58 protein-coding genes, 2 tRNA genes and 3 pseudogenes (2 of these 63 only partly in view) are annotated in these 56,594 nt (G+C 45.6%); 33 read left to right on the top strand and 30 right to left on the bottom strand.

Going from position 1 to position 56,594, the window contains the following annotated elements:
* The first annotated feature begins 244 nt into the window (after nt 1-244).
* The 5 genes from C6H04_RS00335 to C6H04_RS00355 are packed head-to-tail and all read left to right on the top strand — an operon-like array spanning nt 245 to nt 3,969.
* Entirely contained in the window at nt 245-1,261 is a 1,017-nt protein-coding gene (locus C6H04_RS00335) for a branched-chain amino acid aminotransferase (RefSeq protein ID WP_104696379.1), read from the top strand.
* 24 nt (nt 1,262-1,285) lie between these two features.
* Nucleotides 1,286-2,320: a PTS sugar transporter subunit IIC gene (locus C6H04_RS00340; protein WP_104732006.1), complete on the top strand. Its 1,035-nt coding sequence runs from the start codon at nt 1,286-1,288 to the stop codon at nt 2,318-2,320.
* Entirely contained in the window at nt 2,320-3,465 is a 1,146-nt protein-coding gene (locus C6H04_RS00345; RefSeq protein ID WP_199767060.1) for a glycosyltransferase family 10 domain-containing protein, read from the top strand. The genes C6H04_RS00340 and C6H04_RS00345 overlap by 1 nt, the downstream gene beginning before the upstream one ends.
* 52 nt (nt 3,466-3,517) lie before the next feature.
* Nucleotides 3,518-3,745 carry a DUF904 domain-containing protein gene (locus C6H04_RS00350; protein ID WP_104696381.1) on the top strand — a complete coding sequence of 76 codons (228 nt, stop codon included), beginning with the start codon at nt 3,518-3,520 and terminating at the stop codon, nt 3,743-3,745.
* A complete protein-coding gene (locus C6H04_RS00355) occupies nt 3,742-3,969 on the top strand; it encodes a hypothetical protein (protein WP_104696382.1) in 228 nt (75 codons plus the stop codon). The genes C6H04_RS00350 and C6H04_RS00355 overlap by 4 nt, the downstream gene beginning before the upstream one ends.
* Here C6H04_RS00355 and C6H04_RS00360 read toward each other — a convergent pair whose 3' ends face one another.
* From C6H04_RS00360 to C6H04_RS00370, 3 genes are read right to left on the bottom strand one after another with little or no spacing between them, the layout of a single operon-like run.
* Entirely contained in the window at nt 3,970-4,491 is a 522-nt protein-coding gene (locus C6H04_RS00360; protein ID WP_104696383.1) for a DUF3972 domain-containing protein, read from the bottom strand.
* A gap of 1 nt (nt 4,492) precedes the next feature.
* Nucleotides 4,493-5,881 (bottom strand): aminotransferase class V-fold PLP-dependent enzyme, encoded by a 1,389-nt coding sequence (locus C6H04_RS00365; protein WP_104732007.1) that lies wholly within the window; start codon nt 5,879-5,881, stop codon nt 4,493-4,495.
* The gene (locus C6H04_RS00370; RefSeq protein ID WP_104696385.1) at nt 5,863-6,204 is read right to left on the bottom strand and encodes a histidine triad nucleotide-binding protein; all 342 of its coding nucleotides are present in this window, start codon (nt 6,202-6,204) and stop codon (nt 5,863-5,865) included. The genes C6H04_RS00365 and C6H04_RS00370 overlap by 19 nt, the downstream gene beginning before the upstream one ends.
* A gap of 304 nt (nt 6,205-6,508) precedes the next feature.
* Here C6H04_RS00370 and C6H04_RS07960 point away from each other — a divergent pair, with 304 nt between their 5' ends.
* Nucleotides 6,509-6,754 carry a hypothetical protein gene (locus C6H04_RS07960; RefSeq protein ID WP_104732008.1) on the top strand — a complete coding sequence of 82 codons (246 nt, stop codon included), beginning with the start codon at nt 6,509-6,511 and terminating at the stop codon, nt 6,752-6,754.
* Nucleotides 6,706-6,867: a hypothetical protein gene (locus C6H04_RS07865; protein WP_158653795.1), complete on the top strand. Its 162-nt coding sequence runs from the start codon at nt 6,706-6,708 to the stop codon at nt 6,865-6,867. Before C6H04_RS07960 ends, C6H04_RS07865 begins: the two co-directional genes overlap by 49 nt.
* On the opposite strand, the pseudogene C6H04_RS00380 reads toward C6H04_RS07865, so the two are convergent.
* A pseudogene (locus tag C6H04_RS00380) lies at nt 6,864-8,130 on the bottom strand (RNA-guided endonuclease InsQ/TnpB family protein). The gene C6H04_RS07865 and the pseudogene C6H04_RS00380 overlap by 4 nt on opposite strands.
* Before the next feature lie 66 nt (nt 8,131-8,196).
* Here C6H04_RS00380 and tnpA point away from each other — a divergent pair.
* The 8 genes and pseudogenes from tnpA to priA all read left to right on the top strand — a co-directional run bounded on the left by tnpA (nt 8,197) and on the right by priA (nt 18,410).
* Nucleotides 8,197-8,626: pseudogene (gene tnpA / locus C6H04_RS00385) on the top strand (IS200/IS605 family transposase).
* Nucleotides 8,627-9,183: 557 nt separating this feature from the next.
* The gene (locus C6H04_RS08345) at nt 9,184-10,479 is read left to right on the top strand and encodes a methyl-accepting chemotaxis protein (protein WP_104732009.1); all 1,296 of its coding nucleotides are present in this window, start codon (nt 9,184-9,186) and stop codon (nt 10,477-10,479) included.
* A gap of 422 nt (nt 10,480-10,901) precedes the next feature.
* Nucleotides 10,902-13,460: a bifunctional aconitate hydratase 2/2-methylisocitrate dehydratase gene (gene acnB, locus C6H04_RS00395; RefSeq protein ID WP_104732010.1), complete on the top strand. Its 2,559-nt coding sequence runs from the start codon at nt 10,902-10,904 to the stop codon at nt 13,458-13,460.
* Between the two features lie 82 nt (nt 13,461-13,542).
* A complete protein-coding gene (locus C6H04_RS00400; protein ID WP_104695926.1) occupies nt 13,543-14,199 on the top strand; it encodes an amino acid ABC transporter permease in 657 nt (218 codons plus the stop codon).
* Nucleotides 14,193-14,873, top strand: coding sequence for an amino acid ABC transporter permease (locus tag C6H04_RS00405; protein ID WP_104695927.1), 681 nt, complete (start codon nt 14,193-14,195; stop codon nt 14,871-14,873). Before C6H04_RS00400 ends, C6H04_RS00405 begins: the two co-directional genes overlap by 7 nt.
* Entirely contained in the window at nt 14,874-15,617 is a 744-nt protein-coding gene (locus C6H04_RS00410) for an amino acid ABC transporter ATP-binding protein (RefSeq protein WP_104695928.1), read from the top strand.
* 42 nt (nt 15,618-15,659) lie between these two features.
* Nucleotides 15,660-16,499, top strand: coding sequence for a cysteine ABC transporter substrate-binding protein (locus C6H04_RS00415; protein ID WP_438940234.1), 840 nt, complete (start codon nt 15,660-15,662; stop codon nt 16,497-16,499).
* Nucleotides 16,500-16,550: 51 nt separating this feature from the next.
* Complete coding sequence (priA, locus tag C6H04_RS00420; protein ID WP_104732012.1) at nt 16,551-18,410, top strand: replication restart helicase PriA; 1,860 nt, start codon at nt 16,551-16,553, stop codon at nt 18,408-18,410.
* A 9-nt stretch (nt 18,411-18,419) separates the two neighbouring features.
* Here the strand turns inward: priA and rny are convergent, their stop codons facing one another.
* Nucleotides 18,420-19,985, bottom strand: a complete 1,566-nt coding sequence (gene rny, locus C6H04_RS00425; protein WP_104695931.1) for a ribonuclease Y — start codon at nt 19,983-19,985, stop codon at nt 18,420-18,422.
* Nucleotides 19,897-20,550 (bottom strand): 5-formyltetrahydrofolate cyclo-ligase, encoded by a 654-nt coding sequence (locus tag C6H04_RS00430; protein ID WP_104695932.1) that lies wholly within the window; start codon nt 20,548-20,550, stop codon nt 19,897-19,899. Before C6H04_RS00430 ends, rny begins: the two co-directional genes overlap by 89 nt.
* Before the next feature lie 66 nt (nt 20,551-20,616).
* On the opposite strand from C6H04_RS00430, the gene greA reads away from it, so the two are divergent.
* The 7 genes from greA to C6H04_RS00465 are packed head-to-tail and all read left to right on the top strand — an operon-like array spanning nt 20,617 to nt 25,185.
* Nucleotides 20,617-21,108 carry a transcription elongation factor GreA gene (gene greA / locus C6H04_RS00435; protein WP_104695933.1) on the top strand — a complete coding sequence of 164 codons (492 nt, stop codon included), beginning with the start codon at nt 20,617-20,619 and terminating at the stop codon, nt 21,106-21,108.
* Nucleotides 21,095-21,526, top strand: coding sequence for a dUTP diphosphatase (gene dut / locus C6H04_RS00440; protein ID WP_104732013.1), 432 nt, complete (start codon nt 21,095-21,097; stop codon nt 21,524-21,526). The genes greA and dut overlap by 14 nt, the downstream gene beginning before the upstream one ends.
* A complete protein-coding gene (locus C6H04_RS00445) occupies nt 21,527-22,138 on the top strand; it encodes a hypothetical protein (protein ID WP_104695935.1) in 612 nt (203 codons plus the stop codon).
* A complete protein-coding gene (locus C6H04_RS00450) occupies nt 22,135-23,331 on the top strand; it encodes a hypothetical protein (protein ID WP_104695936.1) in 1,197 nt (398 codons plus the stop codon). The genes C6H04_RS00445 and C6H04_RS00450 overlap by 4 nt, the downstream gene beginning before the upstream one ends.
* Nucleotides 23,328-23,936: a type III pantothenate kinase gene (locus C6H04_RS00455; RefSeq protein ID WP_104695937.1), complete on the top strand. Its 609-nt coding sequence runs from the start codon at nt 23,328-23,330 to the stop codon at nt 23,934-23,936. The genes C6H04_RS00450 and C6H04_RS00455 overlap by 4 nt, the downstream gene beginning before the upstream one ends.
* Nucleotides 23,936-24,652, top strand: a complete 717-nt coding sequence (locus C6H04_RS00460) for a sulfite exporter TauE/SafE family protein (RefSeq protein WP_199766012.1) — start codon at nt 23,936-23,938, stop codon at nt 24,650-24,652. Before C6H04_RS00455 ends, C6H04_RS00460 begins: the two co-directional genes overlap by 1 nt.
* Nucleotides 24,649-25,185 carry a D-glycero-alpha-D-manno-heptose-1,7-bisphosphate 7-phosphatase gene (locus C6H04_RS00465; protein ID WP_104732014.1) on the top strand — a complete coding sequence of 179 codons (537 nt, stop codon included), beginning with the start codon at nt 24,649-24,651 and terminating at the stop codon, nt 25,183-25,185. Before C6H04_RS00460 ends, C6H04_RS00465 begins: the two co-directional genes overlap by 4 nt.
* Nucleotides 25,186-25,531: 346 nt before the next feature.
* On the opposite strand, the gene C6H04_RS00470 is transcribed toward C6H04_RS00465, so the two are convergent.
* Nucleotides 25,532-27,196, bottom strand: a complete 1,665-nt coding sequence (locus C6H04_RS00470; protein WP_104732015.1) for a tetratricopeptide repeat protein — start codon at nt 27,194-27,196, stop codon at nt 25,532-25,534.
* A 232-nt stretch (nt 27,197-27,428) separates the two neighbouring features.
* Between C6H04_RS00470 and C6H04_RS00475 the strand changes: the two genes are divergently transcribed.
* Genes C6H04_RS00475 through C6H04_RS00485 form a run of 3 tightly spaced genes read left to right on the top strand, consistent with a single transcriptional unit; the run spans nt 27,429 to nt 30,566 of the window.
* Complete coding sequence (locus tag C6H04_RS00475) at nt 27,429-28,784, top strand: S41 family peptidase (RefSeq protein WP_104732016.1); 1,356 nt, start codon at nt 27,429-27,431, stop codon at nt 28,782-28,784.
* Nucleotides 28,785-28,810: 26 nt separating this feature from the next.
* Nucleotides 28,811-29,881 (top strand): SH3 domain-containing protein, encoded by a 1,071-nt coding sequence (locus tag C6H04_RS00480; protein ID WP_411710063.1) that lies wholly within the window; start codon nt 28,811-28,813, stop codon nt 29,879-29,881.
* Nucleotides 29,871-30,566: a 1-acylglycerol-3-phosphate O-acyltransferase gene (locus C6H04_RS00485; RefSeq protein ID WP_104732017.1), complete on the top strand. Its 696-nt coding sequence runs from the start codon at nt 29,871-29,873 to the stop codon at nt 30,564-30,566. Before C6H04_RS00480 ends, C6H04_RS00485 begins: the two co-directional genes overlap by 11 nt.
* Here the strand turns inward: C6H04_RS00485 and C6H04_RS00490 are convergent.
* The 4 genes from C6H04_RS00490 to C6H04_RS00505 are packed head-to-tail and all read right to left on the bottom strand — an operon-like array spanning nt 30,563 to nt 34,192.
* Nucleotides 30,563-31,495: a 5-oxoprolinase subunit C family protein gene (locus C6H04_RS00490; RefSeq protein WP_104732018.1), complete on the bottom strand. Its 933-nt coding sequence runs from the start codon at nt 31,493-31,495 to the stop codon at nt 30,563-30,565. The genes C6H04_RS00485 and C6H04_RS00490 overlap by 4 nt on opposite strands.
* Nucleotides 31,488-32,231: a 5-oxoprolinase subunit PxpB gene (gene pxpB / locus C6H04_RS00495; RefSeq protein ID WP_104732019.1), complete on the bottom strand. Its 744-nt coding sequence runs from the start codon at nt 32,229-32,231 to the stop codon at nt 31,488-31,490. The genes C6H04_RS00490 and pxpB overlap by 8 nt, the downstream gene beginning before the upstream one ends.
* Before the next feature lie 10 nt (nt 32,232-32,241).
* Nucleotides 32,242-33,390 (bottom strand): NRAMP family divalent metal transporter, encoded by a 1,149-nt coding sequence (locus C6H04_RS00500; protein ID WP_104695964.1) that lies wholly within the window; start codon nt 33,388-33,390, stop codon nt 32,242-32,244.
* Nucleotides 33,391-33,412: 22 nt separating this feature from the next.
* Nucleotides 33,413-34,192 (bottom strand): LamB/YcsF family protein, encoded by a 780-nt coding sequence (locus tag C6H04_RS00505; RefSeq protein ID WP_104732020.1) that lies wholly within the window; start codon nt 34,190-34,192, stop codon nt 33,413-33,415.
* A 70-nt stretch (nt 34,193-34,262) separates the two neighbouring features.
* Here C6H04_RS00505 and C6H04_RS00510 point away from each other — a divergent pair.
* Nucleotides 34,263-34,339: transfer RNA gene (locus C6H04_RS00510), tRNA-Ala, on the top strand.
* A 136-nt stretch (nt 34,340-34,475) separates the two neighbouring features.
* Here the strand turns inward: C6H04_RS00510 and C6H04_RS00515 are convergent.
* Genes C6H04_RS00515 through C6H04_RS00535 form a run of 5 tightly spaced genes read right to left on the bottom strand, consistent with a single transcriptional unit; the run spans nt 34,476 to nt 37,184 of the window.
* Nucleotides 34,476-34,859, bottom strand: coding sequence for an LPXTG cell wall anchor domain-containing protein (locus tag C6H04_RS00515; protein WP_104732021.1), 384 nt, complete (start codon nt 34,857-34,859; stop codon nt 34,476-34,478).
* 11 nt (nt 34,860-34,870) lie between these two features.
* On the bottom strand, nt 34,871-35,194 hold the full coding sequence (locus C6H04_RS00520; RefSeq protein ID WP_104695945.1) for a hypothetical protein: 324 nt from the start codon (nt 35,192-35,194) through the stop codon (nt 34,871-34,873).
* Between the two features lie 10 nt (nt 35,195-35,204).
* On the bottom strand, nt 35,205-35,612 hold the full coding sequence (locus tag C6H04_RS00525; protein ID WP_104695946.1) for a hypothetical protein: 408 nt from the start codon (nt 35,610-35,612) through the stop codon (nt 35,205-35,207).
* Nucleotides 35,602-36,903, bottom strand: a complete 1,302-nt coding sequence (locus C6H04_RS00530) for an ATP-binding protein (RefSeq protein WP_104732022.1) — start codon at nt 36,901-36,903, stop codon at nt 35,602-35,604. Before C6H04_RS00530 ends, C6H04_RS00525 begins: the two co-directional genes overlap by 11 nt.
* Nucleotides 36,900-37,184: a hypothetical protein gene (locus C6H04_RS00535; protein ID WP_104732023.1), complete on the bottom strand. Its 285-nt coding sequence runs from the start codon at nt 37,182-37,184 to the stop codon at nt 36,900-36,902. Before C6H04_RS00535 ends, C6H04_RS00530 begins: the two co-directional genes overlap by 4 nt.
* 201 nt (nt 37,185-37,385) lie before the next feature.
* On the opposite strand from C6H04_RS00535, the gene C6H04_RS00540 reads away from it, so the two are divergent.
* Both C6H04_RS00540 and C6H04_RS00545 read left to right on the top strand, forming a co-directional pair.
* Entirely contained in the window at nt 37,386-38,234 is an 849-nt protein-coding gene (locus tag C6H04_RS00540; RefSeq protein WP_104732024.1) for a menaquinone biosynthesis family protein, read from the top strand.
* The gene (locus C6H04_RS00545) at nt 38,158-39,150 is read left to right on the top strand and encodes an alpha/beta fold hydrolase (protein WP_233711796.1); all 993 of its coding nucleotides are present in this window, start codon (nt 38,158-38,160) and stop codon (nt 39,148-39,150) included. The genes C6H04_RS00540 and C6H04_RS00545 overlap by 77 nt, the downstream gene beginning before the upstream one ends.
* Here C6H04_RS00545 and flhB read toward each other — a convergent pair.
* The 10 genes from flhB to C6H04_RS00595 form a co-directional block, all read right to left on the bottom strand.
* The gene (gene flhB, locus C6H04_RS00550; protein ID WP_104682421.1) at nt 39,147-40,205 is read right to left on the bottom strand and encodes a flagellar biosynthesis protein FlhB; all 1,059 of its coding nucleotides are present in this window, start codon (nt 40,203-40,205) and stop codon (nt 39,147-39,149) included. The two genes, C6H04_RS00545 and flhB, sit on opposite strands and share 4 nt — an antisense overlap.
* Nucleotides 40,198-40,773, bottom strand: coding sequence for an NTP transferase domain-containing protein (locus C6H04_RS00555; RefSeq protein WP_104732026.1), 576 nt, complete (start codon nt 40,771-40,773; stop codon nt 40,198-40,200). Before C6H04_RS00555 ends, flhB begins: the two co-directional genes overlap by 8 nt.
* Nucleotides 40,773-41,594: a DNA-methyltransferase gene (locus tag C6H04_RS00560; RefSeq protein ID WP_104732027.1), complete on the bottom strand. Its 822-nt coding sequence runs from the start codon at nt 41,592-41,594 to the stop codon at nt 40,773-40,775. The genes C6H04_RS00555 and C6H04_RS00560 overlap by 1 nt, the downstream gene beginning before the upstream one ends.
* Nucleotides 41,587-42,420, bottom strand: a complete 834-nt coding sequence (locus C6H04_RS00565; protein WP_104695953.1) for a type II restriction endonuclease — start codon at nt 42,418-42,420, stop codon at nt 41,587-41,589. Before C6H04_RS00565 ends, C6H04_RS00560 begins: the two co-directional genes overlap by 8 nt.
* An 89-nt stretch (nt 42,421-42,509) precedes the next feature.
* Entirely contained in the window at nt 42,510-43,163 is a 654-nt protein-coding gene (locus C6H04_RS00570) for an ATP-binding cassette domain-containing protein (protein ID WP_104732028.1), read from the bottom strand.
* Nucleotides 43,160-43,774 carry an ATP-binding cassette domain-containing protein gene (locus C6H04_RS00575; RefSeq protein WP_104732029.1) on the bottom strand — a complete coding sequence of 205 codons (615 nt, stop codon included), beginning with the start codon at nt 43,772-43,774 and terminating at the stop codon, nt 43,160-43,162. Before C6H04_RS00575 ends, C6H04_RS00570 begins: the two co-directional genes overlap by 4 nt.
* Nucleotides 43,767-44,558: an ABC transporter permease gene (locus tag C6H04_RS00580; RefSeq protein ID WP_104732030.1), complete on the bottom strand. Its 792-nt coding sequence runs from the start codon at nt 44,556-44,558 to the stop codon at nt 43,767-43,769. Before C6H04_RS00580 ends, C6H04_RS00575 begins: the two co-directional genes overlap by 8 nt.
* Nucleotides 44,546-45,502, bottom strand: a complete 957-nt coding sequence (locus C6H04_RS00585; RefSeq protein ID WP_104732031.1) for an ABC transporter permease — start codon at nt 45,500-45,502, stop codon at nt 44,546-44,548. The genes C6H04_RS00580 and C6H04_RS00585 overlap by 13 nt, the downstream gene beginning before the upstream one ends.
* Nucleotides 45,502-47,055, bottom strand: a complete 1,554-nt coding sequence (locus C6H04_RS00590; RefSeq protein WP_104732032.1) for an ABC transporter substrate-binding protein — start codon at nt 47,053-47,055, stop codon at nt 45,502-45,504. The genes C6H04_RS00585 and C6H04_RS00590 overlap by 1 nt, the downstream gene beginning before the upstream one ends.
* Entirely contained in the window at nt 47,052-48,587 is a 1,536-nt protein-coding gene (locus tag C6H04_RS00595; protein WP_104732033.1) for an ABC transporter substrate-binding protein, read from the bottom strand. The genes C6H04_RS00590 and C6H04_RS00595 overlap by 4 nt, the downstream gene beginning before the upstream one ends.
* A gap of 304 nt (nt 48,588-48,891) precedes the next feature.
* Here C6H04_RS00595 and C6H04_RS00600 point away from each other — a divergent pair, with 304 nt between their 5' ends.
* On the top strand, nt 48,892-49,071 hold the full coding sequence (locus tag C6H04_RS00600) for an ATPase (RefSeq protein WP_104732034.1): 180 nt from the start codon (nt 48,892-48,894) through the stop codon (nt 49,069-49,071).
* Between the two features lie 337 nt (nt 49,072-49,408).
* On the opposite strand, the gene C6H04_RS00610 is transcribed toward C6H04_RS00600, so the two are convergent.
* Complete coding sequence (locus C6H04_RS00610; protein ID WP_104732036.1) at nt 49,409-49,999, bottom strand: outer membrane protein; 591 nt, start codon at nt 49,997-49,999, stop codon at nt 49,409-49,411.
* Nucleotides 50,000-50,183: 184 nt separating this feature from the next.
* Nucleotides 50,184-50,258, bottom strand: a tRNA-Asn gene (locus C6H04_RS00615).
* Nucleotides 50,259-50,373: 115 nt separating this feature from the next.
* Between C6H04_RS00615 and C6H04_RS00620 the strand changes: the two genes are divergently transcribed.
* Genes C6H04_RS00620 through C6H04_RS00635 form a run of 4 tightly spaced genes read left to right on the top strand, consistent with a single transcriptional unit; the run spans nt 50,374 to nt 54,063 of the window.
* Nucleotides 50,374-50,628 (top strand): YfhL family 4Fe-4S dicluster ferredoxin, encoded by a 255-nt coding sequence (locus tag C6H04_RS00620; protein WP_104695174.1) that lies wholly within the window; start codon nt 50,374-50,376, stop codon nt 50,626-50,628.
* Between the two features lie 8 nt (nt 50,629-50,636).
* Nucleotides 50,637-52,100, top strand: coding sequence for a Ppx/GppA phosphatase family protein (locus C6H04_RS00625; protein ID WP_104732037.1), 1,464 nt, complete (start codon nt 50,637-50,639; stop codon nt 52,098-52,100).
* Nucleotides 52,097-53,119, top strand: a complete 1,023-nt coding sequence (waaC, locus tag C6H04_RS00630) for a lipopolysaccharide heptosyltransferase I (RefSeq protein WP_104732038.1) — start codon at nt 52,097-52,099, stop codon at nt 53,117-53,119. The genes C6H04_RS00625 and waaC overlap by 4 nt, the downstream gene beginning before the upstream one ends.
* Complete coding sequence (locus tag C6H04_RS00635; protein WP_104732039.1) at nt 53,116-54,063, top strand: lipid A biosynthesis lauroyl acyltransferase; 948 nt, start codon at nt 53,116-53,118, stop codon at nt 54,061-54,063. The genes waaC and C6H04_RS00635 overlap by 4 nt, the downstream gene beginning before the upstream one ends.
* A gap of 529 nt (nt 54,064-54,592) precedes the next feature.
* On the opposite strand, the gene C6H04_RS00645 is transcribed toward C6H04_RS00635, so the two are convergent.
* On the bottom strand, nt 54,593-56,594 hold the 3' portion of the coding sequence (locus C6H04_RS00645; protein ID WP_233709702.1) for an FUSC family protein. The gene runs 14 nt beyond the window's last position; the window shows 2,002 of its 2,016 coding nt (coding positions 15-2,016); the start codon falls outside the window, past its right edge; its stop codon occupies nt 54,593-54,595.
* A pseudogene (locus tag C6H04_RS00650) lies at nt 56,562-56,594 on the bottom strand (Mrp/NBP35 family ATP-binding protein) (its annotated part continues 1,071 nt past the right edge of the window); the annotation flags it as partial. The gene C6H04_RS00645 and the pseudogene C6H04_RS00650, both read right to left, overlap by 47 nt.

A 56,594-nucleotide genomic window follows, 5' to 3' on the forward strand; every position in this document is an offset into this window, starting at 1 on the left:
TCACCACACAATATGGTATTTGCAAGAATAGACAATATTGTTGCTGCTTTTACATTTGATAGTGGCTATCATACAAAGTGTTGTACAAGATTATATTGACTAACTAGCCCCACAACTAAGGCTAGGGGGTGGGGGGGGGAAGGTCTATCATAGTAGGGCTGTACTGAATCGACAAATCTTGCACAATAGTTACATGGAATATTTTTTGCATATCTAGTCATTAAAAACTTTAAAGGGAGATTTTATGGCCAATTTAGACTGGAATAATGTGGGTTTTGAGTATATCCAAACGGATTTTCGTTTTGTGGCGCATTATAAAGACGGCGCATGGTCGGCAGGTGAGTTGGTCAAAGATAACCATGTCGTGCTCCATGAGGCTTCCCCCGCTCTGCACTATGGTCAGCAATGTTTTGAGGGCTTAAAAGCCTACCGCTGTAAGGACAATTCGATCAATTTGTTCCGCCCAGAGGAGAATGCCAAGCGCCTTCAAAAATCTTGTCAGCGTCTGCTCATGCCCCCCGTTCCTGTAGACTTATTCCTTAAAGCGTGTACTCAGGTAGTTCAATCCAACGAGAAATGGGTGGGCCCCTATGGATCGGGAGCGACACTTTATGTCCGTCCTCTCGTGCTAGGTGTGGGCAAGGGGTTAGGTCTGCAACCTGCGCAAGAATACTTGTTTATCGTCTTTTGTGCGCCTGTAGGGCCTTATTTCAAAGGAGGAATGCGCCCAGCTAATTTCGTTGTGTCCGAGTTCGATCGCGCTGCACCCAGTGGAACAGGGGCAGTTAAAGTGGGGGGGAATTATGCGGGAAGCTTGCTTCCTGCCAAATTAGCTAAGGAGCAGGGCTTTAGCGATTGTGTCTACCTCGACCCAGCTACACGCACCAAGATCGAGGAAGTGGGCGCGGCTAATTTCTTTGCCGTCTCTAAGAAAGGGGTTTTTGTTACCCCCGCTTCCCCCTCCATTCTGCCCAGCATCACACGCATGTCCTTGGTGCACCTAGCCAAAGAACATCTAGGCTTAGAAGTGGTAGAAGGAGATGTCTTCATCAATGCCCTAGAGGAATACAGCGAAGCTGGGGTTTGTGGCACAGCGGCGGTCATCGTTCCTGTAGGGGGTATTTCTTATCAGGGCAAGTTACATGTATTTTATAGCCAAGAACAGGCCGGACCCATCACTAAAAAGCTCTATGAGACCTTGGTAGGCATGCAATTTGGCGACCTACAAGCACCTCAGGGGTGGATAACTAAAGTTTCTTAATTTTTTTATGCAAAGGGAGATTTTGTGAAGGATTTCTTGCTCAAGCTTTTGTATGGAATGGCTTTAGCGGTTGTGATCGCCTTAGCTCCCAATGCGATCCTGGGCGCTCTGCTTAAGCCCTATAATTCCATCCATGTCATTGCGTTATTTTTAGACGCTTTGGTAATCTTGCAGGCCCTAGTTTCACTCATCACGGGCGTGTTGGTAGGGCTTGCTTTTAATTTTAACCCAATGAAATCTGCCATTATTGGTGTAGCGACTTTTATCGCCTCGGGGGTGGTTAAACACGGCGCGCATGGCTTGGTATTGGTGGGCATTGGAGATTTGCTCAATGTGCTCATCATTGCGGCATGCGCGGTGTTGCTCACCAAGTGGCTGGGTGATAAATTTGGATCACTCACCATCATACTCCAACCCATGGTGGTTTCTGCGGGCTGTGGCTGTGTGGGACTCTTGCTTTTACCCTACACTACTCAGATCACAAAAGAAATTGGGCATGGAATCGTATACTTCGCCCAGCTTCACCCTTTGCCTATGAGCGTGCTCATCTCGATCTCTTATGCGATCATTATCATCTCGCCTATTTCTACGGTGGCGGTGAGTCTGATTATCGGAATTAGTGGGTTAGCCTCAGGCGCGGCGAATTTGGGCGTAACTTCCACTACGGCTGTGCTCATTGTGGGCTCTTTATTAGCTAAAAACAAGGCAGGGGTGAGTGTAGCAATTTTACTAGGAGGCATGAAGATGATGATTCCCAATCTCTTCAAAGCGCCTATCATGTATGTTTGCATCATCGCTAATGGTGTTGTGGGAGGCTTGATCACCTATTTTTTCCAAATCACTGGTGATGCCAAGAGTGCGGGCTTTGGGATTGTGGGGCTCATTGGACCTATTAAAGCCTATGAAGAAGCCCTATTGCATAACTTAGATCAGCCCTTTGTGCGTGTGATTATTGCTTATGCGCTCCTGCCCTTTGTGGCTGCGTTGATTTTGCATTTTATCTGCTGCAAGCTCTTTAAAGGGTATGGACATCACATCTATCAATTCCAGGCGCATTGATGTTCCAACCATTGCTAGACGCTTATTGTGCGTCTATGCACATCGATCCACAGACGCACAAACTTCCTTTAGTAGTGGGGTTCTCTCATTGCCCCGAATTTAAAGAGCACGGGTTTGAGCATATTTTGGCGCAGCGCTATACTTTGGAGTACCAAACCTCCCCTCTCAAAGCCTGCGACCTAGTCTTTGGTGCATCATTTCGTCTTGAAGGCTATCACAAGAAAATCTTAGATTTTCCTCAAAAAAGAATCGGCTATACAGGCGAGAATGAGCGCATTAACTTTGATATTTACGACTTTGGCATGGGTTTTGATCACATGCATTTTCATGAGCGCTATTTGCGCGTGCCCCTGTATTACCTGCACTTGTTCAAGCTCTACACCTTGCTAGACACCTATGCAGATCTGCCCTTTGACTTCCCGCAAACACATGGTGTAATTCCCTTTGCGCGTGCCTATGCGCATTTAGATCGATGCGTCAGAGAACAATTAGATTTGAGCGCACGCGATTTTGCTAGCTTTGTGGCCTCTAATTCCAATGCTCCTGAACGCAACCGCTTTTATCAAGAGCTAACAGCGTATCGCCCTATAAGCGGAGGTGGCAAGGTGTATAACACGACGGGGCAACCCGTAGCCAACAAATGGGAATTCCTCAGCCGCTACAAATTCAACCTCTGCTTTGAAAATACCAAGGGTTTAGGCTACACCACAGAAAAGATTGTAGACGCTTATTTTGCTCATACCATCCCTATTTATTGGGGTAATCCTCTCGTAGCACAAGATTTTAATCCTAAGAGTTTTGTCAATGTGCACGACTTTAAAGATTTTCATGAAGCGATGGATTTTGTGCGCTACTTAGACACCCATCCTAATGCCTATTTAGAGATGCTTTATACCCCTCCACTTCATATCAAAGAGGGTAAGGGTACTTTTTGTAATGATTTGAACTTTGCGAAAATTTTAGCTTTCCTGCAAAATGCCATCGCTTGTCCAGAGCTTTACCATGAACATTGCTTCGAGCGCATAACCCATACTTCCATTAGCCGTGCTATCAAAAGTCGTTTGTATGCCCTGAAAGCATATGGACTTAAAGGATTTACCCATTACGATACCAGCGGACTCAAGCGCCCCAAATATCCGCATTAAAGCCTAGATTTTTGCTATAATACCCCCTCATTAGTTTGAAAAAAGGATGTTAATGGGGCAGGATATCTTAGATCAGGTTCATGAAAAGATTGACGATCTCTTGATCAAATTCGCACTCCTAGAAGAAGAAAACAAGGATTTACAACTCAAAAATGCGACCCTAGCCACCCAGCATGAGGAAAAGGATCGCCAACTCAACGCTCTCTATGAAGAGATTGCCAGCAAGGACAAGCGTTTACAAGAACTCTATGACAAGATCATGAAAGCTTTTGAAACATGAGTGATAGCCCCTCCTCTCAAACCATCGAAGTGAATATTGGTAATAAGCGTTATAAGATCACTTTAGACGCGCGATTTAGCCAGGAGGCTATCGATGAGATCAAAGACACCTTCCACCTCAAGGAAACTGACCCAATGGACCTTTTCAAGGCCTATATCAACAAGGTGCGCGAGATCTCCGAGCTCAACGCCCAGCTCAAAGAACTTTTAAATAAGATACCCTAGTTACTTCACATTCCCCATATCTGTTACCTTGCCCCACATCAGGCGGTATTTGCGCTTCATGAATTCGATTTCTTCGCGTAGCTTGGTGAGCTCATCTTGCAAGACTTCAATGGTGCGCTTGTCTTCATCGTAGACCTCCTGCATCGAAATCACTGCGTCTTTTAAAAAAACATTTTCGTTTTTATACGCGCAGATCGCCTCATCTTTAGCCCCGATTACCTTGTCATGCAGGCTTAAAATAGTGTTAATGGTTTTTTCGACAAAAATAGGATCGAGAGCATTAGCCCCCATATTTTCTAACAAGGCTGGATAACCTGTTTTAGGTACAATATTTTTGCCCATAACACGTTTAGCCAAAACCTGAGTTGCGCTATGCAGATCTATCCAAATGTGCTCTTCATCATGCTTGCTTAAAATGCTTTTATCTTGGATAAGAGCTAAAATGCGCTCTTTGGGCAATCTGGAAATTTCCAAGAATTCTTCCAGCTCCATCCAAGTTGCCTCTTGCACCACTTCTTCCATTTCAACCTCCACGCAATGTTTGGATCGCTTTGCTAATGCGATCGATGAGAAAATCTACATCTTCTAAGGTGTGGCTGTAGTGCAAACTCACGCGTAACCAGCCTGGCTTTGTGCCCTTTTCTTGCAACGCGCTAAAGCTACTATCTTTCATATCTAGCAAGTCGTGTCCATAGGGGCCTGCGCACGAACACCCTGCGCGCGTCTCAATCCCAAACCGATGGCTGAGTAAATGCGCCAATGCGTAGCAAGACACTCCACCCGCATTGAATGCAACATTGCCCAATCGTGGAGCATGCACATTGCCATAGATTTGCACGGCGGGAATCTGACTTAAGGCGTGCATAAAAACCTTAGAGAGCATGCTCTCGCGCCGTCTAATGGTGGGCGTGCCGATCTCATCGCGCAATTGTAGAGCTAAAGCCGCTCTAAAGAGCTGTACAAGACCATAGGTGCCCACCTCTTCGCGTACATCTGAGGCTTCGATATACTCCTGTGTGCTGCGACTCACATACTTGACCACCCCACCCCCACTAAAACTAGGAGGTAAGTTTGTATCAATGAGTTGCTTTTTAACCCCCAGGATTCCGCATGTCCCAACTCCTCCTAAGAGTTTGTGGGCTGAGAGAAAAAGGGCATCAAAATCCAAATTTTCCAAGTTATCGTGTGGGCTAAACGCCGCTGCATCAAAAGCCAAACGCGCCTGATAGCGCGCACAGAGTTGAGAAATTTCCCTATAGGGAACGATCATGCCCGTTACATTGGAAGCCACACCTATGGAAACAAGAGGGGTAAAACCATGTGTCTTTTTTCGTGCCTCTTGTAAAGCCACTTCTAGCTTCTCTAGGGAAAAAAGTCCTTGAGGGTCTAACTCCAGACGTACAACCTCACACAATCCCTCGCGCCAAGAGATTTCATTAGAGTGATGCTCATAAGGTCCAATGATCACCTGTGGTAAATCAGCCCCCTTAAGCCCTCCTAGGACTTGGCGACTCTTGGGAGGAATGTAAATGCCTAGAATCTCTTGGAAACGCTTGATAGCATGGCTAGCTCCAAAACCAGCACTCAAGACGATAAAGTCCTCCCCCAAACCCAAACTCTTTTTTAAACGCGCCTTGCTCTCTGTGTACACCTCCTGCATCAAGGAAGCGTGCTTAGACACTTCCGAATGTGCATTGGCATAAAAGGGTAAGAGCTTGAGTACCCGTTTTTCTACAAGGGTGCTAGCCAATCCAGAAGCTGTCCAATCGAAATAGCGCACCCCCTTTTTGAGAATCAAGCTTTCACGCACCTGGGTAAGTTGCTCGATCTTGGATTGTGTTTTAAGCAAGGGTGCAAAAGCCTTGTCCAGAAAGCGCTGCGTGTCTTTTGAACTTAGTGGAGTTTGGGCCATGTGAGCTTTACGCCTCCTAGAATGTGGAAATGCAAATGGGGCACTTCCTGTCCCCCATCAGATCCAATGTTTGTAATCAATCTATAGCCCTTTTGATCGAGACCTAAAACCTTCACCACTTCTAAAATAAAGGCATTGATTTTGGAGGAGAGTTCTGGCGTGATAGCGTTGAAATCTTTCACACCCACTTTAGGAATGACTAGTACATGCACGGGGGCTTTGGGATTAATGTCCTCAAAGGCCAAAAAATCCTGATCTTCTAAAACTTTTTTACAAGGCAATTCTCCAGCTACGATCTTCTCAAAGACATTCTTTTCTGGCATGCAGACCCTTTACGATGATTTGTGGCGTATTATAGCTGAATTTGTTAGTGTTATAGGTTGCTTTAAGAATTAAGATATGGGTGAGCTTGTAGAATTCGATCACCTCCCGCGCGCTAAATCCCACAAGCAACTAAGCTATGGGGATAAGAGGTTAAAGCCAAAGAGTGTCTGAACGCCATAGCCTCACCTTTATCATTCAACACTGCATTTGACATATCCCCATGGTCAGTGATCTGTGATTTAGAAATGCTGCCTGATCTTCATGTGTGCTAGTGTATAATGCAGGTTTTTGTAAGGAGTTTCTTTGTCACTCACGAATCAACAATGCAAGAATTTTTTAAAACGCGTGATTCCTCGATCTTGGCATCAATCCTTAAAACATGCCTATGGTCTTGCACTCTCCTTACCTTCCTTATCTTTTTACTACCACCCCCAAAAGCAAAAAGTTTTTGCCAAAATTACCCCTCTAAAGAATGAAGATTATATCCGTGCTAACCGCCTATGCGGGGGGGGGGGAACTATATCCCTTCTTCTAATAGGCATTTACTAATCCCTGACACTCCTGTGCATCAAGGCTATTTTCAAGCAGATCCCAAATCTAGCAATCCCAAAAGCCCACTCAATCCTTGGGCACTTATCCGTGGTGAATCACCCACCCGCTAAAACAAATGCGACGCATTTGCTGGGTGGGCTTCTTGCTTCAACGATCCATAACTAGCAGTATCCAGTATGTAGCCATACTTGGTTACAGCCCCGTTAGCGGAATCTCCACAAGCGTAACTTCGGGGGTTTCCCACCCTAGTTTTATCTACCTTGATAGCGTGTCGCTCATCTAGCATACCCAAAGCATAGTTTCTAATATTGATACTGGCGTTTAGGTCTCTGTGGTGGTGTGTTTGACAACCAGATAAAATTTCTAATATGCAGTGGCTTTTTACCTGTGTTGCTCCCACAGGTCGAGCAGATTTGAGAGCTAGGGAAGTATTGGTTAATTTTGATAAGGGTTTTACTTCCAACCAGCCTTATATTCTAATAGACTAATGAGCCTAGACCAGCTAGCATTGGCAATGCTCTTAGCTAGTTTGTGGTTTTTAACCAAATTCCTAACTTTCAAGGTTTCTACTGCTATCAAATCGTATTGATTGGTTATCTCATTACTGATTTTATGTAGGTAGTCCTCTCTGCTATTGCTGATAGAAGCGTGGATTTGTGCCACTTTCTTTGCTTGTTTTCTCCTATTACTAGAACCTTTTAGTTTCTTAGACAATCTCCTTTGCGCTTTAGTGAGTTTGGTTTGTAGATTCTGGAAAAACTTTTTATAGGGATAGAACACGCCATTACTGGCTATCACTAAAGACTCTAAACCCATATCTAAACCCACAGCTTTTCTGATAGTTGTGGGTTTAGGTTCAGGCTCATTATCCTCATAGCTTATAGAGAGGTAGTATTTATCTGCTACACAAGAGATAAACCCCTGCTTGACGATAGAGTTTGTAGGCAAATGCCTATGAAACTTGGCTTTAATAGCTTCTTTGAATTTGGGTAGCTTGACTTGGTTGGTTTCTTGTTTGATTTCTAAGTGTTGCGGGACACAGAAAGATTGCTTAGAATGCTTTTTAGATTTGAATCTAGGATAATCTGCTAACTTAGAAAAGAATTTATCAAAAGCTGTGCTCAGTTGCCTTAATGCCATTTGCAAGCTTTGAGAGTTGCATTCACTTAAGATAAGAGTAAGCCTCTTGCTTTTTAAGGGGGGTGAGCACCTTCTGCATACTGAAGTAGTTTTCTCTAATGCGATGACGCGTATTGCTTTTGGCGGTATGCTAAAAAGTAGTTATAGACCACCCTAGCACAGCCAAAATGCTTGTTTATCAAGGTTTTTTGTTCAACACTAGGGTAAATCCTAAACTTTATTGCTTTAAGCAATTCCCCACGCCTTAAGTATTTTGCATGGCTATAGCATAATTTTTAAAATATTTTTGAGGTAGAGCTATGAAAGAAAACCATTACAAACTCAAAGGCTATCTATCCACAAACAGGAGCAACTACAATCTAAAAGCCCATTTGATTTTAGCTGACGCAGATACAGAAAAAATTGCTCGTAGGAGATGTGGCTATTTTTATAAAGTCTGTGCTTGAAGAGATAGAGGAAAGTTCAGATTTTATCATCATAGCAAGGCAAACCAACAAAGACCATCTACACCTCATGATTGAATATCTCCCTAGGGTGTCTATCAGTTCCATTATCTTGCGGATCAAGCAGATGACTACTTATAGAGTTTGGAGAGAACCAAGATTTATCCCGTTCTTACGCAAGCATTTTTGGAAAGAACAAAAGTTTTGGACAGATGGATTTTTTGCCTGTTCCATAGGAGAAGCTAACCTAGAAACTATCAAAAGATACATAGAAAATCAAGGGTAGGGGGCATTCATCCCACCCGCTAAAGACGAGCGGGATTTCTGCCGGAGAGTCTTAAACCCCAGAGGGGCAGTAGAGTTTACATCCGCGTTTTCTTGTGCTATCTTGTATGCGTTGCACAAGGGCACGCTTTCAATGCCTTTACCCAATCCACATCGTTGACATACTCCCCACAGCTGAAGCTAGAGGATTCTAACTTTAGTTATGGGGAGCAAAAGAAGTCCACAAAGCACTTTTTAAAGAGTTGTATACGTTTGCAGGGTTAAAAACAGCAATGTAAAGTCATAGGAATATATGAAATTTTCATTAGCTGTTCTTGCCACAAAAGCCCAATTTTTGCTAGAATAGGCATCGCCTTTAGCAGGTAGAGTTCTTGCCGCATTAGTGCTATGGATGAAACAAGAATACAGCAGAAATCCCAGCTTGTAGGATTTTGTAGGTCTGTAAGAACGGCTTCTTATTGTGCTATTGCATGCCTATCATGACATAGCGCAAGTATGTCTTTTTGTTTTTTTCATTTACAATGCAAGTGTTGTAGTTTAACAACTCGAGGAGGTTGCATGAAATTTTTTCGTCTCAGACATCAACCAAATGAGACTATTCGCACACAAGCCGCCCTGAACGACCAATCTGATGAACTAAGGCAGTTTTACGATGCCATCAATCGTTCCATGGCTATGATTGAATTTGATACCAATGGTATGATTTTGCATGCCAATGAAAACTTCTTAAGTTTGATGGGCTACACTTTAGGGGAAATCAAGGGCAAGCACCATTCTTTATTTTGCACCTCCCAACTCGTGCAGTCTAGTGAATACACAAAGCATTGGAGTGATCTGCGTTCAGGTGTGTTTAAACAGGGCGCTTTTAAGCGTGTCAATAAGAAAGGAGAAACGCTCTATTTGGAGTCCACCTACACCCCAATCCTGAACTCTAATGGTGAAGTCCACAAGGTGATTAAATTTGCTAACGATATTACTCAGCAAATCCTAGAACTCCAAGAACTCAGAGCTATTCACAAAGCCACACTAGCCAGTATGGCTCTCATTGAATTTGACACCGATAGAAAGGTTCTCAACGCCAATGAAAGCTTTCTCAACCTAATGGGTTATACTCTGGACGAAATTAAGGGAAAAGAGCACGCGCTCTTTTGTGAGCCTGAATATGTCAAAAGTGCTGCATACGAAGCATTTTGGGAACGGCTTCAAGCAGGGCATTTTACGCGTGGGACTTTCACGCGCCTAGCTAAAAACCGCAAAAAGGTTTACCTGGAGGCGAGTTATAACCCCGTTTTTGATGATGATGGCCATATTTACAAGTTCGTTAAAATCGCTTTGGATGTTACCTCCAAAGAAGAAAAGATTCTGATGACATTGAGTCTTATCAAGGAAAACCAAACACTCACTGATCGGGGAAGTGAAATGATTGAGAAAACCACGCAAAGCATCCAGGGAGTAGCCACCACGATCAGAAATAGCGCAGATCAAATCAATACCCTTAACGCTCAATCTGATTCCATCTCTTCCATCACACAAACCATCAAAGATATTGCCGATCAAACTAATCTATTGGCCTTGAATGCGGCCATTGAAGCCGCACGAGCAGGAGAGCACGGAAGAGGTTTTGCGGTGGTGGCTGATGAAGTTAGAAAGCTAGCCGAGCGCACCACCAAATCTGTTGCAGAAATTGCCGCCATTATCAGTGCTATTAGAGAAATCACTTCACAAGTTGTTGTGAATATCACAGCAGGAGCTCAAGAATCTACACATACGGTTGAGCTCTCCTGTGAAAGTAAAAACTTAATGGACGAGATCAGAGTAGCTGGTAGCAGAGTCGCAAGGGGGATGGAGGTTTAACTGGTTTGATACATGTGTCCACTGGGTGTGTTGTGCGCTTGAGAATTGTGATCAGTTATTATAGCTTTTTTTAAAGACGCCTAGCCTTAAGAGAGGCTTTTTCATATAGGCACCCGGGTCTGGCGCATCTCTTGGGGTGGTGTACCCCTTCTTTATTAAACTAGGCAAATTAATTGACATACTCTCCCATAACTAAAGTTAGGGGATTCTAACTTTAGTGGAGATCGCGGCTTCAGGCAGGACAGCTCCGTTTGGAGTCTTACATTCCCTATTCCAAAGGTTGATGCCCCAACCCCAAGGGTATTACCCCTTGATTGCACAAATATTAGCACAAGCCTGCTGGTGCTAGCCTTATGGCGCGAGTGGTAAATAACTCTAAATTATTATATACTACAATCGCGATCATTTCTTTAAGGAGTTGTATGCAGACATTTATCCAAGAATACAGAGAGATTGAGGCGCAACGCGCGCAAGAAAACATCCCCCCTTTGCCCTTGAGTGCTAAACAGGTAGAGGGTGTGGTGGACATTTTATTGCACTCTAAAGATAGTGCAGAATGCGCCTTTGCTAAGGATTTATTAATCCACAGAGTGAGTCCGGGCGTGGACGAGGGGGCACAGGTCAAGGCAGAGTTTCTAGGCAACTTAGCACTTAAAAAGCATGAGTGCGCGCATTTTAGCCCCTTAGAAGCGGTGGAGTATTTGGGCACGATGCTAGGGGGGTATAATGTCGCGCCTTTAATGCAAGCTCTGCAGAGTAGCGATGAGCAGATTAGTAAAGCCGCTTGCCAAGCCTTAAAATCCACGCTTTTAGTCTATAACGCCTTTGAGAGCATTGCTAACTTAAGCAACACCAACCCTTTAGCTAAAGAAGTGCTAGAATCTTGGGCAAATGCAGAATGGTTTTTAAATAAGCCCGCTTTGCCCGAAAAGCTAGAGCTATGCGTGCTCAAAATTGATGGGGAGACTAATACGGACGATTTGAGTCCGGCTAGCGATGCCTTCACCCGTAGCGATATTCCTTTGCATGCCAATGCCATGCTCAAAAACCGCATAGAAAACTACCAAGAACGCCTAAAAAACATCAAATCTAAGGGCGTACCAGTCGTGTATGTGGGCGATGTGGTGGGTACGGGGAGTTCGCGCAAGAGCGCGACCAATTCTATCATGTGGCATTTTGGCACGGACATTCCCTATGTGCCCAATAAGCGCAGTGGGAGCGTGGTGATCGGGGGGGTCATTGCCCCCATTTTCTTTGCGACATGTGAGGATAGCGGCGCTTTGCCCCTTGTGGCCGATGTCAAGGATTTAAAAGAGGGAGACATCATTGAAGTTTATCCCTATAAGGGCGAGATTTGCAAACAAGGGCAAGTGGTGAGCACTTTTAAACTCGAGCCCACCACACTAGCCGATGAATACCGCGCGGGGGGGCGCATTGCCTTAATTATTGGGCGTGGATTGACTAATAAGGCGCGCAAATTCTTGGGACTAGAGCCCTCTGAAGTTTTTGCTAAACCTAAACAACCTGCAGAAAGTAAGAAGGGTTATACTTTGGCGCAAAAAATGGTGGGGCGCGCATGTGGGCTGGAGGGTGTACGCCCGGGCACTTACTGCGAGCCTATGACAACCACTGTGGGCAGTCAGGACACTACCGGAGCGATGACACGCGATGAGGTCAAAGAATTAGCCAGCTTGAGTTTTGAGGCCGATTTTGTCTTGCAGTCCTTTTGCCACACGGCGGCCTATCCTAAGCCCTCCGATGTGAGTTTACAAGCCACCTTGCCCCAGTTTTTTACCTCTCGGGGAGGAGTCGCACTCAAGCCCAAAGATGGGATCATCCACTCATGGCTTAATCGCATGGGCTTACCCGACACTTTGGGCACAGGTGGGGATAGCCATACGCGTTTTCCCATTGGCATTAGTTTCCCCGCTGGTAGCGGGCTTGTGGCCTTTGCTGCAGTTACGGGCACTATGCCCTTGAACATGCCCGAATCTGTCTTGGTGCGCTTTAAGGGAGAGATGCAGCCGGGCATTACGCTGAGGGATTTAGTTAATGCTGTCCCCTACTATGCGATCAAACAGGGCTTACTCACCGTGGAGAAAAAGGGCAAGAAGAATATCTTCAATGGCAAGATTTTAGAGATCGAGGGTTTGGGCAACATCAAGATTGAGCAGGCTTTTGAGTTCAGCGATGCGAGTGCGGAGAGAAGCGCAGCTGCCTGCACCGTGCGCCTAGATAAAGAGCCTATCATTGAATATTTAAGCTCTAATATCCAGCTCATCGAACAGATGATTGCTAGCGGGTATGAGCACAAAGAAACCCTGAGAAGGCGGGCACAAAAAATGCAGGCGTGGATTGATAATCCTGTCTTACTTGAGCCCGATCCAGATGCGGAGTATGCCGCTGTGATTGAGATCGATCTTAATGAGATCAAAGAGCCCATTTTGGCCTGCCCCAATGACCCGGACGATGTGGCGACTTTAAGCGAGGTGTTGAGCAATCCCAAACGCCCTCAACAGATCGATGAGGTGTTTATAGGCAGTTGTATGACCAATATTGGGCATTTTAGAGCCTTTGGGGAGATTGTCAAGGGAGCGGGAGCATCACCCATTCGCCTTTGGATTGTACCCCCCACTAAAATGGACGAACAGCAACTGATCAAAGAGGGTTATTTTTCCATCTTTGGGGCCGCAGGGGCGCGCACAGAGGTGCCCGGGTGTAGTTTGTGCATGGGCAATCAAGCACGGGTGCGCGATAATGCGGTGGTATTCTCCACTTCTACACGCAATTTTGACAACCGCATGGGCAAGGGGGCACAGGTGTATTTAGGCAGTGCGGAATTGGGCGCAGTGTGTGCGCTCTTGGGCAGAATCCCCACTCCAAAAGAGTATTTGGATTTGGTGGCTAGCAAATTAGAAGCCCGCAGAGAGGAGATTTATCGTTACATGAATTTCCACCTGATGGAGCCTATGGCGCTTTAAGAGGCTTTTAAGCGCGACCTTAAGCTTTTTTCTCTAAGATAGAGGCTTTTAGCAGGCTTTAAGGCTTGCGAAAGGTCGCGTTGTGGATTTGGATTGGCAGTTTATGCGCCACGCTCTGCCCGCCTTTGGGTGGGGGCTTTGGCTCACTCTCTATATTTCGGTGGTTGGTATTGTTTGCGCGCTAGTAGTGGGCTTTGGGGTAAGCTTGGGACTCTATTTTAAGGGTTTTTGGAGCAGACCCCTAGCTTGGTATATCCAAATCGCGCGCAACACACCCCTGCTCATTCAGCTCTTCTTTCTCTATTATGGACTTAATGAAATCGGCTTTTCTTTGAGCGCTAAGGCGTGTGCAATTATTGGCATTGCATTTTTGGGTGGAGGGTATATGGCAGAGAGTTTTTTACTCGGGCTCAAAGCTCTGTCTAAGGTGCAACTAGAATCTGCGCTCGCTCTAGGCTTAAGCCGCCTGCAGGCATTAAGACATGTTTTATTCCCTCAAAGTTTAGCGATCTCTTTACCCTCTTTGGGGGCCAATGTGATCTTTTTGCTTAAAGAGAGTTCTGTCGTGAGTGCCATTGCTTTAGTCGATGTCATGTTCGTAGCTAAGGATTTGATAGGGATTTATTATAAAACTAACGAGGCGTTGGTGTTATTGGTGCTCTCTTATTTGGTGGTTTTACTCCCTTTAAGCGGGCTATTTGTAGCCTTAGAGAAGTATTATAAGAGGCGTGTATGCTAGAGGTCTTGGAAGTCTTTGCCCCAGATAATTTAGCGCGCTTAGCTGAGGGCTTACTCACCACTTTGGAAGTGGCTTTGGCTTCTATTGCCATCGCGCTAATAGGTGGGGTGGGCTTGGGGGTGGTGATGGCTTTTGGGGGTAGGATCGCGCGTGCTTTATGCCGTGTGTATTTAGAGAGTGTGCGCATTATTCCGCTATTGGTGTGGCTCTTTTTAGTCTTTTTTGGATCGGCCACTCTTTTTGATTGGCATTTGCCTGCCATTGGGGCGAGCATTATCGTCTTTGGGGTGTGGGGAGCGGCTGAGATGATGGATCTCACACGCGGCGCGCTCACTTCTACCAGCCTGCATCAAATCCAAAGCGCGCGCGCCTTGGGACTAAGTGGGGCACAAACCACTTGGCTCATCATCTTCCCGCAAGCCTTTTTAGCCCTCTTGCCTGCCAGCATTAATTTGTTTAGCCGCATGATCAAGACAACTGCTTTGATGAGTCTTATTGGCGCAGTGGAGTTGTTAAAAGTAGGCCAACAACTCATTGAGATCAATATTTTAAAAATACCTAATGCGAGTTTCTATGTCTATGGCTTGATCTTTGTGCTTTACTTTGTGCTTTGCTATCCCCTCTCTTATTTGAGCCAACGCCTAGAGAAAAAATACCAACACAATAGGGGCTAAATGGCAATTTTGCAAACCATCCAATTACAAAAGTATTATGGCGATCATGTGGTGTTAAAGGGTATTGATTTTAGTTTGCACAAGGGGGAGGCGGTGGTGATTTTAGGACCTAGTGGGTGTGGTAAAAGTACTTTTTTACGATGTCTGAATGGTTTGGAGGAAATTCAAAGCGGGCAGATTTTTTTCAACCAAGAGGAGATCAGCGTGCCCAAGACTAATTGGAATGCTGTGCGCCAAAAAATTGGAATGGTTTTCCAAAGTTATGAACTCTTTCCGCATTTAAGCGTGTTGCAAAATATCCTGCTAGCTCCCCTTAAGGTGCAAAAACGCGCTAAAGAGGAGGTAGAAGAGAGGGCGATCGCACTTTTAAAACGCGTGGGATTGGAGCACAAAAAGAACGCCCACCCTAGAGAACTCAGCGGGGGGCAAAAGCAACGCGTGGCCATTGTACGCGCGCTGTGCATGCAACCAGAGGTGATGCTCTTTGATGAGGTTACGGCCAGTCTTGATCCAGAGATGGTCAAAGAGGTCTTGGAGGTGATCTTAGAGCTAGCACACGAGGGGATGAGCATGGTCATTGTAACGCATGAGATGAAGTTTGCTAGAAAAGTGGCACACCGCATTGTGTTTTTCGATCAGGGCGTGGTAGTGGAAGAGAATAGCCCGCAAGGCTTTTTTGAGCAGCCTCAATCTGAGCGTGCCCAGAAATTCTTAGAAATTTTTAATTTTTTAGGGGATTGTTGATGTTGTTGTGATAGAAAGTGGATTTTTAGTTTAATTTAAGGAGTGCATATGCGGGCATGGGCTAAGGGTTTTGGAATTTTGTGGGTTGTTTTGGGTTTGGTTTTAGCTGGATGTGGAGATGACCACAAAGCGGAAAGCAAAGAGGATAGCATCGCGTTGATTAAAAAGCGCGGTGTTCTTAGAGTGGGCGTATTCAGCGACAAGCCCCCCTTTGGGTTCGTGGATAGCAAGGGGCAGCCTGCTGGTTTTGATGTCTATATCGCCAAACGCATGGCTAAGGATTTGCTGGGCGATGAGAAAAAAGTAGAGTTTATCCCTGTAGAGGCGGCCGCACGGGTGGAGTTTTTGAAGTCTAATAAGGTAGATGTGATCATGGCAAATTTTACCAAAACTAAGGAGAGAGAGGCTGTCGTGGATTTTGCCAAGCCCTATATGAAGGTCGCTTTGGGAGTGGTGTCTAAAAATGGAGAGATCAAAAGTATTGACGATCTCAAGGATAAACCTCTGATCGTAAACAAGGGCACTACGGCGGATTTTTATTTCTCCAAAAATTACCCTAAGGTATCTTTGCTGAAATATGATCAAAACACCGAAACTTTTTTAGCGTTGAAAAACAACCGCGGGGCAGCCCTAGCCCATGACAACACGCTTTTATTTGCATGGGTTAAGAAAAATCCTGAATTTAAAGTGGGCATCCCTAGTCTAGGGGATCAAGATGTTATTGCCCCAGCGGTAAAAAAAGGTGATAAGGTTTTATTGGAGTGGCTCAACAAGGAAATAGACACTCTCATTAAGAACGGGTTTATCAAGGAGGCTTATGACGCTACTCTTAAACCTGTTTATGGAGATGAGGTCGATCCTAAGAGCGTCATTTTTGAGTGAGTGCGGTTGCTGGGATTCTAACACCAGCCCCTGCAACATATAAGGCTGTTTCTGTTCTATACCATCGCGCCCTTTGCTAAAACCAAGCCCCTGACTTATGAGAGTCCAACCACCTTGAAGCCGGGTCTGGTGGTGAAGATTCCCCTACGATCGCGCTATGTTTTAGGAGTGGTGTTACAAGAGTGCGCCAAGCCCCACTTTGTGTGTAAAAAGGCAAATCCCACAAGGACCTACTTCAATGCCCACCAAATGCTTTTATTACGCTTCATCTCGTCTTACTATTGCGCCCCTATAGGCATGATCGCGCCTGTATTTCAGCCTTTTAAAACCATGCCCACCCCTATTGCGCTCGAGCACATTCCATATTTAAGTCCACTCAACGATTCTCAACAAATAGCATATGAGAAGATTTGTGCCCTTAAAAGTGCCCTGCTTTTTGGGGATACGGGCAGTGGTAAGACACATATCTATACCCACTTGATTGCACAGAAACTCCAAAAATCCTCAAGTGTATTGGTGCTTGTGCCCGAAATTGCCTTAGCTCCCCAAATTTACAAAGTCCTCTTGAATAGTTTTGGTTCATTGGTGGGGCTGTGGCATAGCAAGCTCAACACCACCCAGAGAAATACTCTTTTGGATAAACTCTATGCTCAAGAGGTGCGCGTGGTGGTGGGCACTAGAAGTGCCTTGTTTTTGCCCATGGCGCATTTGGGTTTGGTGATCGTAGATGAAGAACACGATCAGGCCTACAAGGCTAACCAAGCTCCCTTTTACAATACCCGTGATCTCAGTGTATATTTAGCACGTCAAACGCCCATACAAGTTGTGCTAGGTTCAGCAACCCCAAGTATCCGCAGCTACTCTTTAGCCCAACAAAGTCAAAGCCTCGTGCGCTTGAAGGGGCGTTTCTATGGTTCTGACCAAACCATTGACTTTGATGAAAGCCCCACTACTCTCAGTCCGGCTATTTTAAATGCTTTAGAGAATACTCTGGTCCAAAAACAACAGAGCGTGATTTTCATGCCCACCCGCGCACATTTTAAAAAACTTTTATGTCAAGTGTGCGGACAGGGGGTGTGTTGCCCCTTTTGCAGCGTGAACATGAGTTTACACCTCAAAGATCAGTGCATGCGTTGCCATTACTGCCAACACCAAGCAAACATTCCCAAAATCTGCCCAACTTGCCACAATGACTCTTTGCAGGGTAAGCGCATGGGTACACAGCAACTCAAAAAAGAGCTGGAAGCCTTGTTACCCCAAGCGCGCATTGGAATTTTAGATAAAGATCATACTCACACAAATGGGCAAATCCAGCGTATTTTAGATGCTTTCAATACACAGCAAATAGACATCTTAATTGGCACACAGATGATCGCCAAGGGGCATGATTACCATGGGGTGCATTTGGCCATTGTATTGGGCATTGATGAGGTGTTGCACAATGGAAGTTACGCAAGTTTTGAACAAGGGGTGAGCTTGGTGCACCAAATTGCCGGACGCAGTGCGCGCAAGACCCATGGAAAAGTGCTGATTCAATCCCGTAACCGAGCTTTTTTAGAAAATTACCTGGAGGATTACGAAGACTTTCTCAAGGACGAACTCAAAACACGCATGCAAATCTTTCCTCCTTTCATGCGTTTAGCTTTACTGGAGTTTAAGCATTCTCGTGAGGACAAGGCTCAAGAAGCCATGCACGCTGTTTTGGAAATCATCCAAAGCCAACTAACACATCTGCAGGGTGTAGCAATCTTAAGCTCAGGCGTAGCGCGTATCGCCAAAGTTGCCAAGAATCACCGCTATGAAATCCTTCTTTCTGCTACCTCTACTTCTAATCTTTTGAGTCTCTTACATCATCTCCAAGACGACAACACCCCTCTCTTTACCATTGTGATGGACCCTTTAGATGTGTGAGAGCGCGCATCAATGAGCGACGGCTTGGGCAACTCTCTCGCGAATGACATGCACCACTACCTCGCCAGGGTATTGTAAAGTGTTTTCGATCTCTTTGGCAATATCCTTAGCCAGCAAGGTGATCTTAGCGTCATTGACTCGCTCAGGGCAGACAATCACACGCACCTCCCGCCCTGCATCCATTGCAAAGACTTTTTTAACCCCCTTCTTCTTGCTAGCAATGCGCTCCAAGTCGTGCATGCGCGCCAAAAAGTTTTGAGAATCCTTGCGCCGCGCTCCCGGGCGCGCAGCTGAAAGCGCATCAGCAGCACATACGGCTGCGCATTCAATGCTTTTGATTTCCTCACGATCGTGGTGGGCATAAATGGCATTCAACACGGCGGGGTGTTCGTGATGGCGTGCACACACCTCTGCCCCTAATTCCACATGATCGCTCCCAGATTCGTAGGTAAGTGCTTTACCAATGTCGTGTAAAATCCCTGCACGGCGTGCGAGTTTAGAATCTCCGCCTAATTGCATGGCAATATCACCAGCTAAAGTCGCCACCTCTATGGAGTGAATCAACGCGTTTTGTCCGTAACTAGTGCGGTAACGCATCTTGCCTATTAAGCGTCTGAGTTCTTCGTGCATGGAATCTAGTTTGAGTTCTAATAACACCTCTTGAGCATCTTCTAACATCGCCTCTTCCATATGTGTTTCCACGCGTTGATAGGTGGTTTCAATGCGTGCGGGCTGGATTCGTCCATCTTGAATCAGTTGCTCGAGAGTCCGTCTAGCAATCTCGCGGCGGTATAGATTAAAACAACTCAAAGTGATAGTCTTGGATTCCTCATCAATCATCACTTCCACCCCGCTAATGCGTTTAAAGGTGTCGATGTTCTTCCCCTCCTTACCAATCACGCGTCCGATAAATTCGCTATCAGGCAAACTGACCACACTGGTGAGATTTTCCATCGCGAAATGGCTGGCAAAACGCGCAGTAGCATCCGCAATCACAAAATTTGCGCGCACGCGTGCCTCTTTTTTAGCCTCTTTTTCGTAACGGCGCACTAAGGCGGCTTTTTGCAAGAGTAGTTCTTCTTCCATTTGGTGCAAGATCAGCGCTTTGGCCTCCTCTTGAGTATAACCAGAAGTTTGCATTAAGGCTTCTAACATTTGTGTTTTGAGTTCTGCGCACTCGCTTTGCAATTGTGCTTGAGCACTCCTTTGATTTTCTAGGTCTTGTTGCTGGATTTCTAGGTCTTGGCGGACTTGGTTAAGGCGTTTTTGTTCGCTGTTTAAATACTGAGTTTGTTGGAGCTCTTGCGAGCGGAGTGCGTCTAATTTGTGCTGGTATTCTTGAGTGCAATAGCGCATCTTTTGATCGAATTCGCTCTGTAATTGTTCGAGCAGAGTTTGGGATTCCACTTCTTTGGCTTGGTAGAGCACCTGCGCTTGGTAGAGCAGCATGTCTGCCTTAGCCTTAGCTTGATGCACATATTGCTGACTATGGGCGCGCATAAATTTCTTGGTGAACCAAAAGACGCAAAAACCCGTGAGCGTGCACGGGAGAAAAATTTCCAGTAAATACACCATTTATAATCCTTTTGTTTATTTTATTTAAAGTGCGTTGATCGATAAAGCGCGAGCTTACTATATCATGGTTCTCACCCAGCACACTTTGACTCCGGAGAATTTGCCGCGCAACAAAAATGAGGGGGACTTGCGGGCGTTTAGCAAAGAAGCGATCGTAATATCCCTTTCCAAAGCCTATCCGTCTTCCCATGGCATCAATGCCCAATACGGGTACAATGGCCAAATCTAAGGGTGTTTGATAAATGCATGAAGGTGCAGGCTCTAAGATTTGGTAAGCCTTGCGCGCCAAGGGCAGGCGGTAGGGAGTGGCTTGCAAACTACCCTGATGCAAGATAGGTAGAAAAATTTTTATACCCCGTTGGCGCGCCCATTTAATCAGAGGCATGAGATTAGCTTCATGGGACAAGGGGCAATAGAGTAAAACGCGTTGACACTTTTTGAGCAAGGGTTTGAGCTGCATGGTGATTTTGTGATCTTTAATATCCCAACCCCGTCGCGCCAAGAGGGTTTGTTTGCATAGGGTGCGGAATTGGATTTTAGAGGTGAGTGCTACCATAGAGCGCATGCTAGCACAACCACCCCAAATTAAGCATGCTTGCTATATAATGCGGGATTCATTAAGGAGATGTGGATGAAAGAACCTATGAGTATGTATGGCTATGAAAAGATTTGCACGGAGCTCAAGCGCCTTAAAGAAGAAGAGCGTCCACAAATTGTCAAAGAGATCGATCGTGCGCGCGAGCATGGAGATTTAAAAGAAAATGCTGAATACCATGCCGCTAAAGAGAAACAGGCGTTTATTGAAGCGCGCATCAATGATCTCAGTCGCATTCTAGCCAATGCTCAGGTCATTGACCCTTCCACCTTGAGCCATAAAAAAGTAAGCTTTGGGAGCACGGTAAAAATTCTCAATTTAGAAACCGACAAAGAAATGGTCTACACCATTGTAGGGAGCATGGAGAGCGATCCAGCTAGGGGCTTGATCTCGTGCAGTTCCCCCATGGCAAGGAGTCTTATGGGCAAAGAAAAGGGAGATGAGGTGAGCGTGATCTTGCCTGCGGGTGAGAGTGAGTTTGAGATTTTGGACATTTGCTACCAAGACATCGCCTATGCTAAAAATTAAGATTCAAAAGCTCCACCCCCAAGCCCATATCCCTGCTTACCAGAGTGCGGGCGCAAGCGGTTTTGACTTGCATGCCCTTGAGTCCTTGCAGATCGCACCCAAAAATGTTGCCTTAGTGCGCACGGGTTTAGCAATTGCCCTAGAAAAAGGTTTTGAAGTGCAGGTGCGTTCTCGCAGCGGTCTAGCGCTTAAGCATCAGATCATGGTGCTCAATTCTCCGGGCACCATTGATAGCGACTATCGGGGCGAGTTGCAGGTGGTTTTGATGAATTTTTCTGAGCGGGTCTTTCATATCCAATCTGGGGATCGTATCGCTCAGGGGGTGTTGTGTCAGGTTTGCCATGCGCAATTTGAGTGGAGCGCAGAGCTAGACAAAACGGAGCGCGGGAGCGGGGGGTTTGGGAGTAGCGGGGTTTAAATGGCAGTTAAAGAGAATCTCCAGCAAATCCAAGAAGAATTTAGGAGTGACGAAAAGCTCTTAGAAAGTGCTTTTAGAATCGAAAAACTTTACAATAAGTACAAGTTTGTGCTTTGGGCGTTAGTTGCGCTTGTGGCCATTTGGTGGGGAGTGGTCCAGTTTTTGGAACATAGAAAGGCTGTGCACACCCAAGAAATCACAGCTCTTTACAATGAAGTTTTGCAAAATCCCAATAATCTAGCCTTGCTCGATAAGCTTAAACGCCTTGCCCCCGATCTTTATAGTCTATATGCCTACGCGCACGCACTGGAGAACAAGGATATTAAGACACTTAGGGAACTCAGCACATCGTCTAACACTTTAGTGAGTGCGTTCGCGCGCTACTATAGTGCTTCTTACGATGAGGATTTGCAAGCATTGCAGCAACTCAAATTAGAGGGTCTGGAGGGTTGGATCGCCCTACAAAAAGCCTATTTGATGCTTCAAAAAGACCCTAAAAGCGATATCAAACCGGTTTTGGCTCCCATTACCCCCACTTCTAACCTACACCAAATTGCTTCCTTGCTCAGACACTATGGTGCGCTCAAACCCTCTTCTAAGGATGCCAAGTGAGTCTCAGAATTACATGGTTATTGGTTGTATTGGTATGTCTGGGCTGTGGCTCTAGGAAGAACTTTGAACCCCCCAAATCCAAAATCAAGGGCGAGTTGCGCTTTCAGCAAGAACTCAAAAACCCCATCACCTTCACTAACCGCTACGGGGCTATTTTAAAGGATGGGGGTGTAATCGACACTCAAGGAGTTACTCCCTTGAGGTTGACCAAGAAAGAGTATAAAGAAAGCTCATTTCTTAACCAAAGCCAGGATTATTACATCTTAGCTGAGGATTGCTGGCGTAGTCATAAGCAAAATGGCCCTAAGCCCAAGAAACCTAAACAAGTTAAATTAACCCAACAACAAGCAGAGCAGGAAATCATCGAAAATATCGAATCGATAGACGAACAGGTGGTGTTAAACGATCACTGCCACCATCTGGAACTTGTCAGCACCAGCCTCCAGACCAAGCCTTCTATCTTCATCCCCATAGACACCTACCCTTTGAGCGCAAGCGTGCAGGACAAACGCCTCGCTGTCGTGATGGCAGATAATTCGGCCAATATCTATGACATCACCACCCGTAAGCTCATTTTTAGCGAAAAAGGTGCGTCTACCACAGCGATCAACTCTCTAATGGCCGCCCCAGTGTTTTTAGACACTGTGGTTGTCTTCCCCATGCTGGATGGACGGCTCTTAGTAGTAGATGTCAGTACAGACACCCCCAAAGTCGTGCGCAATATCGTGCTCAATAGCGAAAAGTTTTTTAATAATGTGATCTACTTGAGAGTGGACGGGGAAAACATGTTTGCTGCCACCACCAAGAGATTGGTATCAGTCATCTCGGGGCAGGAATTCAATTTTGATGCAGACATTGTCGATGTGCTCTATAAAAACAACCATCTCTATGTCTTGACTTTAGATGGGCGTATCTTGGAGATGGATAAGACTCTCAACGATCAGAGCATGGGCATTGTAAAACTCCCCTTTGCCATGCTGACAAGTCTAGTGGTTACGGATAAAAAACTCTACACCTTAGAGAAGCGGGGTTACTTGGTGGAAGTCAATCTGGATCACTTTGATGATTATAGGGTTTACAAACTCAGCAATGTTTCAAAAAATTGGGGAGGGCGCTTAGACAAGATGAGCTTTTACACGGCAGATACCATTTATTACGATCGCTACTACATGGATTTGAGTCATAACCCATGATTTTATGTGATATTGGAAATAGCGCGCTGCATTTCTTCAATGGCAAAAAAGGCTGGCACCGCACTCCAGACGCTTTGGAGTCCTTTACAGAACCCCTGCACTACATCAGCGTTAATCCTGTTTTTGAGCGCGCCTTACTAGAAATTTGCCCCCATGCGCACAATTTAGAACCCCAGATTAAATTAAAGAGCTCTTATAACGGATTGGGCGTGGATCGCAAAGCGGCATGCTTAGGATTGGGGGACAATGGGGTAGTCGTGGATGCAGGAAGCGCGATCAGTGTAGATGTCATGGAGCAGGGGGTGCATTTGGGTGGAGTGATCTTACCAGGTCTTAGAGCCTATCACATGGCATACAAGAGTATTTCTCCAGTGTTAGACCACCCCATTAATGTGCGTGTAGAGCTGGAAATTCTGCCCCAAAACACGATACAAGCCTTGAGTTATGGCGTGCTTAAGAGCGTGATTTTAGTGCTCAAAGAAATAATTGGGGAGAAGAGAGTGGTTTTCACGGGGGGGGATGGGGAATTTTTGAGCGCCTTTTTCACCCGTGGGGTTTATCACAAATGGCTGGTATTTGAAGGCATGCAACGCGCGCTCGCATAATGGAGTGGCTCTATCTCTTTTTAAGTGCCTCTCTTATGTCTTTGGGGCATTGTGTTGGCATGTGTGGAGGGATTGTCCTAGCTTATTCCCAAAGCAAGTTTAGTCCTCAATTGCCCTTAAAAGCACAAATACTCGGGCATTTTTTTTATAATTTAGGGCGGGTAAGCACTTACATGCTCACCGCGCTTGTTGTGGCATTCTTGGGTCATACCCTCTTGGAGCTTGTAGCACAGCATAGCGCAATCGCACGCCCCAAACTGCAAGGGATTGTGATCATGGGCGTGGGCGCGCTCATCATCTTACTTGCCTTTGGCTTCGTGTTTAAGTGGCATTTGAATTTGAGCGTGTTTTCAAAACTTTTTAAAGTCACCTTGGGGAGTTCTAAACTTTTTAGTTTCTACTTACTGGGTTTGCTCAATGGGGCGCTGCCATGCTCGTTAGTTTATTATTTTCTGCTCAATGCGCTAGGTAGTCCTGACTTGCCCCATGCCCTCATGACCATGTTCATACTTTCTTTGGGCACTTTTGCGCCTCTATTTGTCATGGGTCTGCTCTCGGGGCGTTTTTTGAGCGCGCCCGCACGCGCCCTTTTCTCTAAATTGGCCTTTGTCTTGATGTTGGGGTTTGGGGCTTACGATCTCTACAAGGGGTTCAACATGTGGCAAGGCCATGCTCACCACTCCCATATGCACACGCACATGGAATCGATGCCTTGAAGCGCAAAGCGTTATTTCTAGATCGCGATGGGGTCATCAATGTAGATAAGGGATATGTCCATCGTCCTGCAGACTTTGAGTTAATGCCGGGCATTTTAGAACTCTTGGAATATGCCAAGATGCAAGATTTTTTACTCTTGCTAGTTACCAACCAATCAGGGATCGCTAGGGGGTATTACAGCGAGCAGGATTTTTTGACCCTGAGCGCCCATATGCAAACCCTTTTGCAGACCAATTTAGGCTTTAGCCTAGATCGAATCTACTATTGTCCCCATGCTCCAGAGGCGCGCTGTGCGTGTCGTAAACCTGAATTAGGAATGTTAAAGCAAGCGTTGGGGGATTTTCGCCTTGATCTGAGCCAAAGCGTGATGATAGGCGACAAGTATAGCGACATGGAATTTGGACTAAAAGGAGAGATTGGCACAAATCTTTGGCTCACAGACCACAAATCATGCACACCACAAGAGCGACTTTTTTCTATCGAGCAATTACAACAGGCTTTGTCTTTTTTACAACCCAAGATAGCTACCTAATCTTTTTACCATCACGCATGTAGTCGCATGTTCACATACACGCACTACAGCTCCTAGTTTTTGGTGATGGGGGTATGAAGTGTTGAACTCTGTGAACTAATGCTATAATCGAATGATTGCAAAAATTTAGAAAGGTTCTGGTTCATGGCAAAAACTAATGGTGGTAAAAAGATAGTGCGTGTGCATCCCTATACAAAAAAGGATGGAACACAGGTTAAAGGGCATGGGCGATCTACCCCCAATAAGTAGGGGTCTAGGGTTGTAACTGGCGCCAGCTCTATCTTTAAGCCATGAGCGGAAGCCATGAGCGGGGGTAAAGGTGGGGCCGTGTCAGTACATTTTGAGTTCAGCTACTAAATAAATCGTCATAACTTATGGCTGGCTTGGTAAATGCCCTAATGTTGCCGATAAAAATGCGCTCCCTCTCATTTTGTTGTGCCCAAAAAGCTTCGCCTAAATCTCTTTCGAGTTGTGCTCTAGGACGCATGAGAGTGCGGGCTACATTGTCATAAGAAGCTTCCGAGATTTTTTTGTGGTGTTCCATTTCATCTACCAGGCCTGCTTGTCTGCTAATTTCCTTGACAACGCTTAAATATTTTAGCAACCAAGATAGTATTTTGTGGTGTCTACAAGTGAGCGCAACAAACTCTAAGAGCTTGATAACTCCTACCAGTTTATCCACGAGTGCTGCCGCCTGCTCTGTCATCATTCTAGAATCATCTAAATTATCATGTCCAGCATGTGGCAAGCTCCAGTCCTTGCTATCAGTATCAACATACTTATAGTTGCCGGCTAAATTAAGCGCACATCTGCCACTACCCAGTTTAGCTCCTTGTCTGTAAAAAGAAAGTTCCCTCTCCCACTCAAGGTTATCATAACCATAAGTCCCCAAAAGCGCATACGCATCGGCATAACCCGAATTAATGGCTTTTTGACAATAGCTTTGGATTTGGAGACGGAATGCACCATCTCTGTTTGAATAACTGACTGCGTTCACCAGCACATCAGCCATCAAGGCACAAGCTTCTATATCTCCTTGTTCAGCTTGTAGTTTTAAAAGATCGAAGGCCTTTTGTCCGTACTCTTTAGACTTGTTTTGATCTGCACCCTGCCATGAATACCAATTAGATAACACCCAATACCCCCTCCCCTCGCCTAAACTCACCGCTTTTTCAAAGAGTTCTTTGGCTTTTTGGTAGCAACCAGAAGTGCTTTTGTCTCTGAAGACTTGGCAAGCTTTAAGAATCTCTAAATAATCCTCACTTTCCACATCATCGTTTAAAGGCCTAAGAGCATTAATAACATCTTGCCCGTTGATGATTTCCCCACTCCCATACTCTAGTATTTGCGTGTCTCCATTTTCTATGTAGAGTTTGCCCAACTCTACCAAAGCCCCCACAGAACCTAACTCGATCGCCTTTTCAAAACAACGCATGGCGACATTGTTATCTGGGTAGAGTACAATGCCTTGTGCGCTCATCTTGCCCAGCTCTAACCAAGCCCCAGCACTCCCCAAGTCTTTGGCTTTCATGTAATCTTGAAAGGCTTGCAGAGTATTAGGCCCATATTTCCATAGGGGTTTGACTTCAGGGGCATTGCTGGGGGCGGTTTGTGGGGCTGGCTTAGGTGCGCTCTCTTCTTGGGTGGAGCTAGTTTGGCTTGAATGGGTATTTTGGTTAGTTTCAAATAAAGAACTAAAACTAGCCTGAAAAGCTTCTGACAAGATTTCTAAATCCTCGAGAGGTTTAGCTAATCGTGTGATATGTTCTAAAGAAGATTGATCTCCTGCTTGCACATTGCTCAGGGCATTGAGATGGGTGCCCATCTTCACCTTAACTTTTTTGAACTGAGTGAGAGAGTTTTCTAAGTCTGGATCGTCTTCTGTGCTTTGGTGGTAAACTTCTTCCAGGGTTTTGTTAAACACACTGAGTGTGTCTAAGAGTTGGCTAAACTTAGTGCCTAAATCGCTAATTTCCTCTTGAAGGGCTTCACCCCCCCCCCCCCGCAACATCTTGGGCTAGAGATTGGAACAAACGATAGGATCGTTTGGTAGTTTTGAGTTGTTGGCTTAAGTGATTGCGTGCTGTTTGCACAGGACCTCCCTATTTTTTGTAGAATGGGGGCATGGTAGCATGGATGGGCTGAAATACCAAGTGCGCCTTCTAGCATAACACCTAGGGATCATTGTAAAATCATGGAGTTTTAGCTAGAATCGTAGGCTTTAAAGCACATAAAGGGCAGTGATGAACAAGTTTTTCATGGCGGGGGTGGTTTCTTCTGTGTTGAGCGTCTTCTTGGTGGTGAATGCGTTAGAGGCGAGCCAAAGTGAGACCGCCCAGCCAAACCTTAAGAAGAACTATAAGCCCACAACTCAAGAACGCATCAATGCATTAAAAAAGTTTTCTAGTGTTGTAGAACAAATCGAGCATTACTATGTGGATGAAGTGGGCATTAATGACATTGTAGACAAGGCTATTGATGGTTTACTCACCAACTTAGACGCGCACTCTTCCTATCTCACTCCCAAAAAATTTAGAGACTTTAGGGCGCAAACAGAGGGCGAATTTGGTGGGTTGGGAATCACCGTGGGGATTCGCGATGGTGCACTCACGGTGATCGCGCCCCTAGATGACACTCCCGCTTTCAGGGCGGGCATTAAGGCTGGAGATGTGATCTTGAAGATCAACTCTGAGAGCACTTTGAATATGACCATTGATAACGCCGTGAATTTAATGCGGGGCAAGCCAAAAACTCCTATCGAGCTCACGATTGTGCGCAAATCCGAAAGTAAGCCCTTAGTGATTAAGATGTTGCGCGATATCATCAAAATTAAATCCGTGCATGCCAAGAAGATAGAAGGGACGGATTATCTCTATGTGCGGGTAAATTCCTTTGATCGCAATGTGGTTAAAGGCGTGCTCGCAGAATTAAAAAAAGTCCCTAAATTAGAGGGGATTGTGTTAGATTTGCGCTCTAATCCGGGCGGATTACTCAACCAGGCTATCGATCTTTCCAATCTCTTTATCAAACAGGGCTTGATTGTTTCACAAAAAGGGCGTATTAAATCTGAAGATATTGCTTATCGTGCCACAGGACGCGCACCCTATGCGAACTTACCCATTGCTGTTCTTGTGAATGGCGGTACGGCGAGCGCGAGTGAAATTGTTTCTGGAGCCCTGCAAGATCACAAGCGGGCTATCATTATTGGGGAAGACACCTTTGGAAAGGGCAGTGTGCAGACTACTTTCCCTGTAGGTAGGGAGGAAGCCATTAAAATTACCATTGCACGCTACTATTTGCCTAGCGGACGCACCATTCAGGCTGTAGGGATCAAGCCTGATATTGTAATTCACCCCGGAAGTGTGCCTCAAGATGAAAATAAATTCAATATCAAAGAGGCAGACTTAAAGCACCATTTAGAGCAGGAGCTCAAGGAATTAGATCAGAAAAAAGACATTAAGGACACATCTACTGGAACTAGCAAGGGTGAAAAATCCATCACAGCTAAGGACATCAACGCAGATATCCAGCTCAAGGTTGCCATCGACACGCTCAAGGTGTGGGATATTATCATGATGTCTAAAGAAGCTAGTAAGTAAGGGAATATTTGCGTACACTTCTAGGAGTGCTGTTGTGCTGGCTATGTGTCTTGCATGCCGACACACAAGAGGCTCAAAGTAAAGTAGTCTATCTCAAGGTCCTCAATGCAGAGGAGCTTAGCGCACAACGATTCTATGTGGGGCAGGTCGTTTCTGTGCAATACCAGGCCTTACTCTTTTCTCAGGCTAAGTTCTTAGGGGCAGAGTTGGAGCGCAATCCGGATGAAAAACAACTCAAACGCCTCAATTTTAACCCTCCATGGAAAGCGGGGGAAGATGGGAATTTAAGTGCTACCTATCTGTATAAAGTGATGGGTACACGGGCTGTGATTCCTGGATTAAAAGTGAGTGCTTTTGTAGAGAGCCAAGGCTATTTAGATACCGCCAATACACCCGATTTGCCCCTGAATGTGCTCGATCTCTCAGCCCACCCCAATTATGTAGGGGTAGTCGCGCGCGCCTTTAGTGTAGTGGGCTATAAAGCCAAAGAGTATGACAGCACGCATAATATTGTCGTCTTTGAGATAGAGGCCAAAGGGTCTAATCTGGAAGACTTAAAGATTGTGGGTGGCATGAAACAAGGCTTTGAGAGCGCGCATTTTTCCTTAGACACCGCACAAGGGATTTATTACTGCATCGTGCCCAAGAGTTGGCGTGAGCTATCCTTTAACTATTTTTCCTTAGAAAATGGGCAGTTCAAAGAGGTGCGTTTTGCGATCAATCCCGTTGAAGAAACCATTAGCACCCAGAGCACACTCAAGCCTAAAAATAATTTCTTGCTCTTCTCTAACTTTGTGCTGCTCTTTTTCGTCCTGCTTGCCTTGGTCTTATCTTTCTTGATCCCCTACAAGAAAAGCGCGTTGGGAGTGGCAGTGGTTTTAGTAGGGGTATTGCTGTGGAATGTCTTTTTCACTTATCGCAGTGGGATTTTGTTAGCCAATAAGGAGATCAAAATTCTACCCACTGCTAATTCTACCCTATTGGAAATTTCTAAAAATGCTTTGAAAGTAGAAATCATCGGCGCGCACGATGGGTATTATAAAATCATGACTCAAGATGAGAAGATCGGCTGGGTGAAAAAGAGCGATGTGGAGTAGATTGCGGGGGGTTTATGCCCTCTTGGTGGTGGGCTTAGGACTGGGCTTTATTATTCTGATGAATTTTTTAACCCGCAAGCATAATAATTCCAGGGCCACACGCAAGTGGTGCCGCTCCTTTTTTTGGTTAATGGGAACTCCCTTAGAGAAAGTGGGGGAATTCGACCAAAGCGCAACGCTCATTGTACTCAACCACCAAAGCATTATTGATATTGTTTGCCTAGAAGCCTACCATCCCCAAAATATCTGCTGGATCGCTAAAAAGGAATTAGGCGAAATTCCCTATTACGGCTATGCGCTTAAAACTCCACAGATGATCTTAATCGATCGCGAAGATAAGAGAGGTCTTGCCTATCTCCTAAAAATGGCAAAAGAAAAACTGGATCAACAACGACCCTTAGTGATTTTTCCAGAAGGCACAAGGGGGCGAGGGGAGGAAAAGTTTTTGCCCTTTAAACCGGGGGCCAAGATTTTGACTGAACGATTCAAGCTCAAGATTCAACCCATTGTGCTCATCAACACGCGCCAAGTTCTCAACACAAAACCCCTCGAATCGCACCGCGTACCCATGCGCATGGTGCTTTTGGAAGCCTATGAACCTGACCTCAATACAGATTGGTACGCAGAATTAGCAGCACGCATGCACTCCGTCTATAGCACGCATTATCATCAACTCAATGGCTAAAGACTCGCAGCGATATGGGCTAGATTCTCATAAAAGGCGCAGTATTTCTTTTGTGCTTCCTCTATGCTACAGGCCACAAAGCGCACACTGCTTTGAGGACGCAGTTGGGCTAGGGCGATTACACTCTCTTTGATTAAGGTCGCAATCTTAGGATACCCTCCCATAGTCTGTCGATCGGCCATCAAAACTAAGGGCTGGCCATTGGGGAGTACCTGCACACTGCCCAACACTAAGGGTTCAGAGATCATTTCGCTCTTTTCTTGCCACTCTAAAACAGGCCCCTCTAAGAAAATACCCATGCGATCGCCCCTGCTGAGACGATAAGGGGTTTGCAAAAAGCTATTAATCGTTTGAGAGCTGAAATAATGTTCCTGAGGTCCCAAGATCACATGTAAAGTGGCATGGGGGTGGTAAGCAGGGCGGCCATGCTTGCTTAAACGTCTCTTTTTAGACTCGGGGCGCACCTGGATATGCAACATATCTCCCTTTTGCAACTTGCGCCCTTCAAAACCCCCCATCTGCCCACGCATAAAGGTCGCTTTACTCCCATGCACTTGAGGCACTTCCAAGACTCCAGAAAAAGCCAAATACGCGCACACGCCCGCTCTAAGACCCCCAAAACTCAAGACATCTCCAGGTCTAACCTCATAGGATTCCCAATTAAAAATCGCCACTTCATTGAGCTGAGGCTTCAAATCCGCCCCACCAATGGCTATGTACATGGGTTCTAAAAATTCCAAGCGCGCTCCTGTGTAGAGCATCTCTAAGAGGGCCTGATCTCTAGCATTGCCCACAAGCAAATTAGCCACAGAGGCACTAAATTCATCCATAACTCCGCAGGTAGGAATCCCATAGCGCAAAAACCCTACCCGCCCAAAGTCCTGAACACTGCTACATAATCCGCCCTCTAGCACCCGAACATTAGCCACGCAAAGCCTTTGGATCAATCAAATTGCATCTAGGGGTGTAATGACCCTTTAAAACCATCTGCTCTAAGTGCATGTATTCCTCCAAACAAATGGGTTTGTAGCGTACAAAATCCCCCGCTTGGAGCAATACGGGGGGATTTTTAGTCGGGTCATAGAGCTTAAGGGGAGTTTTAGCGATAATCTGCCAACCCCCTGGTGAGCTGAGAGGGTAGATTCCAGTTTGGGTATGGGCAATGCCCACTGACCCAGGGCTCACCTGTGCTCTGGGCTGGGCTAATCTGGGCACAGCAAGGCTGGGGTCTAGCCCGCCTAAATAAGCAAAACCAGGTAAAAAACCTAGCATATAAACCAGGTAATCTGGCGCGCTGTGACGCTGGATAATCTCTTCTAGGGATAGCCCAGTGTGTGCAGAAACAAATTCTAAATCAAGCCCCAAACTAGGGTGGTAGCATGTGGGGATTTCCACTAAATAGTGGAGCTCTTCTAGGGTACTTGGGATGTCCCATTCTATTTGCTCTAGAATATCCACTAATTGCGCATGGCTTAGGATGAGCGGATTATAGAGGATGAGCAAGCTCGCATAAGCACTCACGAACTCTAGGACACCCTTTAAAGCCCTTTGTTCTAAAACGCGCTCTACACACCGCACTTGGGCGTTGAGTTGGGGATCAATCTGCGTGCCAAATTCTAATAACAACGCGCCTTCCCCACAAATGCGATACTTCACACCTTTCATCGATGCACTCCTAGCCAAACATAGCAATTAAGGGTTTTAAAGAGAGCACTCCCAAATACGCGCTCAAACCCACTACCACCCAACCTAGGGCGGCTAAGACCTTAGAATGTCGGTACACGCCCACGATGTTTTTTGAATAGCCTGCGATCAACACCACTGCTAGGGTGATGGGCAAAACTAGACCATTGAGCGCTCCAGCCATGATCAACAACGCTACAGGCTTACCGATGGTAATAAAGATCAGCGTAGAAAGTCCAATAAGAGTGATGATACAAGCTCGTTCATGGTGTTGCACCCATGCAAAACTCTTCAAAAAAGACACACTCGTGTAAGACGCGCCCACAATGGAAGTTAGGCTGGCGGCTAAAAAAACCAATCCAAAGATTTTATATCCCAAGTCACCTAAAGCCACTCCAAAAGCACTCCCTGCTGGATTACTAGAATCCAATAAATGTCCCGCTTCCACCACACCCAGCACAGCCAAAAACAGCAAGACACGCACCAAAGTGGCCACGCCCATGCTTAGGTAAGCGGCACGATCCACTTGAGCGCGCTCTTTTTCCCCCACAATGCCTAAATCAATTAAGCGATGCGCCCCAGCAAAGACAATATAACCCCCTACACTGCCACCTATGAGTGTGATTGTAGCGGGCATAGAAAATTGGCTAGGCATAAAAGTTTCTTGGAACACTTGAACGAGAGGAGGGTGTGTAAAGAATGCAACAAAGGCAATTAAAAGGATCATCAGCACGCCTAGGACCTGCGCCAACCTATCCATCCAATGTCCTGCGCGCTTGGAGATAAAAATTAAAATAGCCAGCAAAGCACTCAAAAATCCCGCGCTTTTTATATCCAGCCCTATCAGAGCCTGCAGACCCAAAGCCGCGCCCCCCACATTGCCGATATTGAACGCCAACGCTCCTAGCGTGATAAGAAAAGTCAGGAAGTGCCCTAGACCCGGAACAAGAGTATTGGCAACATCTTGCCCTCTTCGTTTAGCAATACTCAAAACCCGCCAGACATTGAGTTGGGCAACTAGGGAGGCGATAACAGAGATGGCGATCACGCAGGCAAAAGAGCTTTTTAATTCTTGGGTGAATTGTGCACTCTGAGTGAGAAAACCCGGCCCAATGGTGGAAGTCGCGCTAAAAAATGCCACACCCCACAAGAAAGATCGGGGTTTAATGGGAAGACCTTATCAGAGTGTTTAAAGGCTGGATCGTAATCCCGTGGGTCTCTAGGGCCACGCGCACCTGCTTGGCAAATTCTAGGGCTTTGGGGGTGTCGCCATGCACACAGAGTGAATCCACTTCAATTGCTATTTCCTCTCCCTCTATGGTGCAAACCTTGCCCTCTAAGAGCATGTTCAGAGCTTGATCAACAGCTTGTCTGGGTTCTTTAATAAGGGCTTGGGGGTGGCTTCTAGGGACTAGTTGCCCATTAGCTTGGTAGCGGCGATCGATAAAGGCCTCTTGGGCGATGCGCAAACCCATTCTTTGCCCTTCTAAAGCCATCACACTTTGACTCAGAGTGAGGATGATGAGGTCAGGGTTATAGGCTTGAATACCTTCCAAAACGGCTTTAGCTAATTGCGCATCGTGGTTGGCCTGGTTGTAAAAACTTCCATGCAATTTGACATGCTGGAGAGAAAATCCAAAACTTTTAGCAAAAGCTGCAAGAGCACCCACTTGATAGAGGGTGTAGCATTGCGCTTCTTTAGGACTGATCTCCATTTTGCGCCGTCCAAAGCCCAGCAAATCTGGATAACCCACATGCGCCCCCAAGCCCACTCCTAATACCTTAGCTTCGCGGGCGCGATCATGCATGATGAGCGCATCTCCAGCATGCCAGCCACATGCCACATTGACGCTGCTCACACACCTGAGGATAGCCCCATCATCCCCCATTTGATAAACCCCAAAACCCTCGCCCATATCGCTATTCAAATCCACGCTTTTCATGTCTACCATTATACAATAAAACGCAAGGGGCTTGAAATTTTAAATAAAAAATGCTAGAATGGGCGCTTTTGGGGTGTTAGCTCAGTTTGGGAGAGCGCAACGCTGGCAGCGTTGAGGTCAGGGGTTCGAGCCCCCTACACTCCACCATCTACATCTGACACAAAAACCATCTAATTTGCTAGTTGCGCTGAAATTGCACGCCGTAGGCCCTAGGATGTCATTGCAAATCAGATTGGTTTCACCAAAGAGTGCATCAGAACAACGAAGCTCCCAGAAGCGGTAATTACTTTAAAATTACCATTTCCTTACCGCCAAAGGTGGCCTTTAAGTCCTCATCGATGCGCTTGACAAGATAAAAGCGACTTCCTGGAAAATTGCTAATGCTCTCTTTTTCGTGGTTATAGAGAGTGAGCACGATTCGGATTCGCCCGTCATGGTGCTTTTGGCGCAGAGCGACCAACACTAGGTCTTGATTTTCTTGGAGCAGGGCAGAAACCTGTGGCTCTTTAAAAAAGGTGAGCACCTCTTTCATGCTCAACACTTCTTGTTCAATGGGTTTGAGATGGTCGGTGCTAAATTTTTTCTTAAACCATAACAACGCCCCTAGCCCTATAAGCATCACGAGGGCGGCAAGGACAATCCATACCGTGTTGTCTGCATTCTCCACTATAGATTTCCTTATTTTAAGATAATCATATTCCTACCGCCAAACTGGTTTTTGGTCTCACGATCGAGTTCTTCGCTCTCCACACCTCTAGCCTGTTGGTCCACAACATCCCCGGTTTGTTTGTTGTAAAGACAATCAATTACCCGATACCTCCCCGTGCGTAAGTTCTCTTTGATTGCCACCGCGACAAGGTGGCGATCATTTTCCAATTTCTGAAGTCTGTAGGGGTCTTGAAACCACTCGACAATATGCTTAAAGAAATTGAGAATCTTTGTAATAATGTGAGTAATAAAGTCCCATAACTTTTCAAAAAGCGCGTGTATATCCTCGATCATTGTCCATCCTTCACTTCACGACGATTAAATTTTCATCCCCGAAATTCTCCACCAAATCCTGATCGAGCTCGGAAGTTTCCACCCTTAAAAAGGGATTTTCAGAACCCACCAAGGGATTCCCGTTTTTATCTAAAAAACAGCAAGAAAGCACAATTTGATGCTCTTCAATTTGTTCGCGCATGATATTAGCCGCGCTATAGATGCGCGAATCAAAGTTTTTCTGAATCCACTCGAGTGCCTCTTTAAAGGTGTACTGGCGTTTTTTCACTTCTTCGTGATTCCACGCCATTTCAAGCGCCTTTTTGTTCAGCACGCTCTCGATCCGCTGTCTTAAATCTGGGTCCTCTTGGATTTGTTTGAGCAACCAATCCACATCGACTTTATTTTCTCTCTTGCCGTATTTGTCCTCATTGGCCATTTTTTTTCCTCCTGATGGTTTTAAAATTCCCTTTCTTCAGGTTCTTCTTGATCTGTCGATTCAAAGGTTGATGATTTCCCTCTGCGTAGTTTTGCATAAAGGCTTTTTTAGACGCTTTAAAAGCTTTTTGGAAGTGTTTAAAACAAGGTAAGCTCTCCTCTTTAGCCCCCATGATGAGCCCATTCAAAATCGCATTTTTAATCTCACGTCCTGAAAAACCTTTAGAAAGGCGGCTTAAAAGTGTCAGTTCTTCTGTGCTCAATTCGGGCATCCCTAGGCTGTAAAGTTTAGAAGGGATGTGTTTGAGAATAATCGCCTTGCGTTGCTTTTTATTGGGCAAGTCAAAGTGAATCGAGCGCAAAATGCGGCTGTGAAAAGCTTTATCGTAATTTTCTAGCAAATTGGTCGCAAAGATGACAATGACCGGGCGTTCTTCCAAGAGCTTTAAAAGTTCGCTTCTGAGCGAGTTTAACGCCTGATCCGCGCTTTGGGTGATGTTAGAAATGCGCTTGCCCAAGAAGCTATCGGCCTCATCGAAGAATAAAATCGCGCTATGCTGTTGGGCTAAATCAAAGGCTGCTACGAGATTCTTGGGCGCATCTCCGACAAATTTCGATTCGATGTCGGCGTAATTGCTATGGATAATTTTCTTACCCAATTCTTTAGCGATAATATGGGCACTCATGGTTTTGCCTGTGCCTGGCTTGCCATGCAAATTGATGATCGTTTTGACTACGCTATCGACCTCATAAAATCCCCATTCCTCATAAATGAGGGCTTGTTTTTGCACTAGCAAGATGGTCTCAAGCAGGGCGTTTTTTGTCTTTTTACCCAGCTCAATCTGTGCCATATGATAGCGGGGTTCTTCTAATTTGAGATTTAAGTTCGGAGCGTTTTCTTGCTCCTGTTTCAAGGCTTCTTGGCGTTCACCTGACTTGGTTTTTAACCAAGCACGCAGGGTCTGCGTGTAGTTGAGCCCTAAGTAAAAACGCGCGTTGATGCCCAAAAACCTATCCTCGAGCATAGCACGCTGGATGGGGTGTCTTAAGCGTGAGAGTAGCAAAGAGATACCCACTTCCTCCTTGTGTGTGGGAGTGTAAGATGTTTTCACTTCAACGCGGTTAGTCCCTGTGTGATCCAATACGACAAATAAGGCCAGTTCGTGCACCCCGCTAAAATCGTAATCCTCTCGAGCTAAGACCCCGCGCACCTCCTCACAAAATTTTTCTAACAGCGCGCCATCTACATCCTGCAATAACGCATTTTCAAGCACCACCACTTCCTGCTTCATAGCACTTGTCCTAGATGGAGTTGTTTGGCGTCTTTCTTATCGACCTTGCATTGTAGGGTATGCACCACGCGCCCTCTTTTACTCCTTAAACCGACATCTACCTCCACATAATCTTTTGTGCGGTGCATTCCTCTAATTTGGGCAGAGAGCTTCTGTTGTAGTTGTTTTTCTTTGGCTACCCTCTGCTTTTGGATATAGCTAAGAAATTCCCTAGCCCCCAAGACAACCAACCCTCCCACCAACAGACATCCCAAACCCACAGCAATCAATGGTAATGGCATAACCCCCCTTTGCGAATATCCCCCATTTCAAATCTACGGCGGGCATTATAACACACAATACAAATGAAAATACCAATACCTCCGTAGCCAAAAGTTAAGAGTTTTTATTGTATTTGTTAGCATTTTCGAAGAGTTAACTACTCGAGTGCAATAGATAAGTCTTGGTTAAACGAGATTCAGTCAAGAAAAACTAGGAGTTGCGTGTTAAGCATCGCCCATAGCCCGGATGCGGATGATATTTTTATGTTCTATGCCATCGCCTTTGGCTGGGTGGATTTGCCAAAAGCTTTCAGCCACTATGCCTTAGACATTGAAACCCTCAACACCCAAGCCCTGCAAGGCGTGCATGATATCAGCGCGATCTCTTTTGCGCTCTACCCCCTCATTGCTGATCAATACGCCCTGCTACGCTGTGCGGCTAGCTTTGGAGAAGGGTATGGACCCAAGCTCATCCGCAAAGCCTCTACAAAGCTTAAAAAGAATTTTAAAGTCGCTCTAAGTGGGCGTTACACTACTAATGCTCTACTCTTTAGGCTTTACTACCCCCATGCGCGCGTGGTGTATAAGAACTTCTTAGAAATTGAAGGGGCGGTATTGAGTGGGGAGGTAGATGCGGGGGTGCTCATCCATGAGAGTATTTTAGATTTTCACCCCGATCTAGTGGTAGAAAAAGAGATTTGGGAGGTGTGGTGTGATCTCTCTAACTCAGAATTGCCCCTGCCTTTAGGCGGTATGGTTTTAAGGCGTTCGATCCCTTTATTACAAGCTATCATCCTAGAAAAGAAATTAACCCAAGCCATCGACTTAGCCCTAGCCCACTCGGAGCTGCTCTCTTCCATGCTTTTAGAACGGGGCTTGGTGCGCGTGCAAAAGCAAAATCTAGCTACCTATTTAAAACTCTATGCGAATGCGAGTCGCTTCAATGAGGCACAGATTCAAGGACTCAATGCCCTTTTTGATCTAGGCTTTAAACATGGTCTTTACCCCGCCCCTTTGCGCACACAAGATCACCTCATCCCCGAGCGTTACCACCAACTCAGGTTTTCTTAAAGCCATGGTTAGCACGCGTTTTAGCTCAGATCACCCCAGTTATTTAGATTTATATTTCGATCACTATGTGCCCGATCGCCCTAAAGGCGTGGGGGTGGTGATTGCTACGGGCATGGTAGAACACCGCAAACACTACACATGGCTAGCTTCGCGTATGTGTGCATGCGGTTATGATGTCTTTGTGCTCGATCACAGAGGGCATGGACAAAGCGTGTTAAAGGATAGCTCTGAGATTGCTTGGGGAGAGATGGGAGAAAATGGTTTTGAGCATGCCGTGTTGGACTTAGCCAAGTTTATCCGCGTGGTGCGCGGGATTTGCAAGGGGCATAAGTTGGTCGTATTAGGACATAGCATGGGCTCACTACTAGCGCGCCGTTTAATCCAACATGGTTACACCTCCCTAGACGCGCTCATTCTCACGGGCACACCCAGCCCCTTTAGGGGCTTAAAATGGTGCGCGCGCCTTGCTAGAGGGCTAAGCACTCTGCATTGCTCGCCTCGATGGAATTTGAGCGTGCTTTTTAGCTTGCATCCGCGCGTGCGCGCCTTTGGATTTAGGGGCGCGTGGCTGTGCAAAGACCCCAAAGCCCTTAAACGCTACCACGCAGACAAAGCAAGCCGTTTTACCTTTAGTATGAATAGCTTTGCCTGCCTGCTGGAGGGAGCGCATTTGGTCTTTAGCGCGTACGCTTATGGGGATAAAAACCTGCCTATCTTGCTCATGAGTGGTTTAGAAGATGTGTGTGGGGGTTTTGGAGTGGGGGTGATCAAGGCTTATAATGCCCTGCGCGCGCAAGGGTTTAAACAGGTATCCTTACAACTCTTAGAGCAAGGACGGCATAAAATCTTTGAAGAACCCGAAAAAGAAGAGATCTTACAGATTTTGTTAGCTTGGCTGGAACAGCGCGGCCTTTAACGCTTGTTTTTCATCTGCTCGATATGCGCCACTTGGGCAAAGACGATCGCCACAGCCTCAAAGAGCATTTTAGGGATCACCTCATCCACATCCACTTCTTTATACAGCTCGCGCGCTAGCTTGGGGTTTTCTATGATCTCAATCTCGTGTTCTCTAGCGATCGCTTTAATGCGAATCGCTAAGTGTTCGATCCCCTTAGCCACCACCACAGGGGCGACATCCTTTTCTTCAAAGCGGAGCGCAACGGCGTAATGGGTAGGGTTAGTTACAACCACATTCGCACTAGGGATAGCCGCCATCATCTTGCTCATGGAGTTTTTGAGCATGAGTTGTTTAATCTTGGCTTTGATTTCAGGGTTACCCTCTTGTTGTTTGTATTCGTCCTTAACTTCTTGCTTAGTCATTTTAAGCGAATTAATGTATTGACGGCGTTTTAGCAGAAAATCTAATAAAGAGGCTACCAAAAAGAGAAATAGCAAGCTTGCAATAAGAATTAACGCCTTGTGTTCAAACCACAACGCCTGATCTCTAATCTCAACACGCGCGATTTTGGCTAACTCCCCGATAAACATACTCACCACTACAAAGCCCAAGACAAAGGCGATACACACCTTCGCCGTGATGAGCAATCCATCCAAGAGCTTTTTAAGAGAGAAGAGATTTTTAAGCCCATTGATGGGGTTGATCTTAGAAAATTTGGGCACGATCGCTTTTGGGCTGAAAAGCAAGCCAAATTGCACCACATTAGCCAAAAACGCCACCACAAACATGAGAAATAAAAAAGGCAAGAGTACCCAAGCCACATCTTTAAGTAATTGTAAAGAGAGCAGATGAAGATTATGAGGCGTGAAATCTAGGGCGATCCAGCGCAGACTCTGCCTAAAAATGCTTTCAAAATGGTCTAACCACATGCTAAAAAAAGCCATCACCCCCCCAAAGCCTGCCACCAGCCCCAAAAACCCCACCACCTCTAAGCTTTTAGCGACATTACCCTCTTCGCGCGCTTTCTCAATCTTCTTAGCCGAGGGGAGTTCGGTCTTTTCTTCTTCAGCCATTTAAAATTTTCAACGCGTGTTGGTATGCCCTGTAGGTATTGCAATTGCTAAACTCAGGACCCTCCTGCACCTCTATAGCCAAGCCCTCCTTTAAAAGGGAGCTTACCGCACCATTACAATCCAAAGTGTCCTCTAGCGCATCTGCCATGCTCATCTGCCAGCACCCTAGCAAGTAAAAACACTCGGAACTCTTAGCATACACCACCCCCGCCTCTTGGGCATGGTTACAGAGTGTTAAAATACTCTGGGCAGACACTAGAGGCATGTCTATAGGGATTACAAAGATCGTCTGTTGGAGGGCATACAAAGAGCGCACGATGCCTAGTAGGGGGCTAAAATCGGATCGGCAGTCCAAAATATAGGACGCATGCGCTTGTAAGTTATAGGATTCTTTGCAACTGATATAGACCCGCTCAAAAAGCGCGCTCATTTTGGCGTGCTGGTAGGCTAGGAGACTAGGGTAATTGCCAAAGGGCAACAACGCCTTATCACATTGTTGCCCTTTCACACGCATGCGCGCGCTTCTGCCACCAGTTAAGATCACACAGGGAATTTTTATTTTTGTCATCAAGCCATCACTCCCATTTTTTGAGCGCGTTTGGTAAATTCGCTAAAACGCACGTCTAAATCCTGCTTACGCGCGATGGAGAGATTAATAAACTCTTTTTCCTGCTCAATGCCTATAAAGGATCGCCCCAGCAAGTTGGCAGCAATCCCGGTGGTGCTCGACCCACTAAAGGGATCGCAGATCAAGCTATCTTGATGGCTAGCCATCAAAATCAAACGCAATAACAAGCCTAAGGGCTTTTGAGTGGGGTGTTTGCCAAAACTCTTTTCCCAAGGGGCAATCGCAGGAAGAGTCCAGACATCACGCATCTGCTTCCCCTCATTACACTCTTTCATGTGTGCGTAGTTGAAAATATGGGCGTGCTTGGGGCTTTTGCGCGCCCATAAGATTTGCTCGCTAGCGTGCACAAGTGTGCGGCATGAAAAATTGGGCGGAGGGTTACTCTTGTGCCAAGTGATCGTATTTAAAAGTTTAAAACCCAGAGTTTGCAAAGCTAGCCCCAGAGAAAAGAGATTATGCTGGGTGGCACTGATACAGATCGTGCCTGTGGGCTTGAGCGCACGCTGGGCTAGGGCGATCCACTCCATATTAAAGGCGTGGATCTCATCAATCCCTCCTGCGCGATCCCATGCGCCCTTATTCACGCTCACAATCTTACCGCTCTGGATACTCAAGCCATCATTGGAGAGAAAATAAGGCGGATCGGCAAAGATCAAATCAAAACACCCCTCCATGCGCGCCAAAACCTCCCTACAATCATGATGATAAAGCGTGAATTTGCTATCCTCACTCACAAAAGTAGGGCTGATAGAATTAGGCATGGGTGATCTCGCTAATGAGGGAATCTAATTGGCTTAAATTATAGAGACGGACGCTTTTATAAGCCTCTTGGAGCTTGTTTTTTGCCTCAAGCCAGCCTTGTCCATCGGTGATCCAAATAAAATATTGGTTTATTTCAGTTTCAAAATGTAGGGCAAGTTCCGTATAAGCCCGTGCCACTTCATTAAGCTTGCTCCCTCCGCTACTATAAAAATTACACTCAATAAAATAGGTCGCGTGCGTGCCAGTGATGACAAAATCAAATTTCTTAATATCCGCGCCAAATTTGGCATGCAAGTTGGGATACCTTGTAACACTCACCTGTTCTTTAAAAATCAAACCTGCCTGACTAAAAACCTGTCTTAAATGCGACTCCATTAATGTTCCGCTACGATTTTTGCGCGCATTGCTGTCCAATCCCACCTCGACCCCTAGCACAAAGTCATTGAGATCATTAATATGCCCCTGAGCTAAAATAGCTAATAATCCGCTTTCTGCGAGAAAAGCGCAAATACCCTCTGGGTTTTGGGTGTAACTATCTAAAGAGACTTCTTGTTGTGCGGGGGTTAAAACGATCTCTTGAGCGTTTCTAACGGCCAGCAAGAGGGGTAAAACCTGAAACGCCTTAGGATATTCTTGGAATAAAAAGGCGACTTTTTGTGGCAAATCTTGCGCCTTGACTCCTAATAGAAAGTTGAGATGGTGGAGGCAAAGGCGCACCTGATCGCGCCGAAACAAGCATTTATCCCAATCCACAAAAAAATCCAACGCGCGGTTAGTCTTTTTTAAGGTCTGCATAAAGGTTGCAAAAGGAAGGGTGTTTTTCATTAGAGCAGTTTAGCGTATTCTAACTAAAGCTACTCGATTTTGTTAGATTGTAAATGGGTGCCAATTCAGCATGAAAACAATCCCTGCAATTAGTGTCTCTCATCTTGAACTAACCTGCCTGCTTCAAGCAGTAAGTGGCGGGAGAAATAGGTCTGGGCGATGGTTTTATCATGGGTGATGCAGATCATGCTCACTTGAAAATTTTCCTGATACTCCATCAGGGTTTCCATGATTTCATGTTTCAAGCGTTTATCCAGCGCACTTGTGATCTCATCTAAGAGTAAAATTTGAGGCTTGACCAACATAGCTCTAGCAATCCCCAATCTCTGCCTCTCGCCTCCGCTTAATTCTCTGGGCAACTTATCCAAGAGGGCGGGTTTGATCCGTGCACTCTGCAAAATCGATTCTAATTCGCTGTGACTTTTAAAACGCCTGCATACACTGCTTAAAAGACTTCTGACCCGCTTAGCTGGGTTAAGAGCAGTAAGCTGGTCTTGAAAGACATATTGGATGGTTTTTCTGAAGTGGGATTCTTTGATACTTAAAATGTCCTCTGTGTTGTATAAAATTCGTCCCTGTTGAAAACTCTCTAGTCTAGCGATGCATTTGGCCAGTGTGCTTTTTCCACTCCCGCTTGTTCCCATGAGAGCTATGCTTTCCCCACTTTGCAGGCAGAAGTTAATATCTTGCAGAATGCAATGTTCTCCATAGGATTTATGCAAATGAGCGACTTCTAAGCTCACGAGAAATACCCCTCTTTGTCTCCAAAGTAAGTCATATGCCCATTCTCTAGGACTAAAACACTATCGCAAAGTCTAAAAGCCACCTCTTCATCATGGGTGATGACTATTCTTTGAGTCTGGAGTTGCAAGAGCAATTCGATCACGCTATTGGTATTGGCTACGTCTAGGGAGCTTGTTACCTCGTCCAATAAGAGGATTTTTGCTTCTAGGGCTAAGTTGAGCGCGATTTGCACCCGACTAGCCATGCCACGGCTCAATTCATAGGGGTAGAGATTCCACACCTTAGAGGGGATATTGAGCTGTTCGAAGATGGGTAGAGTTTTCTCTAGCTGGGCTTTTAAGACCATTTTAAAGGTATCTTGGATTTTCAGATAGGGAAAAAAACAGCTAATGCAATCTTGAAACACATAGCCCGCGCGGCCCTGTGTAGACAGCTCAGTATAAACGACCTTGAGATTGGGAGGTAAAATGCCACAGATCGCTTTACATAGCGTGCTTTTCCCACTACCACTGCTACCTAAAATAGCCAAATGAGCAGAAGTGCTAAAACTCACCCCATGTAAAATCTGACTTTTAGGGGTGTAGACGCTTAAATCAGTTACCCTAACCACGCTCTTGCACCTTTTCACCCAGAAACATGAGGGCAAAGACAATGCTAAAAACAGCCAAGCCCGGAACCAAAACAAGCCACCACGCCCCAGTAAAGATCGCCTGTGAGGCTTCATTGAGCATATTGCCCAAACTGGCCTCTCCCACAGCCAACCCCAGACCAAAAAAACTCAACAAGGCTTCCGTACTGATGGCATGCGCGCAAATATTGACAAAAAGTACAAACACGCTGTGTTGCGCTACGGGCAAAATTTCGCCAAACATGATCGCAAAACGCCCAGCGCCTAACGCCTTCTCATTGGCAACAAATTCATGGGTGCTAATATCTAAGAAAGTGTCGTAAATGACTTTGGCCATGCTCCCCCAGGAAAAAATGGCTAGGAGTAAGCTCAAAGCGATGATATTAAACCCTCGATGACTGAATGCACTGAAGAGCAAAATGAGCAATAAATTCGGTAAGGATAAAAAGCCGTCTAAAAAACGCAGTAAAGAAGATCGGATCAACTTGGGGGCGTTAAGGGTGATGAAGGCAAAACCCAGGGCAATCAGCACGGCAAATATCCCACTTAAAAGTCCGATCAAGACAGAGTTTCTGAGTGCAAATAAAAGTCTGGATAATTCATCACGCCCCAAGAAGTCTGTGCCTAAAAAATGCGCGGAGTCGGGGGGGAGTTTGAGTTGGGTTAAGTCCACTTGAGTGGGATCAAAAGGAGCACATAAGGGCAATAAAACAAGCAGGATCAAAAAAATAATGCCACCCAACCCGATTTTTTTTAAGTCTTCCATTTGGGATTTAAAACCTTTGCTAAAATTTCCACGATGAGGTTAAACACGACAACAACGATCGTGCTCAACAAGATAATGGCAAGTGCTAGAGGATAGTCTTTGCCAAGCAGCGCACTAATGGTGGTGCTACCTAGCCCCCCGATGGAAAACACGCTCTCGACAATATAAGTCCCACCCAAAATCCCTGCCACATTGGCCCCAAAATAACTCACAATGGGCAATAGGCTATAACGCAATACTAATTTAAGCTGGATTGTTTTCTCATCCACACCCCAAGAACGATAGCTGGTTACAAAGGGCTCCTGGAGGGTTTCTAATACGACACTGCGCACAAGGCGGGTGTAGATTGCCAGGTGAGAGAGGGTGAGTACCGCTATGGGAAGTGCCATGTGGTGGGCTAAATCTCCCAAAGTCTTCTCATGGCCTAAATCATAGACTCCAGAGCTGGGGAAAAACCCTAAAAGCACACTGAAGAACATGATAAAAATCAGACTGAGCCAAAAGGAGGGAATGCTAAAGAAACCCAAGGTTATGATCATAACCACTTTATCCCATAGAGAATCCTTGAAGAGAGCGCTCAAACTACCCAAAATGAGAGCCAAGAGAAAGCTTAGGACAAAGCTCGTGAGGCCTAAAATGAGAGTATAGGGTAAGCGTTCCTTGATGATATCCAATACCCTCTCTCCACTGGCAAAACTCTCACCCCAGTTTCCATGCAAGCCATGCCATAACCACTCTACATAACGCACCATGAGGGGACGATTCAAGCCTAAGTTAGCCATAACCCTCTCTTGAACCATGGGATTGGCTGCCTGGATACTATCTCCGTAGATACTAGAAACAACACTCCCACTGGAAATATCTAGGAGCACAAAAATGACAAAGCTAAAGATCACAAGAAGCAAGAGGGCCCCCGCCACTCGTTTAGTGGCAAAGAGAAGCACTAATCCTTACTCCATTCTTCGACATTATGGGTGAAACGCGCCCCATGGTGCCCTAAGATAGTAGACTTGATTCCATGGATTTTAGTGTTATAGGCTAGTGGATAGTTTAAATAGACAAGAAATGCAAAGGGCGGGTTATCGTGCAAGGCATTGATAAACTTGGCATACCATGTCTTTCTTTCTTCCAAACTGGTCGCCGTTCTCGCCTTGAGCAAAGCCTCATCAACTTTAGGATCGCTATAGTGGCTGTAATTCCACCCCGCTTTATTGGTGCTTGAGTCCATTTTAGAGCTAAACACTCGATAGGTTTGCATGTCTGGATCAAGGGGACTTCCCCAGCCGATGATAAAAGCATCTACTTTGCTGATCTCAAATGCCCCATTATTCTTAGCAATAGCATGGGCTTTGATCCCTACCTTGCTTAGCTCACTTTGCAAGATATTGGCGAGTGCTACTCGGATTGGATTATGGCTACGGGCGTAAATGTCAAATTCCAAGGGTTTACCATCCTTAACAAACACCTTGTTGTGCAACTTCCAGCCATCTTTTTCTAGGATTTCTTTGGCTTTTTTGGGATTGTAGGGATAGGTTTTAGCATGGGGGTCATTTGCCCAACTCACTTGAATCGGGTTGTTTGCCACAGAGCCATAACCATGCAGCACCTTAGTGGCAATGAGCTTGCGGTTGATGGCATATTCGATCGCTTGACGCACCGCCAAAGACTTTAGAATGGGGTTATGAAAGTTGAACATTAAAGCCCGATAATCTGCACTTTTAAAATCCATAATCTTGATATTTTTATCATCCTTGAGCTTTTTCACCAAATTAGGCTCGATTAACGCCACATCCAGCGACCCGTTTTTAATCTCGTAGGTGCGCACGCTGTGATCGGGGACGATTTTTAGGATTATCTTAGGGGACTTTGGCTTGCCCCGGTAGAAATGAGGGTTGGCTACAAAGCTGATATGACTACCCTTTTGCCACTGGACAAGTTGAAAAGGTCCAGTCCCAATAGGGTGTTGGTTAAAGGGGTCGGTGCTCACATCTTTACCTTGCAATAGGTGCTTGGGTAAGATGCCAAGACTGAGCACATCTAAGAGCGAGGGAAAGGGGGTTTTGAGCGCGATCTGAATGGTTTGAGGGTCCACCACCTTTACTTCCTTGATCTCTTCAAAATTCGCCCGAGCAGGGGTGTTGATCTTGTCATTGAGCACTTGGCTGATGGTGAATTCCACATCTGCCGCGCTGAATTTCTGCCCATCATGCCAAAGCACATCATCTCTCAAATGAAAAGTCCAATTGAGCCCATCTTCGCTCACTTCCCAGCTCTTAGCTAAATCCGGTTCGACTTTCATATCTGGGGCAAATCGGGTCAATCCGCTAAAGACAAAATAAAGTGCAGGATCGTGGTCGCCATCAAATAGGGGATTGATGCGCTTGGTTTCATTCTCCACCCCAATCACAATCGTATCCTTGGGTGTGGCGGCGAAAACATGGGTAGCTAGCAAAGCAGCCAGCAATAATTTGCGCACAAGAGAACTCTTATAGCTCATTCCTTGCTCCATTCCTCAACATTGTGCGTGAAGCGTGCCCCATGGTGGCCTAGAATAGTGGGCTTAATACCATGAACCTTAACATTGTAGGCTAGGGGGTAGCGTAGATACACCAAGAACGCAAAGGGAGGATCCTTGTGTAAAGCGTTGATGAATTTGGCATACCAAAATTTGCGCTGCTCAATCTTATCCGTAGTGCGGGCTTTCAATAAGGCTTCATCCACATCTTTGTTACTATAATGATTGTAATTCCAGCCATTCTCATTGGTGCTCGCATCCATTTTAGAGCTAAACACCCGATAAGTCTGCACATCAGGATCGAGTGGGCTACCCCAACCAATGACAAAGCTATCTACCTTGTCTATTTCAAAAGCCCCACTATTCTTGGCAATGGCATGCGCCTTGATTCCAATTTTAGCTAGTTCACTCTGTAGAACATTGGCTAGAGTCACTCGGAGAGGATCGTTATTGAAGGCGTAAATATCAAACTCTAAAGGCTTGCCATTTTTATAGAGAACTTTTCCCTTGAGTTTCCAACCATCTTTGGCCAAAATTTCCTTGGCTTTTTTGGGATCATAGGGATAACCCTTAGCATTCTTATCATTGGCCCAACTCACCTGAATAGGATTGTTGGCTGCAAAGCCATAGCCATGCAAAATTTTATTGGCAATCAAGGAGCGATTGATCGCGTAGTTGATCGCCTGTCTAACTGCTTGAGATTTCAAGAGATCGTTGTGGAAGTTAAACATCAAAGCCCGGTAATCTGCACTGCTCATATCCATGATTTTGATGCGCTTATCGCGTTCTAAACTCTTTACTAAATTGGCTTCTACTAAAGCTACGTCTAAAGAGTTATTCTTAATTTCATAGGTGCGCACATTGTAATCAGGCACGATTTTTAAAATCATTTTCTCCGCCTTGGGCTTGCCGCGATAGAATTTCTCATTAGCTGCAAAGCTGATATAGCTTCCCTTTTGCCACTTGACAAATTTAAAGGGTCCTGTCCCAATGGGGTGTTGGTTGAAAGCATCGGTGTTTAAATCCTTGCCCTCCAAAAGATGTTTGGGCAACATACCAATACTGAGTGCATCCAAGAGCGGTGGGAAGGGGGTTTTGAGGGTAATTTTGAGGGTGAGAGGATCGAGCACTTCCACTTTTTCTACCTCTTCAAAACTAGCCCGCGCTGGAGCATTGAGCTTTTCATTGAGAGCTTGCTCAATGGTGAATTTCACATCCTCAGCACTGAACTTCTGCCCGTCATGCCAAAGCGCGTCCTTCCTCAGGTGAAAGGTCCAAACAAGCCCATCGTCACTCACCTCCCAACTTTTAGCTAAATCAGGTTCAACTTTCATATCTGCTGAAAAGCGTGTCAAGCCACTAAAGACAAAATCTAGGGCACTATCATGATCTTCGTCGAAAAGCGGATTGATACGCGTCGTTTCGTTCTCAATCCCAATGACAATGGTATCCTTGGGCGTCAGAGCAAATACTTGTGCTGCCAACAAACCAACCAAAAAAAGCTTTTTGATCATCAGACATCTCCTCGTATAATTTAAATTCGGATATGCACGATTATAATATTATCTACATTAACGATGTGTTAACACAATCGCCTATTCCGCCAAGGAATGTGTCACTAATTTTAAATTGAGTGCCTGATAATCACCCATGGTTTTTCAATTCCAAGCAGTAAAATGTTTACAAATTTTCAACACTTTATCATGTTGTGCCACCTATAATGGTGGTGAGGAATTAAAAGTAACTGGAATGTACTGGAGTCAAAGACCCCTTCGCGTACGATTTTATAATACTTAAATTTAGGAGGAAAAAATAACCATGAACAATCTGATTATTTTATACAACGATTATTATCAGAAAGATGCGATCAAGTTGCACCTAGATATTTTGAAAAAAGAGGAGAAAGTTGCTTTTGGCAAAATCCGCCCCAAATCCAAAGACAAAGAACATAAATTCCCCCGGACCTTAGAGCGCGTTTACAAACCCAAAAGGATGTGATTGCTCAAATACAATGAGCACTATAGGGCGCAGTTTAGGGGCGGGTGGAATGTACCCGCTGGGGGCAGAAGCGAATAGCTTTAGTATGACGGGGCAACCTACAAGGGGAGAGTCCGCCCTCATCGAGGGCGGGGGAAACCGGCGCGCCTCTACTCTATCCCTCACATTTCAGGACTGCTTTAAGCCCAAAAATAGAGGATTCAAAGAGACCCTCAAAGACATGAAGCTATAGGGCTACAGGATCAATTGTCTTAAGCACCTCTGTTAAAGACCCTGATCAAGTCCAAAATACTAAGATGGCTTTGAGCACCCTTAAGGGCGCTCAAAGATCGCCTACCTAGAAAGTGAAGACATAGTCAACATACCATACATAGCGTCTGATATCGCTCATCTCTGCGGTGAGTTTCTGAGGAATCATGGGGAACTTAATTCCGGCTTGGATGGACGAGTGCTCCATAATGCGCATGCGACCGCCCACATTGAAGAGGAATTGAAAGCCGGTGTGAGAAAAACCATTGTAATTCCAGGTGTCACCTGCTAGCTGAATGCCTCCCACTAGACCAAGGGCAAAGGGCTCGGTCGGGATGATATTGACAATCGCATCCGCAGCCGCACCATAGTTGTAGATATTCCATTTGTCATTGCTAGTTGATCCAACTTGGTTGCTGTTGTTCCAGTCAAAGAAGCCATAAGCCTGCCCGCCAAACCATTTATTGACAAAGCCAACACCCCCCACTCTCACATCTAAACCATAGATGGGAAACCCACTCGAAAGAGCTTTCGTATATTCTCCCCCCCCAGCTTTACCTTGTTGGTACCCAAGTCCTAGGAAAAAGCCATTTTTCTCTTCTGCTTGGGCAACTTGAGTTGCACCCATTGCCACTAATGCTGAAAGCACCAAACTTTTCGCTTTGATTCCAAAGGCCATGAAAAACTCCTTACTAAAATTTAGGACATGGGCCAGAAAGCTAAAAGCGTTCCATTTCTAGCTTTACCCTATCCGCCCCGTAAGATCGACCAAAAACCTGCGTTGTGAATGGTAAACCCAATAATGTCCACAAGACCACGCGAAACACGAATGCAAGCTAATTTAAGAAGTGAAGAGAAGACGATGGCTCCAGATGTAGGATTCGAACCTACGACCAAGCGGTTAACAGCCGCCTACTCTACCGCTGAGCTAATCTGGAATAAAGAAGCCATTATACATAAAATTTTAGGTGTTTGTCAAGTCCTTTTTTAGTGCTGTCTTAGGTTTGCTTTGCTATGATGAGTGCCCACATTATCTTATGGAAAAGGTCAAGCATGTCTCTTCTAGTTAGTCAGGAATGCATTGCCTGTGATGCATGTCGTGAAGAATGTCCCACTGAAGCCATTGATGAGAACGATCCAATTTACAGCATCGATCCTGATCTGTGCACGGAGTGTGTGGGGTATAGCGACGAGCCTAGTTGCGTGAGTGTGTGCCCAGTAGATGCTATTGTGCTCGATCCTAATAATGCAGAAAGCCCAGAGGAACTTCAAGACAAATACCAAGTGCTTCAAAGCCACAAAAACTAAACCTTGGAATGGCAAAAGTCACCACGATCATCGATATCGGCTCGAACTCTATGCGCATGGCCATCTTCAAGAAAACCAGTCAGTTTGGATTTTATTTGCTCTATGAGCTCAAATCTAAAGTGCGTATTTCTCAGGGGAGTTATGAGCATGGGGGTGTCTTGCAGAAAGTGCCCATCAAACGCGCCCTCAAAGCCCTCATGGAGTTTAAAGAGATTGCGCAAAAATACAAGAGCAAAAAACTTTTCTGTATAGCCACGAGTGCTGTGCGCGATGCGCCCAATGCCCAAGAATTTATTGCCCTCGTTCGCAAAGAATGCGGGTTGCGTATCAGGGTTATTGATGGTAAGAAGGAAGCCTTTTATGGCGGTGTGGCTTGCGCAAATCTACTGCACCACAGGGAGGGAATCACGATCGATATTGGCGGAGGGAGTACAGAATGCGCTCTCATCAAGGAGGGCAAGATCGTCGACTTGCTTTCCTTGAATATAGGGACAATTCGCCTTAAGGAGCTTTTTTTAGATAAGAATGCCTCCTTAGAGCGCACTCTGGACTTCATTGGAAAAGAACTTGAAAAAATCCCCCCGCATTACCAAAGCATTCAGGTTTTTGGTGTGGGTGGGACAATCCGTGCCATCGCTAAGCTTGCCATTAAACGCAATAACTACCCCATCGAAGTAGTGCATGGCTATGAGATGGGCGTGTCTGAGCATTTGGATTTCATTTATGAAATAGCAAACAGCTCAGAGGCGCGTTTAGAAGTGCTAGGAGTAGGAGCAGATAGGCAGGATAGTATCCGCAGTGGAGCGCTAATTTTTTGGGCGTTTTTACGCCATTTGCGCCCCGAGAAGATCGTGGCAAGCGGGGTTGGAGTGCGCGAAGGAGTGTTTTTAAGCGATATGCTCAGGCACCATAGGTGCAGCTTTCCCAAGGGAATCAGCCCTTCCATGCTCTCTTTACTCGATCGCTTTTTACCCCATGCCCAACACAGTCAAGAGGTCAAGCGGGTGTGTGTCAAACTTTTTGAAACGCTGCAACCCTTGCATCGCATCGCTTCGGAATATCTCTACCACCTCAAAATTGCAGGACAACTCTCCAGTATTGGCAAGGTTCTTAATTTCTATGGCACGCATAAGCATGCTGCCTATTTGGCGCTCAATGCTCTGAGTTATGGGTTTTCTCACCAAGATCGCGCCATTATTTGCCTGCTCGTGCAATTTAGCCAAAAGAAAATCCCCAAGGATAGCAATATCGCCCATATCAGTGCAATCATGCCTCCCATTTTGACTTTGCAATGGCTGAGTTTCATTTTAGGACTGGCTGAAGCCCTTTGCACTACACGCGTACCCAAGGATATCGTCTATACCCTCAGGGGTAAAACTCTCACCATTAAGAGCTCTCAGGAGCTTTATCTATGCCAGGAAGTGATCGCTAAGCTAAACAAACCTGCTTCTTTGGATATTGACTTTTTATGAATGTCGCCATTATTCGGTTTTCCGCGCTGGGCGATATTGTCTTGAGTGCGGTTTTTTTACCCTTTCTCAAGCAAAACTACCCGCAAGCGCGTATTCACTGGTTTGTAGACACTCTCTTTGCCCCTATTTTACAAAACGCGCCCCACATTGATCACTTGTATATTGTCCCTTATAAGCAGGTCTTGCGCACTAAAAATCCCCTTAAAATTTGGCGCTTCTACCGCAAACTCAAGCACCATATGGAACATTTTGATGTGCTCATTGATATGCAGGGTTTGCTTAAATCTGCTCTATTTGGGGCGTATTTGCCTAAAAAAGCTTTTGTAGGCTTTGATTTTTCTTCGATCAGGGAGCGTTTGGCGAGTTTCTTTTACAGCCACAAAGTCAATATTCCCTATAGCGCACATATTCTCAAGCGCAATCAAGCTGTGCTTGAGTGTGGATTTGGCATGCTAAAGCCATGTGCATGGAATTGCGTTTTGGAGGCGCGCCGCTCCGCGTTCCATCTCCCTCCCTCTCCTCAGCTAGAGAAGTTGTTAACGCGTACGCGCCCCACAATTCTATTTGTACTCGAGGCGTCCACTCCCAATAAAGTCTACCCATGGCAACATTTTGCCCAAGTGGGACTTTTGCTCCAAAATGAGGGAGTTGAAATTGTACTCTTGTGGCACGCCCACTTCGAACGCGCACAAATGCTCCACAAGGAGATTGAATCTCAAGTTTCCACGATCTTGCTTCCTCCCTTAAACCTAGAAGAGGTAAAAACTTTGGTTTCTCTTGTAGATGTCGTGGTGGGAGGAGATACAGGCATTGTGCATTTAGCTTGGGCTCTTCAAGTGCCCTCAGTTACTCTTTATGGCAACACCCCCAAGGCGCGCTTTAGCCTAGAGGGTCGTGGCCACATTGCCTTGGCAAGCAATACACAGGCCAATTATTCCAAAAAGGATTTTTCCATTCAGAATCTTCCTCCCCAACAGGTTGCTCAAGCCGTTATGAGGGTCTTAGGAGAGGTAAAATGAGTATGCGCAGAGAATGGAAAATTTTTTGCACACATGTTTTAGAATGGAGTGTAAATGCACTGGGCTGGATTTTGGCCAAACTTCCTCACCGAGCCTTTGCAGGTTGTGTGCGGGGACTGGGGTTTGTGATGGCTAAACTGGATCGAAGGCGTTATTGGGACGCAAGAGCTAATCTGGATTTTGTGTTCCCTGAGATGAGTTTAGCTCGAAAAGAAGCTATTATCAAGCGCGGGTATAACAATCTGGCCTTCATTGTGCTAGAGAGCATACGATCGGTATTTTTATCTAAAGAAGACTACGATGCGCGCTTTGACATCGTTGATCAGTACAGAATCGTTGATTTGCTTAAACAAGACGGACAGGCGGTCATTATGGGCTTGCACTTTGGTTACTGGGAGGCCATTGGGACTTCTTTAGCGCGGTTTCACGCGGATCAAGAGAGGGGTTCTCTGGGCAAACTCACTAAATTTGATGCGGTTAACGCTTTGCTTATTAAGAGGCGCGAGGCCTTTGGGGTGCGCTTTATTAACAAAATTGGCGCTTTCAAAGAGTTGCTCAAGGTCTACAACCGAGGTAGGGGTCTTGTAGGGATTTTAGTCGATCAAAACATCTCCCTTAGAGAGGGTGTGGTGGTGCGCTTTTTTGACAAGGAGGCAACGCACACCACCATTGCCTCTATCTTATCGCGTCGCTACAAGATTGGAATTTTACCCGTCGTTGTAGACTTTAACCAAGACTACAGCCACTATACCGCCACTTATTATCCTCCCATCAGAGCGCGAAATACCTCCGATGCACAAGCGGACATTTTGGAGGCCACCCAGGCACAGGCCACTTTGAGTGAGCAAATCATTAGAGAGCACCCAGAAAGTTGGTTTTGGTTTCACCGGCGTTTTAAAAGCACTCATCCAGAGATTTACAACACGCACCGCTCAAAGCAGTAGAATTTTTTCTAACCCATGATGAGGCCCTGATACCAGGATACACTCTTGCAGAAACTCAATCACAGAACTCATAAACTCTGAGAGTTCTTGCTATACCCTATAAGTCTCTATGAGAAGCTGATCTCTCTGTTTCTGTTTCGAGCACTTCTGAATTTAAGGCATTTACAGCGGAAACCCATACTTGTCTTTGAAGTGTTGAGCTAATCTTTCTAGGTCTTGCATGGTGCTCGTGTCCTTGAGATTAACCACGGCACTCCATAGATAGCTCTTGGCTTTAAAAGACTGATTGAAGTGCTGCTCATAATGTAGCTTGGCTTGCTCTACTAGATTATCTCTTAGAGCTTTGGCCTCTTTAGCACTCCTATTACACTCTATGCCTAGTCCCCCACCTTGAGTACATAGCCAGGGGCAATGGATCTGTCGTTATGATTCTCTTGGATACTGAGCTTAGTAAACTTGAGGTTGATTGAAGAAAGATTACCCATGTCATTCTAGTGTTAAAAGAAGATAGGATTTAGTAATCCTCGATCTAGTATTTGAACACATGGGTAATTTCGGTAAACAGTTTATTCTGTGCGCTAAAGAGAGTGCTAAAAAGGGTATCCAGATCTTTACTAATGCCTAGCAATCGCCCTGCTTCCTGTGGCTTGAAGAAGTGAGGTTTGTTGTGCACATAGTTGAGCATTTGTGTGTAGCGGTTGAGGATGAGACGGGTATTGTTGTGCACGAACAGTTGTGTTTCCTCAGAGAGGGGGGTGGAGTAGCAAAACTCGTAGAGGCGATAACTGGAGGTATCCAATACATCTAGGCATTTGAGTGCCCTAAAAAGGGCTTCAATTGTCTTAGGGTCGGCTGTTTCGCTGCGGGCATTCTTTAAGCAGAGTCTGAAATCATTGAGTTGTTCTAAGAAAACTTTCTGCATGGCCAACATGTGTGAGTGATCGGGCTTGAGTGTAAAATTTAAGAGGTTCTTTAAGGTGGTTAAAGTGCTTTGGATATGCTGGACAAAGGTATCTTTATCATACTTGGGCCATAGGAAAAGAAAAACAGCATAGACAATACTAATCCCAATGGCAATATCAATCAGGCGTGCTGTAATCAAATCCGCAAATTGTTGCTTAAAGAGCGAGAAACAGAGCACAAAAGCGAACATGAGCGCAGCCGCCCAGGTGGTGTAGGAATAAACTTTCAGGTATATGAACAGAAAAATCGCAAGTACCAGAAAGGCATCAAAAACCCACGATTCTCCAAAAAGCCAAACTACAAGCAGTCCTGGGATAAGACCAATCCCTGTACCCTTGATAAACTCTATCTGAGTTTCTTTGATGCTTCCTAAAGAAGAACGCGACACCATTAAGGTAGCCATTGCAATCCACATGCCATGGTTAAACCCAAAGTAGCGCGCGATAAAGACGGCAATGCCCATGGCTGTGGCGTATTTAAAGGCATATTGAAAAATGGGGTTTTTAAAGTGTAGGGCATGCCAGATATGTTTAGGAGAAGGAAGGGGTGTGTTTTGTGGATTAAGAGGCATTTCCCCACCTATAAGGAAGGTATGCATTTTATTATAGATAATTTCTAAGGAGTGATACACAAGCTTGTCGACATGGGGATTTAGATGTTGCAGGGCATCCGTGCGCAGGGGGATATTTTTTTGAGCAAACATGCCGGCTAAAATCTTGAAATTCAATAGGAGTTCTTGGCGCACAGGCTCTAAAGTTTGCGTGTTAAACTGGCCATAAATGGAGTGAATAGAATGATACATTTCCTCTAAGGCGTGGAGTTGAAAGAGGCTTCGTTGCAAGTTTTGGATGGTGTGGGGGTCTTTGATCTTGCTGGATTTAGAGCTCAAAATCATCTTTGTATTTTGGATTTGCTGAAGCACTTGAGTTTTAATGAGAGCATAATCATGGGGATGATTGGCGTATTTTAACATCAATTCCATGTTGGAAAGCAGAACACCAAAACGCTTTTTGGTAAAAGTACTATACTTGGAAACGAAAATGAAATACTGCAGCACAATGCTCACTATCCCCAATAAGCTTACCATGCTTACACTTTGTGTGAGATCAATGGGCGCGTGTGCGTCTACGAACAAACAAGTTACAATGCCATTAGACAGAGCGGTATTGCAGACTTTATGCAAATCCGGGCTATAGGCCATAGACATGCCTACTAAAAAAGTAACCCCAAACATGGGTACACAGAGCCATACCCCAAAATGTGCAATGGGATAGAAAAGCAGGATATTAAAACAACTGAGTAACACAAACCCCAGCAGGTAGTGAATCTCGTGATCCTTATCACTGATGAGCACACTCAGATAGTAGATAAAAATGGCCTGAAATCCTGCCCAAATGGTCACAAATGGGGTGAAGAAAAACGCCCCCAACGCCGCACACACAAAGGTGGTGAAAGTAGCCTTAAGCGCGTAGATCAGGCTGAAATAGCCCGGATCATAGAGGTGGACGGCACGCTTGAGACTGCCTAGCACGAGTTTAGCGGGTAGTGGGTTGGATTTCTTTATTCGT

It is taken from the genome of Helicobacter salomonis (assembly GCF_900197775.1).
Taxonomy (GTDB): Bacteria; Campylobacterota; Campylobacteria; order Campylobacterales; family Helicobacteraceae; genus Helicobacter; species Helicobacter salomonis.

What these genes read in the sequence shown, in the direction of transcription:
- C6H04_RS00335 (WP_104696379.1), top strand. Translation starts at nt 245, where the DNA reads ATGGCCAATTTAGACTGGAATAATGTGGGTTTTGAGTATATCCAAACG.
- C6H04_RS00345 (WP_199767060.1), top strand. Translation starts at nt 2,320, where the DNA reads ATGTTCCAACCATTGCTAGACGCTTATTGTGCGTCTATGCACATCGAT.
- C6H04_RS00350 (WP_104696381.1), top strand. Translation starts at nt 3,518, where the DNA reads ATGGGGCAGGATATCTTAGATCAGGTTCATGAAAAGATTGACGATCTC.
- C6H04_RS00355 (WP_104696382.1), top strand. Translation starts at nt 3,742, where the DNA reads ATGAGTGATAGCCCCTCCTCTCAAACCATCGAAGTGAATATTGGTAAT.
- C6H04_RS00360 (WP_104696383.1), bottom strand. Translation starts at nt 4,491, where the DNA reads ATGGAAGAAGTGGTGCAAGAGGCAACTTGGATGGAGCTGGAAGAATTC.
- C6H04_RS00365 (WP_104732007.1), bottom strand. Translation starts at nt 5,881, where the DNA reads ATGGCCCAAACTCCACTAAGTTCAAAAGACACGCAGCGCTTTCTGGAC.
- C6H04_RS00370 (WP_104696385.1), bottom strand. Translation starts at nt 6,204, where the DNA reads ATGCCAGAAAAGAATGTCTTTGAGAAGATCGTAGCTGGAGAATTGCCT.
- C6H04_RS07865 (WP_158653795.1), top strand. Translation starts at nt 6,706, where the DNA reads ATGCGGGGGGGGGGGAACTATATCCCTTCTTCTAATAGGCATTTACTA.
- C6H04_RS08345 (WP_104732009.1), top strand. Translation starts at nt 9,184, where the DNA reads ATGAAATTTTTTCGTCTCAGACATCAACCAAATGAGACTATTCGCACA.
- acnB (WP_104732010.1), top strand. Translation starts at nt 10,902, where the DNA reads ATGCAGACATTTATCCAAGAATACAGAGAGATTGAGGCGCAACGCGCG.
- C6H04_RS00405 (WP_104695927.1), top strand. Translation starts at nt 14,193, where the DNA reads ATGCTAGAGGTCTTGGAAGTCTTTGCCCCAGATAATTTAGCGCGCTTA.
- C6H04_RS00410 (WP_104695928.1), top strand. Translation starts at nt 14,874, where the DNA reads ATGGCAATTTTGCAAACCATCCAATTACAAAAGTATTATGGCGATCAT.
- rny (WP_104695931.1), bottom strand. Translation starts at nt 19,985, where the DNA reads ATGGTGTATTTACTGGAAATTTTTCTCCCGTGCACGCTCACGGGTTTT.
- C6H04_RS00430 (WP_104695932.1), bottom strand. Translation starts at nt 20,550, where the DNA reads ATGCGCTCTATGGTAGCACTCACCTCTAAAATCCAATTCCGCACCCTA.
- greA (WP_104695933.1), top strand. Translation starts at nt 20,617, where the DNA reads ATGAAAGAACCTATGAGTATGTATGGCTATGAAAAGATTTGCACGGAG.
- dut (WP_104732013.1), top strand. Translation starts at nt 21,095, where the DNA reads ATGCTAAAAATTAAGATTCAAAAGCTCCACCCCCAAGCCCATATCCCT.
- C6H04_RS00445 (WP_104695935.1), top strand. Translation starts at nt 21,527, where the DNA reads ATGGCAGTTAAAGAGAATCTCCAGCAAATCCAAGAAGAATTTAGGAGT.
- C6H04_RS00455 (WP_104695937.1), top strand. Translation starts at nt 23,328, where the DNA reads ATGATTTTATGTGATATTGGAAATAGCGCGCTGCATTTCTTCAATGGC.
- C6H04_RS00460 (WP_199766012.1), top strand. Translation starts at nt 23,936, where the DNA reads ATGGAGTGGCTCTATCTCTTTTTAAGTGCCTCTCTTATGTCTTTGGGG.
- C6H04_RS00470 (WP_104732015.1), bottom strand. Translation starts at nt 27,196, where the DNA reads ATGTTGCGGGGGGGGGGGGGTGAAGCCCTTCAAGAGGAAATTAGCGAT.
- C6H04_RS00475 (WP_104732016.1), top strand. Translation starts at nt 27,429, where the DNA reads ATGAACAAGTTTTTCATGGCGGGGGTGGTTTCTTCTGTGTTGAGCGTC.
- C6H04_RS00485 (WP_104732017.1), top strand. Translation starts at nt 29,871, where the DNA reads ATGTGGAGTAGATTGCGGGGGGTTTATGCCCTCTTGGTGGTGGGCTTA.
- pxpB (WP_104732019.1), bottom strand. Translation starts at nt 32,231, where the DNA reads ATGAAAGGTGTGAAGTATCGCATTTGTGGGGAAGGCGCGTTGTTATTA.
- C6H04_RS00505 (WP_104732020.1), bottom strand. Translation starts at nt 34,192, where the DNA reads ATGAAAAGCGTGGATTTGAATAGCGATATGGGCGAGGGTTTTGGGGTT.
- C6H04_RS00520 (WP_104695945.1), bottom strand. Translation starts at nt 35,194, where the DNA reads ATGATCGAGGATATACACGCGCTTTTTGAAAAGTTATGGGACTTTATT.
- C6H04_RS00525 (WP_104695946.1), bottom strand. Translation starts at nt 35,612, where the DNA reads ATGGCCAATGAGGACAAATACGGCAAGAGAGAAAATAAAGTCGATGTG.
- C6H04_RS00530 (WP_104732022.1), bottom strand. Translation starts at nt 36,903, where the DNA reads ATGAAGCAGGAAGTGGTGGTGCTTGAAAATGCGTTATTGCAGGATGTA.
- C6H04_RS00535 (WP_104732023.1), bottom strand. Translation starts at nt 37,184, where the DNA reads ATGCCATTACCATTGATTGCTGTGGGTTTGGGATGTCTGTTGGTGGGA.
- C6H04_RS00545 (WP_233711796.1), top strand. Translation starts at nt 38,158, where the DNA reads ATGGTCTTTACCCCGCCCCTTTGCGCACACAAGATCACCTCATCCCCG.
- flhB (WP_104682421.1), bottom strand. Translation starts at nt 40,205, where the DNA reads ATGGCTGAAGAAGAAAAGACCGAACTCCCCTCGGCTAAGAAGATTGAG.
- C6H04_RS00555 (WP_104732026.1), bottom strand. Translation starts at nt 40,773, where the DNA reads ATGACAAAAATAAAAATTCCCTGTGTGATCTTAACTGGTGGCAGAAGC.
- C6H04_RS00560 (WP_104732027.1), bottom strand. Translation starts at nt 41,594, where the DNA reads ATGCCTAATTCTATCAGCCCTACTTTTGTGAGTGAGGATAGCAAATTC.
- C6H04_RS00565 (WP_104695953.1), bottom strand. Translation starts at nt 42,420, where the DNA reads ATGAAAAACACCCTTCCTTTTGCAACCTTTATGCAGACCTTAAAAAAG.
- C6H04_RS00580 (WP_104732030.1), bottom strand. Translation starts at nt 44,558, where the DNA reads ATGGAAGACTTAAAAAAAATCGGGTTGGGTGGCATTATTTTTTTGATC.
- C6H04_RS00590 (WP_104732032.1), bottom strand. Translation starts at nt 47,055, where the DNA reads ATGAGCTATAAGAGTTCTCTTGTGCGCAAATTATTGCTGGCTGCTTTG.
- C6H04_RS00595 (WP_104732033.1), bottom strand. Translation starts at nt 48,587, where the DNA reads ATGATCAAAAAGCTTTTTTTGGTTGGTTTGTTGGCAGCACAAGTATTT.
- C6H04_RS00600 (WP_104732034.1), top strand. Translation starts at nt 48,892, where the DNA reads ATGAACAATCTGATTATTTTATACAACGATTATTATCAGAAAGATGCG.
- C6H04_RS00610 (WP_104732036.1), bottom strand. Translation starts at nt 49,999, where the DNA reads ATGGCCTTTGGAATCAAAGCGAAAAGTTTGGTGCTTTCAGCATTAGTG.
- C6H04_RS00620 (WP_104695174.1), top strand. Translation starts at nt 50,374, where the DNA reads ATGTCTCTTCTAGTTAGTCAGGAATGCATTGCCTGTGATGCATGTCGT.
- C6H04_RS00625 (WP_104732037.1), top strand. Translation starts at nt 50,637, where the DNA reads ATGGCAAAAGTCACCACGATCATCGATATCGGCTCGAACTCTATGCGC.
- waaC (WP_104732038.1), top strand. Translation starts at nt 52,097, where the DNA reads ATGAATGTCGCCATTATTCGGTTTTCCGCGCTGGGCGATATTGTCTTG.
- C6H04_RS00635 (WP_104732039.1), top strand. Translation starts at nt 53,116, where the DNA reads ATGAGTATGCGCAGAGAATGGAAAATTTTTTGCACACATGTTTTAGAA.